The sequence below is a fragment of the Desulfosporosinus lacus DSM 15449 genome, assembly GCF_900129935.1.
In the GTDB taxonomy this organism is placed as follows: domain Bacteria; phylum Bacillota; class Desulfitobacteriia; order Desulfitobacteriales; family Desulfitobacteriaceae; genus Desulfosporosinus; species Desulfosporosinus lacus.
In genome coordinates this window covers 89,053-146,723 of the sequence record NZ_FQXJ01000006.1, presented here as the reverse complement: position 1 = coordinate 146,723, position 57,671 = coordinate 89,053, and the positions used below count along the sequence as shown (strand labels likewise).

Sequence of the window (57,671 nt, the reverse complement as noted above, 5' to 3'; positions counted from 1 at the left end):
TTGAACGAAGCCCGAGAAAAACTGGATGAGATGATTGATACCCTCCATAAGGCTTCTGTAAAAGTAGAAAGACGACCGAGAACGTATCGAGAGAAAGCACGGAAAGATTATCTAAACGTTACCAAGCAAAGGAAACCGAGAAAAAACCAACTCCGAAAAGCCGTGAAGAAACAACTGCAATACGTGAGACGAAACTTGGGAATCGTAGACCGGATGCTTCAAAGAGCAACTGCAGGAGCTGAGCCCTTGAGTCTACGGAAGCAAAAGCTTCTGGCGACCATTCGGAAGTTAGTTGATCAACAGACCGCGATGTACAAATCGAAAACCCACAGTATAGCGGATCGTATCGTAAACCTCTATCAGCCTCATGTCAGACCCATCGTACGAGGTAAAGCAGGTGCAGCCGTAGAGTTTGGCGCTAAAGTAGCCATAAGCCTAGAGAACGGTTACAGCCGAATTGAAAAGTTGTCATGGGATCCGTACAACGAAGCAGGGACGATGAAAGAGACAGTTGAGAATTACAAACGTCGCAATGGCTGTTATCCTGAAGCGGTTCTAGCAGATCGAATCTACCGAAATCGAGACAACTTGGCATATTGCAAAAAGCATGGCATTCGGCTCAGCGGGCCAAAACTGGGGAGACCGTTAAGCAAAGCCCTCATGAAGAAAGCCGAAAAAAGGATTGAGCGACAGGACGCTAGAGAACGCAATGCCGTAGAAGGTAAATTTGGAGAAGGTAAACGAAAATATGGGCTTGCCCGCATCTTTGCAAAGTTAGAAGAAACTGCAGAGTGTATGATTTCTATGCAATTCCTGGTAATGAACTTAGAGCATATGCTCAGAGTTCTTTTTGCCCAAATTTGGTTCTGGATATTTGGTCAAGAAACCGGTGAAATTTTGGTCAGTTAAGAAAAAATCGGGGTTTGGCTAGCAAGCCCTAATTAGAGATTTATGATGTTCTTAGATAAGAGCGGCCCTTGGGCCGTAAAATCAACTGCCATCGGCATGAGGCATTTTCCTCTCTGGCAGGCTTTAATATAGGGGCGGATCATACAAATCGGTTGTTGTTGAATCCTTTATATCTTTTTTGCCGATCAATTCACCGCCGGTGGAAAGTCGTCCGGATCAAGCTGTCCGCCAACAAAGCAGCTTTCTCTGTAACAATATAGTTAAAGAATTAGGAAGACTTGTTGAAGGAACTGACTAAGCTGGCTCCGGCGGACCCGAAGACTCACTGAAAAGTATAATCGCGTTTATATTTCTTGTGAGGAATTTTACTGCATACCTCCTACTCTGGCCATTCATGAAAGAGATCAAAAATAGTAAGAAATAAACGCAAGTCTACCTAAAAAAGCTCAAAAATAGTGGAAGATGTTAAAGGTGATGTAAAAGAGATAAAGAGGTTTGCTTTTGGAAAATCATGAGAATCATCATAAGCTGTAAAACAATAATACCCACGAGATTTACACGTGGGTATCTGATTTCCTTAACATCTTATAAGTGTTTTTAAGGAGGAATGGCAATAGTACGAGATACACAAATCTAAGTTCTACGGTTGAGAAGAAGAGGATGAAAACAATGGTAATTACCAAGTAAATGTTAAATAAGATTTTTATAGTTTCATTTTTAATTTTAAAAAATGTGTCATAGAGAATGAAAGAGAAAACACCGATAAACGGGACACTAATTATAATAAATTGGAAATTCGTTGTTTGCTCAGGATAGAATATAAAAGCAAAAACTACTAATATCAAAAATAGTATAGCAGAAGTTACATTTAATAATTTATCAATAACAAATCATCCCTTAATCAAAATATTTCAATTTCATTGTATCAGATTTAAGTCTGTTTATGAAGGCATAAATTGCCTCGGAATTGCCTTCATGGGATGTTGAATGTGCGAGTAAGGTTTGACGTTTAAATATGTTCTTGGTAGCTTTTTCTTATTAGTAGTTTGAGTAGCCAATCAAATTCAGACTTTCTAATTTCATATGCCAAGAATTCAGTGCAGTTCAATGCACAGAATCTAGTGCATAAGCACAAAAAACAAAAAAGGTAAATTGATTTCTCAATTTACCCTTAAACCCTTATGTGGTGCGGTCAAGAGGACTTGAACCTCCATGCCCTTGCGAGCACTAGAACCTGAATCTAGCGCGTCTGCCAGTTCCGCCATGACCGCGTAACAAAGATTATTATATGAGAAGACAGACGGTTTGTCAATAGATATATTCATACTGCTCCTCTTACTAAGGCACTTAATTCTCATTATGAGGAGCGTGTGTTCATACACAGAAGCCAAGGGGCAGTCCTTGGCTATAGTTATGACCCATACGAGGCCGCCAGTATGTAGTTATTTAAACTATCTTATCCCCAAGAGATGATTTATAATAATAAAAGACTTGAAAGGTGGCGAATTTATGGATCACAGAGATTTAGTCCTAGGTGAAGACGATGAGTTTAGATTTCATTGCCATGATGGGCTGGATTGCTTTAAAAAATGTTGCCGGGATATCAATATTTGTCTCACTCCTTACGATGTCTTGAGGATGAAAAATTTCCTGGGCCTTTCTTCAGGAGAGTTTTTGGATAAATATACTATTAAGGTGCCGGTGCATCACTCCGGCTTTTCTATTGTGCAAATCAAGATGTCCGAGGAGGATAACCTGAAATGTCCTTTCATCACACCCAAGGGATGCCGGGTTTACCCAGAGCGGTCCTGGTCCTGCCGAATTGCGCCGGTGGACATGCTGGGTGGGGGGAAATATTCTTTTGCTTTTGAAAGTTCCCGCTGCCACGGGCTAAATGAGACAAAGACACAAACCATAAAGGAATGGGTTCGTGACCAGGGTTTAGAGATCTATGAAGAAATGGAACAGGGGTTTAGCGAGATACCTAAACGCTTAAAACTTGCCGTCAACCGGGAAACTGATAAAGAGATTATTGAACTTTCCTTTATGGCCTGCTATGATCTGGACAAATTTAGGAGTTTTCTAATTGATAACCCTTCCTTATGTGAAAAGATGGATATAAATGAGGAGATACTAAACCTAATCACGCATGATGACGTTCAGTTAATGAAATTTGGTTTTAAGTTGCTATCTTCGGGACCAGACCGGTTGAAAGACCTGCTAACTGGTGGGGCTGAATTGAGAAAGATTTAGGATACAATATCTTAATATACAAGCGAATTGAAAAGCTCCTGCATTAACATGCTAGGGGTTTTTCCTATTAGTGAGGTAAACTATAGGTAGGTAGGTAGGTAGGTAGGTAGGTAGATGAACGATAGGTGTTCGAAAGATTAGGAGGAGATGGAAATGAGTTTGGGGATTTTTCTGGGGGCCTATTTCCTTTGGAATAGTTATGTTTTTGTGGCTATGGGAAGGGATAAACGCCGGGCAAAATTGAACCGATGGAGGATTTCCGAAGCCAGGTTGCTCTTCATGGGGGCGATGCTGGGAGGAGTTGGGCTTTATGCAGGAATGAAGTATTTCCATCATAAGACTACTCGCTTGAAGTTCACTATGGGAGCGCCTTTGTTAATTTTAGTTAATCTCATATTGATTGGGACTTTTTACTATTTATGGGGCTTTGGTTTAAAATTATATTAAAAAATTCTCAAAGTGATAAATTATTTAAAGGATATTATCATTTTGAAACGAATAATAAATAACAAATTAATCAATTTGTAAAGCAAAAACAAGATAGTTGTCATATTAACCGACTTTATGAGAAATAATAGTATTGATGGGGGTAGCTTAATGGTTGAACTTATGGCCGTTAAAGATTATGCGCAACAAATTGCTGAAGCAATTGCCACTGTTGTGAAAATCGATGTTGAGGTAGCGGATCATAATCTGATGCGTATTGCCGGAACAGGCAGGTATCACAAAGGGGTCGGTCAATCCATGGATCGGCAAGGGTATATATACCAGGAAGTTTTGCGGACCGGTCATCAATTCGTTATAGAAACGCCCGGCACTCATCCCCTATGCGCCCCGTGTAAAGCCCGGGGGAATTGTTCTGAGAAATACGAAGTCGTTTCTCCGATCAATGTGGACGATAAGGCAGTGGGAGCCATCGGTCTTATTTGCTTTAATGAAACTCAAGCTAAACTCATTCAAGAAAACCAACAATCCTATCTGATTTTCTTAACCAAGATGGCGGAAACTATTGCCCTAAAGATGAAAGAACAAGAGTTTTTGGCGGGTCTGGTTTCAGCCAATCACTATCTTAATTCAATTATCGATTGCTTAGAAGAAGGGCTCATAACCGTCGATCTCGAGGGAAATGTCCTTCACTATAATCAAGCGGCCAAGCGCTTGTTCAGCACTAATTTACTGACCCCGAGAAGTCATCTGAAGAGCTTGTTCATACCGCAAATTGTTGCGGATATTCTCAGAGCGGGGACTAATGTGAATGAAGTCGTTGAGCGGGAAGTGCATTTGGAAACTAAGAAAAATCGGGTTCAAATGATTTTGCGCGCCTTGCCCATAGATGGTGAAGAGGGAGTCAAGAGCATTGGCGTGACCTTGCGCCCATTTGATGAAATCGGACGAATTGTCCATAGGCTTTCCTTACAAGATGCAGGGTACACCATTGACGATATTTTAGGTGTCAGTGATACAGTTTGCCAGATTCGTGAACGAGCCAAGGTTGTTGCCGCAAGTAAGTCGACAGTCTTGATTCGTGGGGAAAGTGGAACAGGGAAAGAAATGTTGGCTCGCTCAATTCACAATCTCAGTTCCCGACAACAAGGTATGTTTATGGCAATTAACTGTACGGCGATTCCGGAAGCATTACTGGAAAGTGAACTCTTCGGCTACGAAGAAGGTGCGTTTACCGGAGCGCGCAAAGGGGGTAAAATTGGAAAGTTTGAATTAGCCAATAAAGGAACTCTCTTTCTCGACGAGATAGGAGACATGCCCTTGTTTCTGCAGGCTAAAATTCTTCGGGTGCTGCAGGAGCGTCAAATAGAACGGATTGGTGGAATAGCTCCGATTCCTGTCGATGTCCGAGTTATCGCGGCAACTCATCGAAACCTTGAGGAAATGATGGCTAAGGGAGAATTTCGTGAAGATCTTTATTATCGGATTAATGTGATTCCTATCGATATAAAACCCTTGCGGGATCGCAAAGAGGATTTGCAGATTTTGTCTGAACACTTTATTAAAGGGTTTAATCAACAGCTTAATAAAGAGGTTCGATTTATATCGGATGGATTCCGTCAAAGGCTATTTGATTATGGGTGGCCTGGCAATGTTCGTGAATTGCAAAACATTATGGAGTATGCCATGAATTTAGCCAAAGATGAAACCTTAACTGAGGAACATTTATCTCCGAGATTGAAAAAGATTGAGAGCCGGGCTGAATCAAATGAGTTCAACCTTGAAAAGGTTGAACGTGAGACTATCATGCGTTGTTATCAGGCCTTTGGAACAGGTGTGCAGGGTAAAGAAAGAGCCGCAAAGGCTTTGGGAATCGGAATAGCAACCCTCTATCGCAAACTTGCTCGTTACAATATTGAGTGATTTTGAAAAGAGAATTTGAAGCTTTGGTCTAATGAAAGATAGATCAAACTAATAGGTGTTATCATAATGATTGACACCTATTAGTTTGATAATTTTATTATCATTATGATAACGAGAGATTACTGGAGGTCAAGGCTGTTATCCAACTTTCGGCCTATCAATGTGATAAATATATTTACTTAACTTAAATGTAAACTCGGGGAGTTAACTGATTTTTCGACAGATGAGCCTGTTGGCATGAATTTTGCACGGTTACATATGCTAGAACCGTTAAAAGGTCAATAATTGTTAGGGACGGGAGGAAACAAAATGGCTTATACAGTTGTAGGGAAAAGCGTTACAAGAGTCGATGCTGTAGCCAAGGTGACAGGCAAGGCCAAATATACGGATGATTTTTCGGAACGGGATATGTTGGTTGGGAAAATCCTGCATAGTCCCTATGCCCATGCGATTGTAAAATCAATCGATGTAAGCAAAGCGAAGGCCTTGCCCGGTGTTGAGGCTGTTCTAACCTATAAAGATCTTCCTGAAATTCGATACGCTACTGCCATGCCCGGGGTGATTGAGGCTATTGCAACGGACGAAGTTGATGTTGCAGAACTAAAATATGGCACCGCGGGGCATCCTTTTTCTCTGGATGAAAGTCATCGTGACAAAGAAGATCGCTATATCTTAACTCAGAAGGCTCGATTCGTAGGAGACAATATAGCGGCTGTGGTTGCGACGGATGCGTTGATCGCCTCAAAGGCGTTAAAGTTGATTGAGGTTGAATACGAAGTGTTGGAAGCCTTAACCAGCACTGACGCTGCCCTTAAAGAAGGTGCTCCTTTGATCCATGATGACTGTGAAGGAAACATTCTGGCTTCAAACGGATACGCCATAGGGAATATTGAAGAAGCCTTGAAAGAATCGGATCATGTTATCGAAGGTGAGTACGAAACAAGTATTGTCCAACATTGCCATATGGAAAATCAAGTATCCCATGCCTATGTTGATTCGGATCGAAGAATCGTTATCATGACCTCGACTCAGATTCCCCATATTGTACGCAGGATAGTTGCCCAATCCTTGGGTATTTCCTGGGGCAGGGTGCGAGTAATTAAGCCTTATGTTGGGGGCGGGTTTGGAAATAAACAGGATGTCTGTATTGAGCCCTTGAATGTTGCCATGAGTTTGGCTGTGGGTGGCCGACCTGTGAAGCTGGAACTTTCTCGTGAAGAGGCGATGATTGATACCCGTACTCGCCATGCGTTTAAGTTTAAGATCAAGACCGGAATTAACAACGATGGCAAGATCAACGGAATTCATATAACGGCTGTTTCGAATACCGGGGCCTACGCATCTCATGGCCATTCTATTGCCAGCAGCGGCGGAGGAAAATTCCGCTACCTCTATCCCACAAAGGCGTTGAAATTTGAACCCATTACTGTTTACACCAATTTGCCCGTTGCCGGAGCGATGCGCGGGTATGGGACGCCCCAGATATTCTTTGCCTTTGAATCTCATATGGAAGATATAGCGAAAAAGCTTAAGATGGATCCTATCGAGATTCGGAAGAAAAATCTGGTTGAAGTCGGGCACGTAGACCTATTAAGTAAAAATAAGATTATGAGCTGCAGTATCCGGGAATGCATTGATAAGGGCAGGGAATTAATTAAGTGGGATGCCAAAAAGGCTTTGTATAAGGACCAGAGCGGAGACAAACGCCGGGGGGTGGGCATGGCTTGCTTCAGCTATGCTTCGGGGACTTACCCGGTGGCCTTAGAACTTGCGGGAGCCCGTATTGTTATGAATCAAGATGGCTCAGTTCAGCTGCAACTGGGAGCAACAGAAATCGGTCAAGGAAGTGACACGGTCTTTGCTCAAATGGTGGCTGAGGTTCTGGGGATTCCCATGTATATGGTGCACGTGATAAGTACCCAGGATACGGACATTACCCCTTTTGATACCGGGTCTTATGCTTCAAGACAAACCTATGTATCAGGGATGGCGGTAGAAAAGGCAGCTCTGGAAGTTAAAGAGAAAGTTCTTGCTTTCGCAAACAGAATGACGGATATTCCTGCTCATCTCTTAGATATCAAGGATCAATTTGTGGTCTTTAAAGACTCGGGGGAACAAGTCATAGCCTTAGAAGTTGTGGCGATGCAATCTTATTATGACAGAGTTAATGCCCAACCAATTACGAGTGATGTCTCGAATAATGCGCGAATTAATGCAATCCCTTATGGGGTAACCTTTGCAGAGGTAGAAGTAGATATCAAGACCGGAAAAATTAAGATTCTGGAAATCTTCAATGTTCATGATTCAGGCAAGATTGTCAATCCGCTTTTGGCCGAGGGGCAAGTTCACGGCGGAGTCAGTATGGGGATAGGTTATGCGCTCTCTGAGCAGTTGCTCTTTGATGAGAAGACGGGTAAACCTCTTAATAATAACTTATTGGACTATAAACTTCCTACGATCATGGATACCCCGGATATTGGTGCAGCCTTCGTTGAAAAAGAGGATCCAACCGGACCCTTTGGCGTAAAATCACTGGGAGAACCTCCAATAGTTTCTCCTGCACCTGCTATACGCAACGCAGTGTACGACGCAACGGATGTGGCTTTTAATCGGATACCGATGAATCCCCAACGCGTTTTTGAAAAGTTTAAAGAAACGGGATTAATCTAGTAAGGCGGTGATGAGATGTACGATATTAAAGGATACTATGATGCTGAAACTGTAAGCGAAGCAACAGCGTTGCTTGCGGATAACCCTAATCTGAAACTTATTGCAGGCGGGACGGATGTGCTTATCAAAATGCACGGGGGGCAACTTGAAGATGCCGAGCTCCTGAGCCTGCGCAAGATTAAATCCTTGGAGAGTATTAGCGTAGCGGAAAATGGGACGATTGTTATTGGTGCCATGGCTACCTTCTCTAAGATTTTTCACAATCCCATGCTGAAGGATTTGGTTCCGATTTTAACGGAAGCGGCCATCTCTATGGGCGGTCCGCAAATTAGAAATATTGCGACCATCGGCGGAAACGTTTGCAATGGAGCTACATCGGCAGACAGTGCCTCATCCTTGTTTGCCCTCAATGCCCACTTGAAGCTACAGAATAAGAATGGGGAGCGTGTGGTTCCGATTCGTGAATTCTATCTGGGACCGGGCAAGGTTGCCTTGAACCCGGGGGAAATTCTTACCGAGATTCTTATTGCACCGGAGGATTACAAAGGATTTGGCGGGCAATACATTAAGTTTGCCATGCGTGAAGCCATGGATATTGCCACCCTCGGAGTGGCGGTTGTTTGCAAAGTGCAAAGCGGAAACTTCGATGAGGTTAGAATTGGGCTTGGGGTTGCAGGTCCGACTCCATTAAGGTGTCTTGAGGCGGAGGAGTATGCCAAGGGCAAGAAAATTTCATCGGAAACCCTGGCGGAGATTGGAAAGCTGGCAGTTAAATCTGCCAAGGCGCGAACCTCTTGGCGGGCATCTAAAGAATACAGGGAACATCTGGTGGAAGAGCTCACGCAAAGAGCTCTGAAAATAGCCGTTGTCAACGCAGGAGGTGCGGAAGTTGTTTAAACGAATTGCCTTTACGGTGAATGGAAAAGCTTATAATTTCGAGGTGGATGTACGCGAATCCTTGCTGGATGTCTTAAGAAGTCATTTGGGTTTTACGGGTGCTAAACAAGGGTGCGGGGTAGGAGAATGCGGTGCTTGCAGTGTGCTCATTGACGGTGTTCCTTATGATACCTGCATTTACTTGGCGGTTTGGGCAGATGGCAAGGACATTAAAACCATTGAGGGTGTAGCTGAGAAAAACGGAGAGCTCTCTGATGTTCAGAAAGCCTTCGTCGAGGAGGGTGCTGTACAGTGTGGATTCTGTACCCCTGGCCTCGTCTTGACCACTACGGCCTTGAAGGAGAGCGGAAAAGATTACACCCGAGAAGAGTTGAAACGAGAACTTTCGGGTCATCTATGCCGTTGTACCGGGTATCAGAGCATTTTGAAAGCTGCTGAAAAGTCTTTAGAAGGACATGTTTGCACATGTGTTGACAGCCCTCATTACAAAGGAAAATAGCTGGAACATGCTTCAGGAGAAGCTACCCGACCCAAGCGACCCAAGTGAAGAATCTCCATCAAAACATAAGAATTGAGGAATGATAGGCAATGATGAGTGACAAAATGATCCCGATTCCCTTTAATAAACTGGTCAACTGGATGCTTGAAGAATATAGTCGAACTCAAACCATTTTTGGAGTTTCTGAGGTCAAATTTTTCCGAAAAAGCAATGATCAACAAATTGGGCTTTTTGGCGAAACTATGGATACTCCGGTTGGTCCGGCTGCCGGTCCCCATACCCAACTTGCTCAAAATATTATTGCTTCCTATTTAAGCGGAAGTCGTTTCTTTGAGTTAAAATCCGTTCAAATAATGGATGAGTTAGAGATTCCTAAACCTTGTATCTTGGCAGAAGATGAGTGCTACAACACAGAGTGGTCTACCGAGCTGCCGATAATGGGCGCCTTTGACGAGTATGTTAAAGCATGGTTCGCGCTCCATGTGTTGCAAAAAGAGCTGTTTAACCAAAGTGACCGACGTTTTATGTTCAATATGAGTGTGGGGTATGACCTCAAGGGAATTCAATCTCCTAAAGTCGATGAATTTATTGAGGGGCTTAAGGATGCCTCGGGAACTGAGATTTATAAGGAGTGTCTCGCTTCTTTACTTGAGAATGTTGGCCAGTTTAAGCAGGTCGATCGTGCCTTTATTGAACAGATTTCACCGAATATTTGTACTTCCATCACCTTGTCGACCATGCACGGCTGTCCGCCGGCAGAGATTGAAGCCATTATTAAATACCTGCTCAGTGAAAAGAAACTGCACACCTTTGTCAAGATGAATCCGACGCTTTTGGGGTATGGGTATGTGCGGAACACCTTCGATAAAATGGGCTACAAGTATATTCAGCTCAAGGAAGAATCCTTTACTCATGACCTGCAGTTTAAGGATGGAGTTGAGATGTTAAAACGCCTTAAGGTTTTTGCTAAAGAGCAGCAAAAAGACTTTGGGATCAAGATGTCCAACACCTTACCGGTAAAGATTGGCAGATCGGAACTGCCAGGGGAAGAAATGTACATGTCCGGTCGAGCCCTTTATCCCTTGACGATTAACCTGGCCTATAAGTTGGCCTCTGAGTTTGAGGGGGATCTCAAAATCTCCTATTCGGGTGGGGCGGATGCCTTCAATATTGATCGCATCTTCGAGACGGGAATCCAGCCCATCACTGTGGCTACCACCTTGTTAAAACCCGGAGCCTATATGCGCTTTAAACAAATGGCGGACATTTTAGATCCTCTCATGGATAATAAGGAGTCCGGCAAACTGGATATGGAGAAATTAAAAGCCCTTGCTGAAAGTTCCTTAAGCGATGCCAATCATCTCAAAGAAAAGAGAGATCTGGTCAATCGAAAAACAGAGCTAAAGCTCCCGGTTCTCGATTGCTTCATTGCCCCTTGTACAGTTGGATGTCCAATTGAGCAGGATGTTCCGGAATATCTGCGTTTGGTAGGGGAAGGCCGCTATGAGGAAGCCTTTGATGTCATTGTGTCTAAAAACCCATTCCCTTTCATCACAGGTACCATTTGTACTCATAACTGTATGACTAAATGTACTCGGTTAGACTATGATGAATCCGTGCATATCCGCGGGCAGAAATTAGTCGCCGCTGAAAAGGGCTATGATGCCTATATGCAGAAGTTCCCTGCCCTTAAACCGGAGTCATCGGCCAAAGTCGCCGTGATCGGAGCGGGTCCCTCCGGACTGGCTGCAGCCTATTTCCTTGCCAAAGGAGGCATGGAGGTTACGGTCTTTGATAAGCGAGAGAAAGCCGGCGGTACAGTCGAATATGTTATTCCGGATTTCAGAATTTCGAGAGAAGCGATCACTAAAGATATTAAGCTCATCGAAAGAATGGGTGTTAAGTTCGAATTTGGCATTGACTCAAATGTTTCGGTGGCTGAATACAAAGCAAAAGGATTCCAGTACGTTTATCTGGCCATTGGTGCAGGTAAGACCAACGATCTGGACATCAACGGGGATAAAGAGCGGGTCATGGGAGCAATTCCCTTCCTGGAAGCCTTTAATGCCAATAAAGATGCCCTGAAACTCGGTAAGAACGTGGCGGTAGTTGGCGGTGGGAATTCCGCCATGGATGCTGCTCGGGCTGCGTTAAGAGTCAAGGGTGTAGAAAATGTCTATATCGTCTATCGCAGAACCAAAGACTACATGCCTGCAGACCATGAAGAATTGATCTATGCAGAGGAAGATGGGGTAATCTTTAAGGAACTTCTAGCTCCGCTATCCTTGACTAAAGGGGTCTTGAAATGCCAGCAGATGGCACTGGGTCAACCGGATGCATCCGGGCGAAGGAGACCTGTGGCGGTTGAGGGTGCCTTTGAAGAATTGTTGATCGATACCCTTTTATCTGCCATTGGGGAATTAATCGATTATGATCTGTTGAAGAGCAATGGAATTGAAGTCGGGGAGAAAGGGAAGATTCTCGTCAATGAGGAAACCCTGGAAACCAGCGTGGAAAATGTCTTCATCGGCGGGGATGCCCTTGCTGGACCTTGGACGGTAGTTGGAGCTGCTAAGCATGGCACCATGGCGGCTAAAGCTATTCTGAAAAAAGAAGGGCTGGAATTCAAACAAGAGTTCACGTCAAAAATCTCCTTTAATCATGAAAAGCAATTGTTAGAAATTGCTGAAAAGAAAGCTGTTATGAAACCGGTTGCCGATGACAAACTAGAATCAGACAGATGTTTAGAGTGTAATAAAGTGTGTAATATCTGTGCCGAGGTTTGCCCGAACCGTGCCAACCTTATGATTCCGGTCAATGGCAAGGGCTTCACCAATCTGAATCAGATCCTGCACGTGGATGGAATGTGCAATGTCTGCGGAAACTGTGGAACCTTCTGCCCATATTCCAGTGAACCGTATAAAGTCAAATTAACTCTTTTCTGGACTGAAAAGGATTTCATGGACAGTCCTAATATTGGCTTCTATTTCTTAGGTGACGGCTCTGCCGGAGAATTTATGCTGCGCCTTGATGACAAAATATCCAAGGTGAAGTTTGATCAATCCGGCGATACGGATGTACCGATTGACGATAAGGTTGCGGCCTTTATCTGGACCGTCTACAAAGACTACGAATATCTGTATAAAGTTTTGAACTAATGCACATATTGAGAGAGGTCGAACTTTCGCGAGTCGACCTCTCTCGGGATTAAAACCATGATGGTTTATAGCAATTTTCTTTTCCGATAGTGGAATTTCTTTTGGTGATCTAAAAAAGCAATTCTTCTATCGAAAAATCTTATCATTAAGGTACGAATCTTATCATAATGATAAGACCTACATATTCGACTCTCTGCCCCATATACAGACATTTTTTGAAGGCGAAGACTTGAAAACCCTGAATTAAATTTATCTTTTTGATAAAGATAAATAGGGGCAAAAGTAGGAAAAGGTCGTTTCTTAGGCAACTTCAGTTTAATTAATCGAGTTGGCACGAATATTGCTACAGAAACAAGGTATAGGCGCAACAATGCTCCTTGCAAAGGACCCATGACCCAAAATTTAATACTTTGCTTGCGATCTTGTTAAACAAACGGGTATCTGAGATTCCTAAGAGGTCAAAGCGAAGTAGACCCCTTGAATTAGTTGCGGGACTTACTCAAGGATATCGATTATAAGGAGGTGACTGTTGGTTTAATTAATCTCACCGCACTTAAAATAAGGAGGAAAGTTAATAATGGCAAATACCAACAATGGAGTGGCACCAGTTGACGAAATGCTGCCTGCCGGAAAACTTTTTTTGTATGGATTACAGCACGTACTTGCTATGTACGCTGGAGCGGTTGCAGTTCCTTTGATTATTGCAGGGGCGGCAAAGTTAACTCCTGAACAAACTGCCTTTTTAATTAACGCAGACTTATTCACTTGTGGAATTGCTACCCTGCTCCAGACCCTGGGGATCTGGAAAATTGGAATCAAAATTCCGGTTATTCAAGGGGTTACTTTTGCTGCTGTAACGCCCATGGTCATCATGGCTCAGTCGGGCGGCATGACGATGATTTTTGGTTCAGTTATTGTGGCGGGGCTATTTACGTTTTTAGCGGCACCCTTCTTTAGTAAGCTGATCCGCTTCTTTCCACCGATTGTTACTGGGACTATTATTACCATCATCGGGATATCTCTCTTGCCGGTAGGTATAAACTGGGCTGCGGGCGGAATAGGAAATAAGAATTTCGGTTCGTTAACGTTTATCTTCGTGGCCACCGTTGTACTTATAAGCATTCTCTTGATCAATAAACTGTTTACAGGTTTTCTCTCCCACATTGCCGTATTGCTGGGGTTAATTATCGGTCTTATAGTAGCCATCCCCTTCGGACTTGTAAGCTTTGCGGGTGTGGCTGACGCTCCTTGGATAGGCATTACAACACCTTTCTACTTCGGTTTCCCAATATTTGATGTCGGGGCGATCATCTCTATGATTTTGGTTATGTTAGTTGTTATGGTAGAGTCGACGGGAGACTTTCTGGCTATTGGTGAGATGGTCGGCAAAAAGATCGGTCAAGATGAACTTACTGCAGGTTTACGTGCAGATGGCTTAGCTACTGCACTTGGCGGCGTCTTCAATGCCTTCCCTTACACTGCATTTGCCCAGAACGTTGGCTTAGTCGGTTTAACAGGTGTTAAGAGTCGTTTCGTCGTGGCAACCTCCGGAATAATTTTGGTCGTCTTAGGTTTATTCCCTAAGATGGCTACAATTATTGCCTCCTTGCCTAACGCAGTGCTTGGCGGAGCAGGGATTGCCATGTTCGGAATTGTAGCTGCAAGTGGGATTAAGACTCTCGCTAAAGTTGACTTCGAACGCAACCATACTAATATTTTCATCGTTGCTATCAGTATCGGAATTGGTGTTATCCCTGTAATGGTTCCAACATTTTTCCAACACTTCCCTTCGTGGAGTCAGACCATTATGCATAGTGGAATTACGCTAGGTTCAATCGTAGCTATTGTCCTCAATGCTTTCTTTAATGGAAGCAAAGGGGCAGGAGACTTAGACGAACTCAAAGCAAACGCTGGAATTCGTGAGTAAGAAATACTAGGGTGAGAGAGCTTTCTCTCTCACCTTTCCTGATTCCAAACAAATGCAACACGCATTGAAGGGGTTTTAGAAAATGACAGTTGATTTATCCGTTGTTTATTGCGGAATAAAACATGAAAGCCCCTTTATCTTAGCTCCGTCTCCGGCCACAGACCATTTGCATCTTTTAATTCAAGGGTTTGAAGCTGGTTGGGCAGGGGCGGTCTTAAAGACTGTTGCGGTTGATTCCAGAATAGTAAGTCGAGTTTTCCCCATGGTCACCCGAATAGAACAAGAAAATGCCTTTATCGGTCTTCAAAACATAGATCTCGTCTCAGAACATTCTGTTGAAATTGTTGAACAAAATGTGAGAACACTTAAAAAAATGTTTCCGAATAAAGTGGTCGTTCCCAGTATTATGGCCTTTACTAAGGAAGATTGGCAATCGCTAACTAAACGTTTTGTCGAAGCGGGTGCGGATATTATTGAATGCAGCATTTGGCATCCCCATGGTACTGAATGGACTTTATGTACTAAAGTACAAGAGCCTGTCGGAACGGAACAAATTGCTTCTTGGGTTAAAGAAGCAGCCGGGGATGTTCCTGTTGTCATCAAACTATCAGCACTGGATTCTGATATAATGGCCACTGCTGAAGCGGTTGAACGCAGTGGTGCCAACGGAGTCAGTGCCATAAATACAATAAAAAGCATTACCGGCGTGGATTTAGATACCTTAATTCCTTATCCTAATATTGCAGGGCTTTCAACCTATGGAGGACTTTCCGGACCTGCCTTGAAGCCGATCTCTTTGCGCTGTACAGCTGAAATTGCCCAAAAGGTTAAGTTGGATATTGCATCCAGCGGTGGAATTGCTAATTGGAAAGATTGTGCTGAATTTCTTCTTCTTGGCGCAAGCACCTTGCAATTGTGCACCTCTGTTTTACGGTTCGGTTTAGGGATCATTGATGAACTGAAGCCGGGTTTAGAAGGTTGGATGAAGGAAAAGGGTTTCCAGAGTCTGACGGAGGTAATCGGTAAGTCGCTGCCCTATTTGGTAGATCATTCCAGACTTCCGAGAGGCATTCAAGTCGTTTCCCATATTCAGAAAGAAGACTGTAATGGGTGCGGAGCTTGCTGCATTGCGTGCGAATCAGGTGGACATGGAGCAATAAGCATGGTTGATGGACTGCCTCAAGTTGAAGTTAATAAGTGCATAGGGTGCGGTATTTGTCGCTCTATGTGTTTGTCAAAGGCGATAACTTTAATCCGACCCAATGGTAAACAAAGCACATCGTTGTGAAATAATACAATGCCATGTTGTCGGATATTTTCATATTAGTCAGACCCTCATACCGTTACAACACCTTGCCTTCTGTGGCGGTACTAAATCTCGAGCATCTATGGGTTCCGGTCCCGGCTACGGGGACACTCAAGCACTATGGCACCTGTCATCCGTGACAGCGCTCTAATCTCGAACGTCCTGTTCGAGTCATGGCCGGCGCATAATGCAACTAACCCTTGTGCCTATGGCTGACAGAATGACTAATTCGTGCGAAGACAGTGTCTTCAGGCGCCAGCCAATTTTTCTAAATAGGTTTTAAGGTTATAACCACTTTAATATAGAGAGGATGATGGTTTAATGATTTTGATCGCTAATGGTACGGTTTTAACCATGGGCAAAAGTAATCAAGTGATTCAAGATGGCGGTGTTCTGATCCAAGACAGTAATATTCTAGAGGTTGGCTCAACTCAAGATTTACAAAAGCGGTTCCCTGATGCAGAATTTATCGATGCTCGCGGAAAACTTATTATGCCTGGAATGATCAATACGCATATGCATCTCTATAGCACATTTGCCCGCGGAATGGACTCTAAAAGCAAACCTCCTAAAACCTTCGGAGATATTTTAGAGGGACTTTGGTGGAAACTTGATAAACTATTAACCTTGGATGACGTTTATTACAGTGGACTGACTCCTTTGATTGAGTGCATCAAGACAGGGACGACCACAATTGTTGACCATCATGCCAGTCCTATGGCTATTACAGGCAGTTTATCCACATTAGCAAAAGCTGCTAAAGAAATGGGAGTGCGTGCTGCTTTTTGTTACGAAGTCTCGGACCGAGATGGAGATGCGATTGCCCAAGAGGGAATTAAAGAGAATGTCGACTTTATTGCCGAGTGTCAGGCTCACCCAGATCCCATGGTCGCTGGAATGTTCGGGCTCCATGCTTCTCTGACCTTATCCGATCAGACCTTGACAAAGTGCAGCGAGGAAGCTAAACGCTTAGGAGCAGGATTTCACGTTCATGTTGCAGAAGGAAAAGAAGATCTAGAAGACAGTCTCTCCAAATATGGGATGAGGGTGGTTGAACGGCTGGAGAAATTCGGAGTTCTGGGACCAAAAACCATTGCTGTTCACTGTGTGCATATCGATGATCATGAAATCGATCTCTTAAAAGCTTCAAAAACCCAAGTTGTGCATAATCCGGAATCAAATATGGGGAATGCCGTCGGAGTAACTCCGGTTCTAAAAATGCTCAGTGAAGGGGTTAAGGTAGGACTTGGGACGGATGGCTATACCTGTGACATGTTTGAGAGCGGAAAAGTGGCAAACATCCTTCATAAACATGCCATGGCTAATCCGAGTGTAGCTTGGGGTGAGGTGCCGCAAATGCTTTATGGCAATAACCCTGAGATTGCCTCAGACTTGTTTGGCGGGAAATTTGGCGAATTGACCGAAGGTGCATGGGCGGATGTCATCGTTGTTGATTATGTACCGCCGACTCCCATAGGGTCCAACAATTGGAGCGGACATCTCCTCTTCGGAGTTTCGGGACGGTCTGTTGAAACAACCGTCATTAATGGGCGCGTACGTATGCTCGACAGAAAGCTCATAGACATTGATGAAGTAGCTATCGGTGCTCGTTCCAGGGAGTTGTCTCAGAAACTTTGGAATAGAATTTGAGGTGATCTTGATGAAGAATGTATTAGGACTGCGCTGTATTGATTGTGGAAAGCAAGTTCCTGCTGAGGCGGGTACGTATACTTGTCCATCCTGCGGCAAAAAAGGCGGCATTATGGATGTAGAATACGACTACAAAGAAATCAATCGACTGACCTCTCGTGAGCAACTAACCCAGTCCAAAGACTATTCAATTTTCCGCTACCTGCCTTTTCTGCCCATTGGTCCGGACTCTGCACGCCCTCATCTGAGAGTGGGTTGGAGCCCTCTTTACAAACCTCAGGGTTTAGGGAAAAGTTTAGGTATGAGTAACCTGTATGTTAAAGACGACGGTCAGAATCCGACAGCTTCGCTGAAAGACCGAGCCTCGATTATTGCTGTCATTAAAGCAGTGGAAGAAAAGGCACCGACAGTCGCCGCTTCTTCTACCGGTAATGCGGCCTCATCTTTGGCAGGCAGCGCCGCTGCCATGGGTATTAAATCGGTTATTTTTGTTCCAAGCCGTGCACCCCAAGGGAAGATTGCCCAATTGCTGATTTTTGGAGCTACAGTGATTAGTGTTCAAGGGTCTTACGAAGACACCTTCAGACTTTCAGCAGAGGCGATTGAACGTTTTGGTTGGTATAATCGTAATGCAGCTATAAACCCCTACCTGGTAGAAGGGAAGAAGACGGTTGCTTTGGAGATCGCCGAGCAATTAAACTGGCAAGTACCGGATTGGGTGATTCTTTCTGTTGGGGATGGTTGCACTATCGCCGGGGTCTGGAAAGGCTTTAAGGACCTCTATAATGCCGGCTGGATCGATCGCTTGCCTAAAATTGCCGGGGTTCAGTCTACAGGATGTTGCCCCCTCGTCGATGCCTTCTTGGAAGATCGCCCTTGGACTCCCAAGGAAGAGAACACGATTGCCGACAGTATTGCAGTCGGAGTGCCGCGCAATCCGGATAAGGCCTTGAACGCTGTTCGTGAATCGGGTGGTACGATGGTCGCGGTATCCGATGAGGCTATCTTGGATGCCATGCGTGAACTGGGCAGAACAAGCGGTATTTTCGGAGAGCCTGCCGGTGTGACCGGAACTGCCGGGCTTAAGGTCCTGGTGGAAAAAGGAGTTATAGGAGCCGACGAAAAAGTCGTTTCTATTGTCACAGGTAATGGATTGAAGGACGTACAAAACGCGATTAAAGCAGTGGGCGAGCCCATCAAAGTTGAGCCTTCCCTGAAGGAACTCTTGGTGAAGTTGGAAGGGAAGGTCTAGTCGTGGTTCGATATTCGTTGTTCGAAGTTCGAACGGGAAGTGACGAACTGCGAACGCGATATACGAAAAGGACGACGTAAAAGTAATTCATGAATTGCCTGACAGAAGTAAACGATTACCTAATTTCGAATCACGCTACACGAATATTGAACCACGAATTGAAGGAGGTCAAATATGAGAAGCTTGATCAATTTAACCATTAATGAAGAGCAACTAAAAAAGACCGTTCAGAGTGTTAAAGAAAAAAATGTTGTTATTCCTACCTTGGCCCAAATGAAGGACCCAAATAAGATACCTGCATCAGTAAAAGAGAAGTTGAAGAAAACCGGCTTATGGGATGTTGACCCTATTAACTTGTTCAGAATTTCTTGGAAAAACCAACCTGTTAAAGATGGCGGCTTATTTAATCCCTTGCCGAACTATGTTGAAATCCCTTCTGAAATTTCAGGGGTTAAAGCTAGAATTATAGCTATGGCAGGTAAGTATTTCCCGACGGGTGCTCATAAGGTTGGTGCAAGTTTTGCTTGTTTAGTACCTCGCTTAGTGACTGGACAATTTGATCCTAAATATCATGAAGCAGTTTGGCCTTCAACCGGTAACTACTGCCGTGGCGGAGCCTACAATTCTGCCTTATTAGGGTGCAAATCGATTGCTATTTTACCGGAAAATATGAGTAGAGAGCGTTTTGAATGGCTGAAGACCGTCGCAGGGGAAATTATTGCAACTCCCGGCAGTGAAAGTAATGTCAAGGAAATTTATGATAAAACTTGGGAACTCCGAAGAACCCGTGATAACGTCGTGATCTTTAATCAATTTGGAGAACTCGGTAATCATTTATGGCATTATGAAGTTACCGGAAATGCTATGCATGATATTATCAAAGCTGAAATCGGCTCGAAGGGGAAATTTGCGGGAGTATGCTTAACTTCGGGTTCTGCCGGTACGCTGGGTAGCGGAGACTATTTAAAAGATCAATATCCACATGCTAAAATCGCTGTTGGCGAAGCCTTACAATGCCCAACCTTGCTGGATAATGGTTTTGGTGAACATAGAATTGAAGGAATCGGGGATAAACATATCCCCTGGGTTCATAATGTAAAAAATACGGATATGGTCATCGCCATTGATGACAATGACAGCTTAGGACTGTTCCGTCTCTTTAATGAACCTGCCGGCCAGGACTATTTGAGAGAGCAAGGGATATCTGAAGAGGTTATTGAGAAGCTTTCTTGGGTTGGAATTTCCGGTGCAGCAAACATCCTATCCTGCATAAAATTTGCCAAATACTATGAGTTGACCGAGAATGACATTGTTATGACGGTCCTTACAGACTCTGCAGAAATGTATCAGTCGAGATTGCAGGAAATGGAAGCGGAAAGAGGCAGTAAATATGCTTCGCTTAACGCTGCCATTGATCATAACAGAAACGTTTTGGGTGTTAGAACTGACAGCATGGAAGAGTTAACTTACATGACCAAGAAGCGTATCCACAACCTTAAGTACTACACATGGATTGAACAACAAGAGTATGATGTGGACGATCTTAATGCCCAATGGTATGATTATGACGAATACTGGGGCAAGTTGCACCAGATGGGACCGGAACTCGATAAACTCATCGAACAGTTCAATGAGAAAGTCGGTATTTCGAAATAAATATCTAAAATAAGTAAATCAATTCTCTAGAGGCAGCGGTTCTTGCACAGGAACCGCTGCCTCTTTTTCAAGGCTGCAGATATTATTCTGATTGATTTGCGGGATGTAGCCTCTGCAGGTTCTCATGATCCCTTGGTTCCGATTGTGTGCTGCGGGAACCAGAGTTTAGTGGATACCAGGATTGTCAATGGGAAGGTTGTTGTACGAAGGGGACAACTTCTTACTCAAGATACAGAGAGATTTGGAAAAAAGCCCATCAAGATAAAAGCACCGTTATCGGAACTAAGCGATGACGGTCTTTTTGCATTGTATGTAATAAAACCCTTTGTATTTGGAAAGAACTTCAAATATTGTTGGTGATATTTCCGGAGAAGCAGAATAGAAGATATTAGGGGGTGGTAATATGGCTTAGCAAAAGTTGATGGGCAGAATTTTTTTAGATTTAAGAAGAAAGGATGAAGAACATGATCGCAGAAGGTAATGAGCTTTTTAGGAAAAAGCCAGTACTCAAAAGCGAGGATTGGTGGGCTGTCTGGCTTGGGTTGTTTATTTTTTTATTGAGTATGGGGCCGGTTTTTGGGATGGAACTATTAGGCTGGGTGGTAAAAGTCAATGTCTGGGTAGATTCATCCAAAGCCCTCGCACCGGTGTCTAAAACCTTTCAAAATTTACCCGGCATTTATTCGGCTTTGTTAACCTATTTATTCTTGATGGGGATCACCACCATCGGCGCTGTTGCTATGGGCACAAAAGCAAAAAAATACATTGTTGGTTTCAGCATCATTTTCTGGATTACGTTTCTCTGTTTGTTTTTAGGTAACAATGGATACATCGCTGCAACTCCAGACAAACAAGCCAGTCTTAAAATTCCCTGGTCTTTGAGTCTGGGAGAAATGGGTTTTGTTATTGCTATGATTGTAGGATTAATTATAGGGAATTTTTTTCAAGGTTTTGCCAAGTACCTTGAGGGAGCAGCCAAGCCCGAATGGTTCATTAAAACAGGGATTGTGATCCTGGGTGCGGCTATCGGCATCAAGACGGTAGGTGCTCTTGGACTGGCCAACACGGTAATTATCCGGGGATTATGCGCTGTAATCGAGGCTTATTTAATTTATTGGCCGGTCACCTATTTTATTGCGCGCAAATACTTTAAATTTACCCCTGAATGGGCTGCGCCTTTAGCATCCGGTGTCTCTATCTGCGGGGTTTCGGCAGCTATAGCCACCTCCGCAGCCATACGAGCTCGAGCATTAATACCGGCTATTTTGTCTGCTGTCATTATTGTTTTTGTGGCCGTTGAAATGCTCATATTACCCTTATTGGCGCAGACTTGGTTATATAGCGAACCTATGGTAGCAGGTTCCTGGATGGGTTTAGCGGTTAAGAGTGACGGCGGTGCGGTGTCTAGTGGCGCGATTGCTGATTCTCTTATCCGTGCCAAAGCCCTTACAGACCTGGGGATTAAATGGGAAGAAGGCTGGATTCTAATGGTAGCTACCACCACCAAAGTATTTATTGACATATTTATTGGTGTGTGGGCATTTATTCTAGCAGTTGTTTGGTCAGTTTTTCGAATTGACAAATCCAAGACCAAGAACGTGGGCAGCAAGGTTTCTGCGGGAGAAATTTGGGAGCGCTTCCCTAAATTCATTATTGGTTTTGGCTTGACTTTCTTGATTCTGCTTTTGCTGGGTTTGAATAATCCCGGCATAGTGAAGCCGGCAACAGTAGGCGCAGACCAAGCAAACGCTTTGAGGACATTTTTCTTTGCATTATGTTTCTTCTCGATTGGTATGGTTACCAACGTACGTAAACTATGGGCAGCTGGCATGGGACGAATTGTAGGGGTATATGTCATCTGCCTATTTGGATTCATTATCTGGTTCGGACTGCTTGTCTCCTGGCTTTTCTACCACGGCATCACACCGCCGGTAATTGGAGGCTAGCTTTAAAAGTCGATAAAGGAGGTTTGGAATATGACAGAAAGCGAACTGCGTACTGAGGAGCATTCGTCGGTAAACGTTCAAGAAGTGCTCTCTGAGGATGAATGGTACCCTTTACTTCCTGTGGAGAAAAAACTTATCTCCATTACGCTTGGGCTGGGTTTAGTATTAATGGTGGTCTTTATCATAGTCTTTAAAGTATTTGAGTAGTAAGGGAACATTCCAAAGTTAATAAAGGAATGTAAAAGCTCATACAATTTATCCACTTTTCAGGCTGTTTAGGCAAAATGAAACCCACTAGATACAAAGTTCTAATCTAGTGGGTTTCATTTTGCCTATTACACAATAAATAGAGGAAGATCTAACGAATAATTGAACTTTATGATTTAATCCCACTTTGAAGAAATTTTTGGCAAGTTTAACCTTTTCTTAACATATACTTCGCTTATTATTAACATATCACTATATAATTAATATATAGTATAATAATATATGGGAGATTTTAAGGAGGACTTTTAAATGAAAAGCATAAAAATCAAAATGATATTGCCGATTTTTGGAATGTTCGTACTTTTCGTGACATTTATGATTATACAGGTTATCTCAATTAATAATAATCTAGAGCAGGTTAGAGAAATGGATAAGAAGTATTTTACTACACTTTCAAAAGCGGAAGAATTAAAGCTTAATGTAGTCCAAGTTCAGCAATGGCTTACAGATATAAGTGCAACGGGAGCAGCCGAGGGATTTGATGACGGCTTTGATGAAGCGGAAAAGCATGCACAAAATGTTGAAATGATCATTGCCCAGCTCATAGAAATAAATCCTGATAGAGAAGTTGAAATTAACGATATTGACAAGAAATTTACTCCTTATTATGAAACTGGTAAGAGGATGGCTCGAGCTTATATTGAAGGTGGCCCGGATGAAGGTAATTTGATGATGGAAGAATTCGACAGTACCGCTAAAGCAATAAATGATAATGTGGATAATTTTAAAACCGCTTCATCTGAACATATCCAATACTCAATAACTAAGATTGAGCAATCCATTCAAAATACTATAATTCTGGTGATAGTTTCAATATTTCTGGCAATTGTTATCACGATTTTATCATGGTTCTACATTAATAAGAGTGTCGTCAATCCAATTCTTGTGGTATTAAGTAAGCTGAAAGAAATGGCGAATAGTGAAGGTGACTTAACTAAACATATTAATGTACTTAGTCAGGATGAAGTTGGAAAGTTAGCAGAGAACTTTAATTTGATGCAAGATTCATTTAGAGAAATGATTAGGGTTATTACTAATGAGTCAGTGCATATGGGAGATAAGGTTTTTAATACAAATGAAACGATTAATCATCTTTCAAACTTAATTGTGGAAGTATCTGCTACAACAGAAGAAATATCGGCAGGAATGGAGGAATCCGCTGCTTCCGCGGAAGAGATGAGTGCCTCTGCAATAGAAATTGAATCAGCCATTGAATCAATTTCAACAAAGGCTCAAGATGGTGCAGAAAGAGCCTTGTTGATTAGCGATAGAGCAAATGAGCTTAGAACTAAAGCTGTTTTTTCGAAAGAAACGGCAAACAATATTTATGAAACAACTCAGAAAAAACTTTTTGATGCAATAGAAAGATCTAAAGAAGTGGAGAAGATTGGTGTACTATCAGAATCTATTTTGCAGATTACATCACAAACGAATCTCCTGGCTTTGAATGCAGCCATAGAAGCAGCCAGGGCGGGCGAAGCAGGAAGGGGATTTGCTGTGGTAGCGGAAGAAATACGGAAACTGGCGGAGAATTCGAAGAATGATGTATCGGAAATACAGAATGTAACGAGTGTTGTTCTGGATGCGGTTCGGAATTTGGTTACTTCATCAGAAGAAATGTTGGGGTTCATTAGTAATCAGGTGATTAAAGATTACGAAATGCTTGTTGTAACCGGAGAGCAGTATAACGATGATGCTATCATGGTTACTAATATGACCGCGGACTTTAGTGCCGCGTCAGAAGAAATAATGGCATCAGTGCAGACTATGGTATCGTCCATTACCGGGATAGCTCATGCAAGCAATGAGTCTGCCTTAGGCACAAGCAGTATTGCAGAAAAGGTCGCGATTATTTCCGGAAAGTCCCATGATGTCGTTGTACAGACACAGGATGTAAAGGCTAGCTCAAGCAAATTGGTCGAAATGTGTAAAAAATATAAGATATAGGCAATAGGCAAACAACTTGTCCGCTTAGTCAGGCTGTGTAGGCAAACTAAAACCCACTGGATGCTAAAGAAGCATTCAGTGGGTTCTGGTTTGATTATACGGAAGGTCTCCTAAAAGGTATCACCTTCGCTTTGTTTTTCCTGGGTGCGGTGGGGGTGTTACATGACTCGCAGCCTCCGCCACAGCCAGTTTTATTCCCAATAAATAGTTTACGCCAAAACACTTGCCATTTATGTTCAACTTGCTCCACACGTGTTTCCACCTCATACTGGGGTCCTTGCTGTTGATTGGCTAATCTTGCTTCGGTTGTGGCTACAATAGTTGCAATTCTCGAGGCTTGCTTTTCAGAGTCATAGAGAGTCTGTATTTTTACCCATTCAGTTAAATCCATCTTATAATCACTTCCTTAATTAACACTTCGTAATCAATGATAACCACTTAATCATAGATTGGAAGAATAATCGCAATAGAAACATGTCGCATCTTTTTAAAGGGGACAAAAAGAGGTGTAAGGGTCCCATTGATTTTATAATTGGAATTATATCACTCACATGTCAAAAAGGATATGCAGGAAAAATTCCTCTTGTACGAGCAGAACGGAGTAAGTGAATACTGGTTGGCATTTCCCTTAGATAAGGTTGCGGATGTATATGTTCTTAATAAGGATAACAAGTATCAACGAAGCGGGCTGTATCAATACCATGATAAAATCAAGGTTGAAATATTTGAAGACTTGGAGATTGATTTGGGTTTAGTATTTACGAAGGATAAGGAGATACTGCTATAGAGAAGTGCGCAGACATCAAAGGCATCAGTTTTCGCCTGAATGATTCGCATTTAATCCTATCCGGTTAATGAACACTTCTCTTTTTATGATAACCATTAAATTATAGAGATTGCCAGAATCTCAAAACCCCAAAAAAGATACCTGCTAGATCAAAAAATTATCTAGCAGGTATCTTTTTTGGGGTTTTGTATTCGACGTTGGCATGATAATTGCATTAAATATCTTAGCGGAAAGCCTAGTCAATGAATTCGTTTTAGGGGGAGATAGAAGGTTTATAGATAAAACAAGAAATTGTTTTTTTGATACCGTATTAAATGAGTCGTTTTATTGCACAATATTTAAAAAAAGAGGAGAGGTACTTTAAATGTCTGAAAAAATTAAATGGATAGAAAATAGTATGGTTAAACAAAACGGAACGGGTGCTTCAACAGAACTTTTTAATAAACAGGCTATAGAAAAGGCAATAAATTTCCACAGGACATTCCCGGATTATCAACCTACCCCCCTTCGTGAACTTAGCAAGCTTGCTAACAATTTAGGGGTTGGTGGAATCTTTGTAAAAGATGAGTCATATCGGTTTGGCCTAAATGCCTTTAAAGCCTTGGGCGGTTCCTATGCAATCGGCAGATACCTAGCGAAACGACTGAACAAGGATATTAGTGAACTGCCTTTCGAAGTTCTTACTTCCCCGGAGGTTAAAGAGCAATTGGGCGATATAACCTTTGCTACCACTACAGACGGAAACCATGGTCGTGGAATTGCTTGGACTGCTCGCCAATTACGTCAAAAGTCTGTAGTCTATATGCCCAAAGGCTCTTCACAATATCGTCTGGAAAGGATCAGGTCTGAAGGTGCTACAGCTGAGATTACTGATATGAATTACGATGATGCCGTACGAATGACTGCTGTAGAAGCAGAAAAGCACGGATGGGTAGTTGTTCAGGATACATCATGGGAAGGTTACGAGGAGATTCCAAGTTGGATTATGCAGGGCTACGGGACAATGGCGGCAGAGTCCATAGAACAGCTTAACAATCTGGGTATTGAGAAGCCGACTCATATTTTTGTTCAGGCAGGAGTTGGAGCTCTGGCAGGGTCTGTACAAGGATATTTTGCTTCCTTATTTAAAGAGGGTCGCCCAGAAACCGTGATTGTAGAGGCGGATCAAGCGGATTGCTTATATAAATCTGCTCTTGCAGCGGATGGCAGACCCCGGGTAGTTGGCGGTGACATGGCTACTGTTATGGCAGGACTTGCCTGTGGAGAACCTAACTTGATAGGGTGGAATATCTTGCGCGATTACAGTGATGTGTTCGTTTCATGCCCTGACTGGGTAGCAGCGAAAGGAATGCGTGTGTTGGCAAATCCATTGCTGGGGGATCCGAAAGTGATCTCAGGTGAATCTGGTGCGGTAACCGCCGGTTTGCTTAGCACGCTTATGATAGATGAGGGCTTAAAAGAGGCCCGTGAAGCTCTTCATCTGGACGAAAAATCCCAAATACTACTCTTTAATACAGAAGGAAATACTGACCCCTTTAAATATCGCAGTATTGTTTGGGATGGAGAATTACCGTCTGCAGGACGTTAATAATTAGTTCTGGAACTAGATCGAAAGGAAGCACACAATCGTTAAAGATAAGGTGCTTCCTTTCGGCTTTTCAATTCTTTTACTATTACATCCTTTGTTAAGTAGGAAGTAGGCGATATAAGGCGAATAGTTGTATATAATGTAGGTTAAAGCGAATAATATGAGGTGTAAAGCATGTTGTATTACCTGCGTAATATTAAGAGCACAGTCCAACAAACTGCAGACGCGATTGCTGCAGCGCTTAAAATTGAAGTTGAAATTGCGGATGCCGACTTAATTCGGATTGCCGGTACGGGGAAATATAAAAGCCAATGCGGTTGCCCAATGGATGATGGCTTTGTCTATCGGCATGTAATGAAAACAGGAGTTCCCGTCATTATTGACAACCCTGGCTTCAACGAACTCTGTCAGCCTTGTCCCTGCAGAGGGAACTGTATGGAGTATGCTGAGGTTGCCATACCCATACGGATTGAGGATCAGATCATAGGGGTTATTGGATTAGTGAGCTTTGATGAGGAGCAAACTCAGCGGCTAATGGACAATAAACAATCCCTGTTGCTTTTTTTGGAAAAGATGGCTGAACTTCTTGTTGGGAAGGCAACTGAAATCCAACAAAATCATGATCGCGACATTTTAACAAGCCAGTTAGTCACAGTACTGAATCTATTGCATGACGGCATTTTGTTAGTTAACGATCAGCAAAAAGTGACGCATTATAATACCCTGGCGGCTAAATTATTGGACATTGATGCGCAAGAAGAACAGGCTTTATATCACTTGTTGGATAACAAAAATCTTTGGCTTGCCGTTGAACGGGGAGAAACGTTTTCTGGTAACATTCAGGGGAAAAGGGTGGCTACACAACTATATTGTGACGTAGTGCCAATAAAGAAAGACGGAATTATTGAAGGCGCGGTAATTACTCTGAGGGATCTTCAGCAAATCAAGAAATTGGTCAAAGCGGCGACTGTGAACGATATTGAAACTCATTTTTCACAGATTGTCGGAAATTCTAAGAAGATGAAAGACTTAAAAGCCATGGCTTTACATGTTGCTCCCAGTAAGGCAACCCTCTTGATTCAAGGAGAAAGCGGAACAGGAAAAGAACTGTTAGCTCGAGCGATCCACCAGAGCAGTAAACGAAAAGGGCATGCCTTCATCGCCATAAATTGTGGTGCCATTCCTGAAAATCTACTGGAAAGCGAATTGTTCGGATATGAAGAAGGATCCTTTACGGGGGCTAAGCGAGGTGGGAAACTAGGAAAGTTTGAGCTTGCTCATAATGGTACTCTTTTTTTAGACGAGATTGGGGACATGCCCCTTCACTTACAGGTTAAGATATTGAGAGTGTTGCAAGAAAGAAGGGTTGAGCGAATAGGCAGTACTCGCTCAATTCCGGTGGATGTACGTGTCATTGCTGCCACTCACAGAGATTTGGATAACATGGTAATAACGGGGGAATTTAGAGAAGACCTTTATTATCGTTTAAATGTTATTCCACTGACGATTCCACCCTTGCGAGAACGTTTAGAAGATGTCCCTATATTGACCCAATTCTATTTAGATTATTATTCTGTAGTAACTGATAGGTCGGTTAGTGGAATCACCTCGGAAACTATAGAAATCTTGTCCCGCTATACTTGGCCGGGGAATGTCCGAGAATTGGGGAATGTGATTGAATACTGCGTAACCATGGTGGCTGGGGGAATGATTACCTCTGATACCTTGCCGAAAAGAATCAAGACGGAACATAAACCGGAAATGATAGATTCCTCGTTAAACCTCAAAGTCTTAGAACGGGAAACAATTATGAAAGCCTTAACCCTTGTTGATGTGAATGGGCATAAGGAAGATGCAGCAAAATTATTAGGAATTAGCAGAGCGTCTCTCTATCGCAAGATTAAGGAATACGAAATCGGTGAGAATAGAACTTTTTCCTAGTCAATTAAAGCGGGTTGCTATTTTCGCAGCTAAAATATGTTTCAAAGGTAGACTTTTGTCTCACAATGAGACTGATAAGGAAGAATGTCGAATTAACAGTCTTTCAGAGATTATTTTTATTTCAGGCGGATATTAAAGTGTCTCAGAATGAGATTGTAACAAAGTGATAATACAAAGATTTCTGGGGAAAGATACACCTGACCTAAGATATAAATGTTTTTTTTATTTAAAACTACTTGGCATGGTTCTTGCATTTATTAAACCATGTAAAAGGAAAGGTCGTTTTTGAAGTAAGGGGATCCAACAATTCACATTAAATTTAAAGCATAATTGAAAGGGGATAATATTTTGAAAATGGAATTCACGAAAGTTCTCGAACTGGCTAAAAAATATGAGCCGGAAATGAGTCGGTTTTTACGGGACCTAATCGCAATACCAGGTGAAAGTTGCGATGAAAAAGGGACAGTTCTTCGCATCAAAGAAGAGATGGAAAAAGTCGGCTTTGACAAAGTTGAGATTGATCCTCAAGGTAACGTTCTTGGTTATATTGGCCATGGTAAACACTTAATTGCCATGGATGCACATATTGACACAGTAGGCGTTGGCAGCTTGGAGAATTGGCAGTATGACCCTTATAAAGGGTTTGAAGATGATGAAATCATTATCGGCCGTGGTGCCTCTGACCAAATCGGTGGAATGGCATCGATGGTTTATGCTGGTAAGATCATTAAGGATCTTGGCTTAGAAGATGATTATACCATGGTTGTTGTCGGTTCCGTCCAGGAAGAAGATTGTGATGGATTATGCTGGCAGTACATTATCAAAGAAGACAAGGTTGTGCCTGAATTTGTTGTAATTACCGAACCAACCGATGGAAAGATTTATCGCGGACATCGTGGTCGGATGGAAATCAAGGTATTGACAAAAGGTGTTAGTTGTCATGGTTCTGCTCCAGAACGCGGGGACAATGCCATTTATAAGATGGCCCCAATTCTGCAAGAGCTGCGCAGCTTGCATGAAAACCTCATGGACCACCCATTCCTCGGAAAAGGCAGCTTGACAGTTTCGGAAATCTTCCACACTTCCCCTTCACGTTGTGCAGTTGCAGACAGTTGCTGGATTTCCGTCGATCGTCGCTTAACTGCAGGCGAATCATGGGAATACGCAGTTCAACAAATTAAAAACCTTCCTTCAGTAAAAGCTGCTAATGCAGAAGTTTCGATGTATATGTATGATAGACCGTCCTATACTAACTTGGTTTATCCAACTGAATGCTATTTCCCAACCTGGCTAATCGAAGAGGGACATCCTGTAACCAGTACTCTTGAAGATGCTTACAAAGGCTTATTCGGTAAAGATCCGGTGGTAGACAAGTGGACTTTCTCCACAAATGGTGTTTCCATCATGGGACGCTATGGAATTCCTTGCATCGGTTTTGGACCGGGACATGAAGACCAAGCACATGCTCCAAATGAGCGGACCTGGAAAAAGGAACTTGTGGATTGTGCGGCTATGTATGCAGCGATTCCTAGCATTTATGTCAAGGAGTATGCTGATAAGATGCCTAAGGATACTGAGAATTTAGTAGAGATTAAGAAGTAAGCCTATACTATTGATTTTGAAGTATCACATATTTTGTAGTCTTAAGTGGCTACTCTGCAATAAACATAATTATTAGGAGGAATTAATAAATGAATACAGTATTCAGAGGACGACATTTTATCAACTTAGAGGATTTTACTAAAGAAGAAATAGACACAATGCTTGATGTTTCGTTGGATCTTAAGAGAAAATTTGCTATGGGCGAAGATACTGATTATCTTCATAATAAAACCGGTTTCTTAATGTTCTTCGAGCAATCCACTCGAACCAGAAATTCAATGGAAGCTGGTATGGCTCAATTGGGCGGTCATGCTGGATTCTTGGATTCCAGCAGCATGCAAATTGCTCATGGTGAGACTGCGAAAGATACCGCTATTATTCTTTCTCGTTTTGGACATATGATTGCTTGCCGTTATTGCAACTGGGGTCGCGGTAACCAATACTTGACCGAGATGGCAAAATGGTCGTCAGTTCCGGTTATGAACTTGCAAGATGACCTTTATCACCCATTCCAAGGGTTGGCAGATTTGCTGACGATTAAAGAGAAGCACCAAGACTTGAGACGCAAAAAGATTTCGATCATTTGGGCTTATGCTGAAAGCCATAAGAAACCAATCTCTGTGCCTGTAACCCAAGTTCTTCTCTTCCCTCGTTATGGTATGGATGTTTGGCTGGCTTATCCAAAGGGTTGGGAGCTTCCTGAGTGGGTTATCACCCAAGCCAGAGAAAATGCTGAGAAGCATGGCGGTACTTTGACAATTACTCATGATGAGGCTGAAGCTTATAAAGATGCGGATATCGTTATTCCTAAGAGCTGGGGTAACTGGGTTACAGACCAAACCGGTGCTTCAGTTTCCGGTGCAACTGCAGTTATTGATGATGCCCTCGTTTCCAATAAGAGCTGGAAGTGCACTGAAGCCAAAATGGCTACTGCCAGCAAAGATGTTATGTATATGCATGCTTTACCTGCTGACCGCAACAATGAAGTTGAAGACTCTGTTATTGATGGACCACATTCTATCGCTTATGATGCTGCAGAAAACCGTTTGCATACAGCTAAAGCTGTTATGACATTGTTGGTAGGTGGAAAATAATTGTGAGTACACTAGCTGTTGTAGCAATTGGTGGGAATTCTCTGATTCGTGATAACGCGCATGAGTCCGTTGAGGATCAATATCAGGCTGTTGTAGAAACAGCCAAGCATATTGTCGGGATGATCGAGCAGGGCTATGAAGTGATTGTTACTCATGGCAACGGTCCACAAGTAGGGTTTATCTTAAGAAGGTCGGAAATTGCTAAGGATGTTGCAGCAATGCATCAGGTTCCTTTGGTCAGCTGTGGGGCAGACACCCAGGGGGCCATTGGTTACCAAATTCAACAAGCACTGGATAATGAATTCAAGAAAAGGGGTATGGATAAAACGGCTGTCACTGTTGTGACTCAAGTCGTGGTTTCTGAAAATGACCCGGCTTTTCAGAAACCTACTAAACCCATTGGTTCATTTTACACCAAAGAACAGACTGCAGAAATTCAAAAGGCTAACCCAACCTGGGTTATGATTGAAGATGCAGGCAGAGGGTATCGCCGGATGGTTGCCTCTCCTCAGCCTCAAGAAATTGTCGAAAAAAATGTTATCAATAAGCTAGTACGCGATGGCTATTGTGTTATTAGTGTTGGTGGCGGCGGAATCCCTGTAGTCAAGAGTGAGGACGGGTCACTGCGCGGTGTTGACGCGGTCATCGATAAGGATTTTGCGACTAGTCTTTTGGCCGCAGATATTAAGGCAGACGTCTTAATTATTTCAACGGGAGTGCCTACGGTTTATTTGAATTACGGCAAGCCTAATGAAAAAGCCTTAGATAAGGTGACGCTGGCTGAACTGAAGCAATATGTAACTGAAAACCATTTTGCTCCTGGCAGCATGTTGCCTAAAATCCAAGCTGTTATCAGCTTCCTGGAAAATGGCGGAAAAGAAGCGATCATTACCAATCCTGAATCGCTGGAAGAAGCTGTCGCAGGGAAGACTGGGACCCATATATATCCTTGATCCCATTAGTTCCTAAACTGGATTTAAATAAATAGAAAACTTGAGATGAAGAAGTTTAAATTCTTCATCTCAAGTCTCACAGACAATAGTAAAAAGAATATATTTATTCTATTTATTGGAATGAGAAGGGCAAATCTTTTTAAGTTGCTTTCTGAATTCAAAATATGCGCAGAAACGATTCCTCTTGGGAAACGATCTGCGTCAATTCTTTATCCAATAACTAACCGTCTCACTAATACCGGCTTTTCTTTTAGGAGAGTAGCTTCTCGTCATCGACGTGGCTACAGCGACAACTAGATCGCCCATGCCCGTGGGAAAAGTGGCACTAAGCTCCTAGATAGCATGTCATAGGTTTAATCTCGATTAATAGCCCATGAGTCAAGAATTTTGAGTATGCCACTATTACAGAGATCAGTAATCAGAGGCCGAAGGCCAGATGAATATTTAAAGAATCTGAATCGCCCTTGATAAGATAGATAGATTCTTCAGATTAAACACTGAGGAAGTTTCCATAATGTTTGTGACCCAAGATGAGGAGATTTCCCTTAAGGAGAAATGGACATGGGTATAGTATTAAATGGTGGAACTATTGTTACGGCTGCAGATCTATATCAAGCAGACCTCCGCATTGAAGGCGAGAGAATTGTGGCCATTGGCTGCGATATCAAGCAACCTGGTGACCAGGCAATAGATGTGGATGGCTGCTTTTTGTTTCCGGGAGGAATTGACCCACATACTCACTTCGATCTCCCCATGGGGGATTTTTCGACATCAGATGATTTTTCATCGGGTACAAAAGCAGCTGTATTAGGCGGGACAACAACTATCCTTGATTTTGCCACTCAGTTTAAAGGGGAAACTTTAAAAGAGGGCTTGATGAATTGGCATACAAAGGCTAAGGACAAGTGTTATGTCGACTACGGTTTTCATATGGCAATCACAGATTGGAATGACTCCATAGCCCAAGAAATGCCGGAGTTGATACGAGAAGAAGGGGTGCCGTCATTTAAGCTTTATATGGCTTATAAGAATGTCTTGCAAGTTGACGACGGGGCTTTGTTACAAGCTCTGCGCCAAGCCGGAGAATATGGGGCTCTGGTTTGTGTGCATTGTGAGAATGGTGATATCGTCTATGATTTGGTACATGAACATATAACCCAGGGTAAAACTGCTCCAAAATATCATCCACTGTCTCGGCCGCCGGTAGTAGAAGAGGAAGCAACCTCACGAGTTATTACCCTTGCTCAGTTGGCTGATGCTCCCCTCTATATTGTCCACCTGACTTGTAGCGGGGCACTTAAGGCAGTGAATGATGCGAAGTTAAAAGGGCAAGAGGTTTACGCTGAAACCTGCCCTCAATATCTCTTATTAGATGACAGCTATTACAGTGCCGAAGGTTTTAACGGTGCTAAATATGTGATTTCACCGCCTTTGCGTCCGGTTCATAATCAGGAAGTTTTATGGGCAGGCTTGAAAAATAGGGTCTTAGATGTGGTCGCCACGGATCATTGCGCACTAAATTATCAAGGACAAAAAGATAAGGGCCTCAATGATTTCAGCAAAATCCCCAATGGAGCGGCAGGAGTTGAAACCCGCATGGGATTGTTGTATACCTATGGGGTTTTGACTGGGAAGTTAACCTTAAACGATTTTGTAGCTCTAACGTCAACGAATGCAGCAAAACTCTTTGGATTGTTCCCACAAAAAGGAACCATAGCTCCTGGGAGTGATGCAGACCTTGTCGTTTGGGATCCCCGTATATCATCGGTTATAAGGGCTGCGGATTTGCATCAGCAGGTCGATTACACCCCTTACGAAGGTTTTAAACAGACCGGTCAAGCGATTCATGTATTCTTACGTGGAAAACAGGTTGTCCGGGATGGACAGCTAAAGGTGGATAAACCCACGGGGATATACTTATCCCGTAAGCCATTCCTTAAGAGAAAGGTTGGGTAATAATGTATACTATTGATATTAATGGCACAATTCATAGCGTGCAGGAGGATAAGAATCTGCTTGATTTCTTGCGAGATGAGGCACAGGTAACTTCACTTAAAAACGGATGTGGAGAAGGAGCTTGTGGTGCGTGCATGCTTTTAGTGGATGGTAAGGCTATGCGGGCTTGTATATTGACCGTCGCTAAGGCATCCGGAAAGAAACTTCAGACCGTTGAAGGGCTATCCGAGGGAGAAAAGGAAGCTTATACTTGGGCGTTTGCCGAAGCAGGTGCGGTTCAGTGCGGCTTTTGTATACCGGGTATGATTATCAGTGCAAAAGCCTTGATTGACAAGAATGCCAACCCCACTTCTCAAGAAATAAAGCAGAGTATTCGCGGAAATATCTGTCGTTGCACAGGATATATAAAAATTGAACAAGGCATTTTCTTGGCAGCTCAGGTATTACGCGGGGAAATAACCCCTAAGTCTTTACAGCCCGGGGCCAGAATCGGAACAAGTGTACAACGTGTGGACGCTCGTGAAAAGGCAATGGGAACGGGACAATACGTGGATGATATGCAGGTAGATAATATGCTTTATGCAGCGGTTTTAAGGACTAAGTACCCTAGAGCCATTGTCAAGGCCATCGATGTATCTGAAGCGCGTTCTTATCCGGGTGTAGAAGCGGCATTAACAGCAGAGGACATTCCGGCAGATCGCAATCACGGTCATATTTTTCCTGATTGGCCGACCATGGTTTCCATCGGACAAGAAACAAGGTATATCGGGGATGCAATTGCCATAGTTGCCGCTCAGACGAAAAAGCAAGCTCGAGAAGCCTTAAATTTGATTAAAGTGGAGTATGAAGAGCTCAAACCGATCCTGAGTCCGACAGAAGCCCTTGCTGAAGGAGCTCCTCGCATTCACGAAAAAGGGAATCTGTTAAGCACAACCAAGATTAAACGAGGAAATCCTGAGGAAGCGCTTGCTAATTCCGCACATGTGGTTACGAATCGTTATACAACCCCGCCTACTGAACATGCCTTTATGGAACCGGAAAGTGCTTTAGCCATCCCTCAGGAAGACGGAGGGGTCACAATTTACGTTGGAGATCAAAGTGTTTATGATGATCAACATGGGATAATGGCGATGCTTGGCTTGCCCGCAGAAAAGGTGCGTGTAATCAGCAAATTGGTCGGTGGCGGATTTGGCGGTAAAGAAGATTTAAGCGTCCAACATCATGCCGCTTTGCTAGCTATAAAAACCCAGAAACCTGTCAAACTAACCTTTACTCGCCAGGAAAGCATCTTAGTGCACCCCAAGCGCCATGCTATGGAATTGGAAGTTACCACTGGATGTGACGAGAAGGGGAAGCTGACGGTTATGTCCGCTAAGATTGTTGCTGATACGGGGGCTTATGCCTCTTTAGGCACTGCTGTTCTGCAACGGGCGTGTACCCATGCCAGTGGTCCTTATCAAATAGCTAATGTAGATATTACCGGGCTCTGCGTTTATACGAATAATCCTCCGGCTGGAGCATTTAGAGGCTTTGGTGTCCCCCAGTCCTCTTTTGCGGCGGAGACAAATATGGATCTCTTAGCAGAAAAAGTGGGGATTTCTCCTTGGGAAATTCGGTACCTCAACGCTCTCGAACCGGGGATGGTTAATTCCACCGGTCAGATTACAGATGAGGGAACTGCCATCAAGGAGACACTTCGTGCGGTTCGGGAAGTGTATGAGTCTCATCCACATGCTGCGGGAATTGCCTGTGCTATGAAAAATACCGGCATTGGAGTGGGTCTTCCGGATACCGGGCGGGTAAAAATTAAAATTCTTAATGGGAAAGCGGTAGTCCTGACCAGTGCTGCCTGCATTGGACAAGGTTTTGCCACTATTGCAACACAGATCGTTCATGAAGCAACGGGTTTGCCCCTGGAACAGATTGAAGTTGGTGCTCCAGATACCTGTTTGACGCCTAATTCCGGTACAACAACTGCTTCGCGTCAGACTATGTTTAGTGGTGAGGCCGTGCGTCAAGCTTCTCTGAAACTGCAACAAGCGATGCATAATGCTACTTTTGAGGACTTAGACGGGCAAGAATTTTACGGGGAATACTTTGGGGAAACCGACCCCATGAATTCAGATAAGCCAAACCCAATTAGCCACGTTGCCTATAGTTATGCAACTCATGTTGTTCTGCTAAATGAACAGGGAATGGTGGAAAAAGTGGTCGCTGCCCATGATGTGGGAAGGGCCATCAATCCGAAAGCCATCGAAGGGCAGATTGAAGGCGGAGTTTGCATGGGATTAGGCTATGCTTTGCGAGAGGATTTTCCTCTTCTTAATGGTGTTCCAACAGCTAAGTACGCCAAGTTAGGACTTTTGCGGTCGACAGAAATGCCTGAGGTTGAATCTGTGATTATTGAAAAGAATTCCTCTCCATTAGCTTACGGTGCCAAAGGAGTAGGGGAGATCGCCTCGATTCCGACGGCTCCGGCAGTTGCATCCGCATATTATAAGTTTGATGGCAAACTGCGTTGTTCCTTGCCACTGAAAGAAACTCCTTATAATAAAAAATAATTTTGAATTTTCTTATTTTTAGCGCTTGAACAATGTCTCAAACTCACGTAAACTATCCCTAAACAGTCTTTAGGAGTTAAACATGACTAGTTCGGCAACAAGATCAACGTTTAGTTCGACAATCGGAAGCGGCAGTCTTTGGAATATGACTCAGCATTTACCTGTTACCACATTCATCGGGGCTGGAGGGAAGACGACGTGTCTTCGATCACTGTCTCATGAAATAGCATCCGCTGGTTTGCAAGTAGTGGCAACTACTACGACAAAAGTCTATCCTGAGGAACACATGAACCCTTGGAGGAATCTCAATCCTCCCCCCAAAGAAAAGGGTGCTTGGTTCTGGTATGATAAACTAGAGGATGTAAGTGGAAAATGGCTTGGCCCATCAGTTACTGCGGTTGACAATGCTATCGCAAAGGATATTCACTCATTTGACTTGCACAACTTGAAGGGTCGGCGTTTTTGGGTGATTGAAGGAGATGGTGCACGAGAGCGCAAGTTAAAGTGCTGGGAGTCCTATGAACCGCAAATTCCTAAGTATACGGATTGTGCTGTGTTAGTGCTGGACCGGGGGTTATGGGGAGATGTTCTGCAAGAGGATCACGTTCATAGATCTCATAGGTGTAAGGATCTTCTCGGTCAGGTTTGGAAAGCAGAGAGTGCTTGGAGATATTTTTTAAGGTCTCCTGTCTTTGCTCCTCAATATGAGCAGATGTCTTGGGTTATTCTCTTGAATGGTCCGGGAAAAACTATTGAGAACAAAAAGATAATAGATCCAATGGATTCATTGGATCTATTACACGATCTTAAGCATAAATGGTTAGAAACCCAACAGAATGAGGTACCCTTCGAAGGGAGACCAAGTCATTTACGCCTGGCCGTGGGGGATGCCAAAGAGGGGGACTTGCGTTGGTTCGATTTGTGGTAATGGCCGCAGGTTTGGCTACTCGAATGGGGCGAGATAAACTTGCTCTGCCTTGGAAGAAGACCACTGTCCTAGGGCATGTTATTGAAACGATTCTTGAAACGATCAAACTACATAAAAGTGAATCAATGTTAGCAAAGATTGAGATTCACGTTGTCTCACGACAAACCATTGATACCTATGTTTCAGAAGAGGGTATTAGAGAGTTTAGAGAGCATGGCGGGATTTGGCATTATGTTCCAAGCCCTCAACCTCTTGCGCAGACGATTAACATAGGATTACAAACTATAAATAATCAAGTACATAGTTACGCTTTTTTACCCGGGGATCAGGTAGGAATTAATGTTCAAGAGCTCTCAGCCTGCCTGGGAGAGGTGCTTAGGTTATGTCCGGATTTCCTTGTGCCCATTGCCGGGGATACAACAGGTTCCCCTGTATTTTTTCATAAGCGATACCTCCCGGAACTATTGGCGCTCCGGGGTGAGCAAGGCGGAAGAGTTGTTTTAAATAAATATCCGGATCGGTGGCTGAAATTTTCTGTTAAGGAAAATTTATTTTGTGATGTTGATACACCTGAACAATATAACGCTTTATTTAACAAACTATAGTTTTGCTAAGAGAGTTAAACTTCTCAATAGATGTAATTCTAATGTCTGCTATTAAACAGTTAATATTTGAACCCTAAAGATAGGAGAAATGTGCGAATGAACAATAAACTGGTTATGAATGGGCCGGTGGTTTTAATTCGTGGGGCTGGGGAACAAGCTTCCGGCGTCGGTTGGGCTTTGGCTAAAGCAGGATTTAGAGTAGTAATGACGGAAGTGGCTGAGCCTTTAATGGTCCGCTGGCCGGTATGTTTTGGTACTGCTATTGAAGAGGGCCGTTGGCAAGTTGAAGAAATTATGGCTTGCCGTATAGCTTCTCCGACCTCAGATTGTGAAACTGCTTGGAAAGCGGGAGAAATCCCAGTCCTTGTTGATCCTGATTTGAAGACATTACCTGAGCTTAATCCTTCAATACTGGTTGATGCAATTATGGCCAAACTAAACATGGGGACAAAGCAAAGCATGGCCCCGTTAACCATCGGTTTGGGACCTGGTTTTACTGCTGGAGAAGATGTAGATATTGTTATAGAAACTAACCGAGGGCATCATCTGGGCCGGATTATTTATTCTGGGCCAGCTCAGCCCAATACCGGGATTCCGGGAGAAGTTAAGGGTATTTCTAAAGAACGTGTTGTCTATTCAGCCAAGACAGGGGTCTTTAAAGCTAAGCGGGCTATTGGAGAACAGGTTTTAGCGGGAGATTGCTTGGGTGAAATTGAAGACGGGATAGAGAATACCAAAGTAGTGTCCTTTATCAATGGGGTTTTAAGAGGGTTATTGAGAACAAATACCCGGATTTCTGAGAATGTAAAAATTGGGGATATAGATCCTCGTGGGAACGAAGAATACTGTTGGACGATTTCGGAGAAAGCACGTGCTATAGGGGCCGCAGTTTTATTAAGCATCCTGGAATGCGGTATCATTAGTCCCCTGCGTTTAAAAGGCTAGAAATTGTTTCATTCGTTTGAAAAAATAGGTATATTCTTATTGGCGAATGAAGTTTAATTCATTTTGTGGATCATTTTACCTAAAATGTAAGACAATTTTTTATATTTAAGCAGGATAACCTATATACAAATCGAATGTTTATATTGTAATATGTGTATTAGATCTTATGTCTTAAAACCGTTTTAGAGAATGAATCAGATTAATTGATTGCTCAATAATTAAATACTGAATTCTACTCATATAACCTCGATAATTGGTTCGAGGGTTTCTACGAGGCAACCGAAATTGCTTCTCTATGAGCCAGGGATGGCCATAGAGTCTTGCAATAGAGGTTGTTTTTTTGTGCTGTCAAATTATAGATGAGGTGAAAAAAATGAAGTATTTTCAACCGTACAGCGTGGAAGAGGCTATAGAAATAGCCCATGCATCCGAGTCTACTTTCTTGGCTGGGGGAACCGACCTTGTACTTCATATGCGTACCGGCAAAGCTCAGCCCTCTGGTCTCATAGACCTGGGCAAAATCTCCGTACTTCGCGAGATCAAAGAAGTTGACGGGTTTATCGAAATCGGGAGCATGGCCACCTTTGCAGAATTAGGAAATAGTGAACTCGTTGCCCAAAATGCCTATGCCCTATGGCAGGCCTGTCAATCCATGGGTTCTCCGCAAATTCGTAATCAAGCGACTTTGGGCGGAAATTTAGGTAACTGCTCACCGGCTGCAGATGGCTTGCCACCACTATTGGCGTTAGGGGCAGAGGTCCATTTGATTTCGCAAGAGGGGGAGGAATTTGTACCTTTATCCACTCTCTTAAGCCGTACACCACTCCTCGGGCAGAACACCCTCATTCGTGGATTCCGTATTCCTATCACTGGTTGGCAGAGTGGTTTTTCAAAATTAGGCAGACGCAGAGCGTTAGCCATTGCCCGTTTAAGTGTCGCCGTGGCTGTAGAAATAAATGGAACCCGAGTGGAAAATGTTCGCGTAGCTTTAGGAGCTGTGGGCAGACGAGCTTTCTTAAGTGAATCTCTTGGCCGGGAATTAAGCGGTCTGGAATTAAATGGGGCTTGGTTGGAAAAAGGGGTTTTGGAAGTCCAACAGATAGTCAGAGAAGCTTTGGGGGCGCGGGCATCTGCGCCCTATAAACGGACAGCGGTTTCTGGAGTCTTTCGTGAGGCGTTAGCGTCGATCATCACAGAGGGAGGGACACAGGCATGATAGAGATTAAACTTGTTGTAAATGATAAGCCTTATACTTTGGAAGTTGAACCAAGTGAACGTCTCATTGATGCTTTACGCAACCGTTTGGGACTGCTTGGAACGAAAGAAGGGTGTGGGGAAGGAGAATGTGGGGCCTGCACCGTGATTATGGACGGTAAAACAGTGAACTCCTGTCTTGTTCTGGCTGCTCAAGCTAACGGAAGTGTTATTACGTCAATTGAGGGAGTGGGAAATCGGCGCTCACCTCATCGTGTACAGAAGGCTTTTGTCGAAGTTGGAGCCGTTCAATGTGGTTTTTGTACCCCTGGAATGGTTTTATCAGCTAAGAATTTGCTGGATAAAAACTCGAAGCCTAGTAATGAAGAAATTGGAATTGCCATGTCAGGGAATCTTTGTCGCTGTACAGGGTATGATAAAATTTTGCGGGCTGTAAAAATCGCTGCTGAGGAGGGAAAAGAATGAAAACTTCAGTGGTGGGTTCCCGAGTTGTCAGAGAAGATGCCTGGGGGAAAGTCTTCGGGCAAACGAAATTCCCTGCAGACGTGAATTTGCAGGGGCAGATCTACGCAGTAGTCATTCGCAGTCCACATCCTCATGCCAGAGTTCTTGGGATTAACAGTGAACAAGCAATGAGCTTAGCTGGTGTGGTGGCTGTCTTAACGGCCAAGGATGTTCCTAATAATTCCCACGGTGTACTCTTTCGCGACCAGCCCGTCCTGGCAGAGTATATTCGAATGGTTGGGGACCCAGTGGCGGTTGTCGGAGCGGAAACAGAGGAAATTGCTCGAGCTGCTGCCAAGCTCGTAGAAGTAGAATACCAGGTTTTGCCGGCGGTGTTTGACCCAGAAGAGGCTATGAGGCCTGATGCGCTCCCTCTTCATCCAACCCTACGGCCGACAAACGTCTTATACCACATGCCAATTCGTCGGGGCAATTTGCAAGAAGGCTGGGCTCAAGCAGACGTCGTAATTGAAAAAGAGTACAGTACTCAACATGTGGACCATGCCTTTTTGCAACCCGAAGCAGTGCTGGCTCATGTGGATGAACGCGGACACATGGTGGTGGAAACAGCTACCCAATACGCTCACTATGATCGAGGCGAGATTGCCCATGCGTTAGGGCTTCGTTTTAGCCAGGTTCAAGTCAAAACCTTAGCGGTGGGAGGAGCTTTCGGAGGACGGGAAGATATTTCACTTCAGATTATGGCGGCCTTAATGGCCTGGAATACGCTCCGACCTGTAAAAATGGAAAACACCCGGGAAGAATCCTTTTATTCTCATTCCAAACGTCACCCTATGCGGATGCACTATAAAACAGGAGCGACGAAGGATGGGAAATTAGTTGCCCTGGAAGCTAAAATTATTGGGGATGCAGGTGCTTACTCTTCCTGGAGTATCAACGTTTTGCGTAAGTCTGCGGTACATGCCAGTGGACCCTATGTCATCCCGAATGTTTCAATTGATAGTTATGCTGTCTTTACCAACAATCCTTATTCTGGAGCCATGCGTGGCTTTGGTGCGGCCCAAACAGTCTTGGCCTATGAGAGTCAAATGGATCTCCTCGCGAAGGAAATTGGAATTTCTCCATTAGAGATTCGCTTGCGTAATCTTTTTAAGGTTGGAAGTACGACGGCTACAGGTCAAGTATTGACCGGAAGTGTCCCACTTGATCAGTGCTTGGCGAAAATCGCGCCTTATCTCCAAAGAGGGGGGGACTCTCAATGAAAAAGAGGGGAATTGGGTTAGGATGTTCGTGGTATGGCACGGGTTATGGGAACGGTTTCCCGGACGTGTCCAGTGCCTTTGTAGAAATTCATGATGACGGGTCAGCGACGGTGTTGACGGGAGCTGTCGACGTCGGACAAGGAAGCAACTCAATTTTTGCCCAAATCGCAGCGGAAGAGCTTGGACTAGAGTCCCAAGATATCTGTGTCTATTCCGGTGATACGGATGCAACCCCTGATTCAGGAACGACGGCAGCGACTCGGCAAACCTATAATACTGGAAATGCTGTTCTTAAAGCTGTTCGCCAAGCAAAATCCTCTTTGTTGGATTATGCTGCACATGAGTTCTCTTGCCCAACTTCAGAAGGAATAGAGCTTAAAGAGGGTTTTATAGGAGTCAAAGGAGACCCTTCACGCCGTATGCCCTTAGCTGACATGGTTTTTCAAGCCCGTTTAAAGGGTGAACGGTTTATAAGTGCCGAAAGTTCGACGGCGCGTTCGACTCCTGTCGATCCGGAAACCGGACAAGGTGCTCCTTACTGGCCATATGCCTTTGGATGTCAGATGGCTGAGGTAGAAGTAAATACTGAAACTGGTATGGTCCGTGTTCTCAAAGTGGTTGCAGTTCATGACGTAGGAAAAGCCCTGAATCCAACTCAAGTTGAAGGGCAAATTGCGGGAGGAGTAACCCAGGGAATAGGGTTTGCTTTGCTTGAGGAACTGGAATTAAAAGAGGGTAAAATTAATAATCCGGCCCTTTCCAGTTATTTGATTCCCACGGCCTTAGATGTGCCTAGTATAGAAGCTTTATTCGTGGAAGATGCAGAGTGCACAGGTCCTTTTGGCGCTAAGGGACTTGGTGAACCGGCAATGCTTCCAACAGTTGCGGCCATCATTAATGCTATTGATGATGCTGTGGGAGTAAGGATTACGTCTTTACCAGCGACACCGGAAAAAATTCTGCAAGGGTTAGCAGAGAAGAGGGAGGGTTTGGAAAAGTAAATTAAAGAATATAGGGTGTAAAGCAGAAGGATAAGAGCTAGGTTTAGAGTTACAGCTAATCGGTTTTAAAGTCAAGGCATTGATAGCCGTTGAGAGTTATGTTTCATTACAACAAAGTTTAATAAATTTAGTAAATTTAGCTTAAACTACCTGAAAATAGCATAAGGAAATTATTTTAATGGGAGGGCTGTCCATGTCAACCGTTACAAATAAGAAGAATCCATCAGATCAACCCGAAGGCTTTTTAGAAAAATTTTTTCATCTCAACGAATTAGGGACAAATGTTCGAACGGAAGTATTAGCAGGAATAACCACGTTTGTTACGATGGCCTATATTTTATTCGTCAATCCTAATATTTTGAAAGATGCCGGCATGCCAGTGGCTGCCACATTTGCAGCTACGGCTATTGCGGCTGCAGTCGGCACACTAATTATGGGCTTGTATGCTAACTACCCCATCGCCTTAGCACCTGGAATGGGGTTAAATGCATTCTTTACGTATGCTGTTGTACTTGGTATGGGACTTAGTTGGCAAACTGCACTCGGAGCAGTCTTTATTTCAGGATTTGTTTTTTTCCTTATGACGGTGACAAAAGTTCGGGAATGGATCATCGAGGGTGTACCTCCGGTCTTGCGACTCTCTATTGGGGTAGGGATAGGCTTATTTATTGCTTTTATTGGACTTAAAAACGGTGGTCTAATTGTTGCTGACCCAGCAACGTTTGTCGCTTTGGGCGATATGAAGTCATCTGGTGTCCTTGTCACCGTATTCGGGTTGATCGTTACGGGCTGGATGATGGCTAAGAACATTAAAGGTGGTTTGTTAATCGGGATCGCTGTTACGACCTTATTTAGCATGATAATGGGTGTCTCTCCGTTCCCAACTGGAATATCCAGTTTCATTTCAACTTCCAATCCTTTGGCAGCAATTGCACCGGTCGCTTTCCAACTTGATATTATGGGAGCAATAAGTTATGGTTTCATTTCGATTCTCTTTGCTTTTACGTTCGTTGACTTGTTTGACAATATCGGTACTCTGCTTGGAGTATCTCGAAAAGCGGGCCTTTTAGATAAAAACGGGAACTTGCCCCGTGCTGGTAAAGCTTTAATGGCGGATTCAGTGGGAACTATGTTCGGCGCGGTCGTGGGAACGCCTACAGTAACTTCCTATATTGAAAGTGCTTCCGGTGTAGCAGAAGGTGGTAAAAGTGGATTGACAGCAGTTACTGTCGCAGGTCTTTTTGCCATCTCCCTGATTTTTGCTCCTCTTGTCGGTTTGATTCCGGGACAAGCCACAGCACCTGTCCTTATTCTCGTGGGTGTCTTGATGATGAGCGAAGTAACACAAATTAATTTCGAAGACTTTACAGAGGCATTACCAGCCTTTATGACAATTGTTATGATGCCTCTAACCTTCTCTATTGCTCAAGGTCTTGCGTTTGGATTTATGTCCTACACGATTATTAAACTGATTACAGGAAGACACAGTGAAAATAACGCAGTCACTTATATCTTAACAATTCTCTTTATCATTCACTTTATTATCGGATGACATTAATCTGCCCAGTATGGTTTGGAGAGATGTGGCTGAAACACATCTCTCCATGATTGGGAAACACTGGTGGAATTTATGCCATATATAAAGTATAGTTAATCTTATCTGGGGCTGTAGCGAAATTTAAATTTGTATGCCAGATATATGTCGGGATTAGTTATTTTAATAAGAATCTCTAAATCTAGAATTCAGATATCGCATACAATAGAGTTGCCTAGATAACCTAATGCATGGCGTCGGTCGGCGAAGAGCGCCTTCGCAAGAAGGGAAAGGATGGGAATAGGATGCGTATTCTCTTTAAAAATGGGAATATTGTAACAATGAATGCTGGGCGTGAGATCATTCAGGGGGATCTGCTTGTAGATGGGTCTGAGATCGCAGCAGTTGGTGGTGTCATCGAACAACCTGCAGATCAAGTAATTGAGCTTAATGGCGATTTAATAATTCCAGGCTTAATTCAGACTCACATCCATTTGTGCCAGACATTATTTCGAGGTCAGGCTGACGATTTAGAACTTTTAGATTGGCTGAAGCTAAGAATTTGGCCGCTGGAAGGCGGACATGATCCGGAATCCTTATATGATTCTGCTTTATTAGGTATTGGCGAGTTATTCCTTGGTGGTACAACGACGATTGTGGACATGGAGACTGTGCATCATACTGAACATGCTTTTGAGGCTATCCTTGCCAGTGGCTTAAGAGCCCTGAGCGGGAAGGTTATGATGGATGACTGCAATGGAGATATTCCACCTTCCTTGCAAGAGAAGACGGAAGAGTCTTTGCAAGAAAGTGTCGATTTACTTGAGAAATATCACGGTAAAGGAAATGGACGACTCGAAGTTGCGTTTACGCCCCGCTTCGTTATTTCCTGCACCGATTCATTATTAAAAGAAGTTTCTAAGATTGCCCGTGAAAAAAATGCTTTTGTGCATACACATGCTTCGGAAAATCGCTCGGAAATCCAACTTGTAGAGAGTACGCGAGGAATGCGCAATATCATTTATTTGGATAAAGTGGGCCTAACTGGGCCAAAACTAATATTGGCTCATTGCATCTGGCTAGATGAGGCAGAAAAGGAAATTCTGGTCCGGACCAAGACGAGGATTTCACATTGCCCCTCTTCGAATTTGAAGCTGGCCTCGGGGATTGCTCCGATTCCAGAACTTATGAAACGCGGTGCAGAGGTTTCCCTAAGCGCAGACGGGGCACCCTGCGGCAATAACTTAGACGGATTCCGAGAAATGCGTCACGCTGCCCTGATTCAGAAACCTTTACACGGACCGACGGTCATGCCGGCGCGCGAGGTCTTTGAACTGGCCACTCTTGGCGGTGCTCGGGCCATCGGACATGAACATGATCTGGGAAGTCTGGAAGTTGGGAAAAAAGCGGATATAGCAGTGGTTAGCCTGCAAGGATTACACACATGGCCGATTGAGCATGTTGATGTTTATTCACAATTGGTATACCAGGCTGTTTCCTCCGACGTGCGACTCACAATGGTGGATGGGCAAATAGTGATGAAAGATCGGCACTTGTTAACGATTGATGTGCCGAAGCTTAAGGTTAGCTCTACGAAGAGTTTGAATCGTGTAATGCAAAGAGTAGGACTTGTTTAACACAGCCCTCGAACCGTCCCCCTTGCCCCTGAAAGGCTTGGCGTCAGCCAAGCTTTTCTCAGTATCTGTATGAATGGAGTGTGAAGTAGATGTTGAGCTTTAAGCAAAGAATGGATGAAGCCAGGGGGCTAGTTAAGATTGACTTGGTTCTAAAACGCGCTAAGTTAGTTAATGTCTTCTCAGGAGAAATCCATGAAACAGATATAGGGGTTCATCAAGGTAACTTTGTTGGTATTGGAAGGTTCGAGGAAGCAGAGAGGGTACTGGATTTATCCGGTAAGTATGTTGTCCCTGGACTGATTGACGGGCATGTCCATATTGAAAGCTCCCATCTTTGTCCGGAGGAGTTTTGTTCGCTTCTTCTTTCTCATGGAGTAACAACTGCTGTTGTAGACCCCCATGAAATTGCTAATGTTTTAGGGGGGCAAGGAATCCAATATATCCTCGATAGTGTTGAAGGGTTACCTTTTAACACCTTTGTCGCACTTCCTTCTTGTGTTCCGGCAACAGATTTGGAGACTTCAGGGGCTCGTCTCGGAGCAAAGGATTTATTAGAATTCGTTGATCATCCTAAAGTCATTGGTTTAGGCGAGGTTATGGATTATTTGGGAGTGATCCAAGCCGAATCGGATATGGTAGAGAAGCTGAAACTTCCTGTGTCCTTTTTTGATGGGCATGCTCCAGGAATATCTCCTCAGGATTTGAACGCCTATTATTTGGCGGGAATACATACAGAACATGAATGCTCAACAGTTGAAGAGGTTAGAGAGCGTTTGCGGCGGGGTTTCCACGTGATGCTTCGTGAGGGAAGTGCTGCAAAAAACCTCTTGGATCTTTTGCCTGCAGTGACTTCCCAAAATGCAGGACAATGTCTTCTGGTGACAGATGACCGTCATCCGAGGGATCTTGTCCAGGAAGGAAGCATCGATCATCTGGTTCGTCTGGCAATTAAGGCAGGAATGGACCCTGTCCAAGTAATTCAAATGGCGACGATCAATGCGGCTCGTGCAATCGGACTCTCTCATTTAGGTGCCGTAGCACCTGGATATCAGGCGGATTTTGTCATTCTGGATGATTTAAATGAGTTTAAGATTAATGAAGTCTATTGGCGCGGCATAAAACAAAGTGGAAACGGAGTGCGACCTAAATTCCCACCCTTGAGTGTTGCAGGACTCACTGAAAGTATACATATTGGGGACTGGTCCCCATCTAAGCTCAAAGTTTATACAGACAAAGAATCAAGATCGTCGAATGCTCGGGTTAAAGTTATCGGAGTTCAAGAACATTCTCTAGTAACATCTGCCTTAATTCGAGAACTGCCAGTTAGTTATGGCCTTATTCATCCAGACCCAGCCCAGGGTATAGCTAAACTTGCTGTGCTTGAACGTCATCATAAAACAGGAAATATTGGGGTTGGATTTGTCGAAGGTCTGGGATTAACAAAAGGGGCTATCGCTTCAACCGTTGCTCATGATTCACATAACCTAGTTGTCGTGGGAATGAGCGATGAGGAGATGAACCTGGCAATTATGACCTGTGTTGAGATGGGGGGCGGGCTTTGTCTTGTAGATGGAAGTCAGGTGATAGGAAAGCTTCCTTTACCGATAGCTGGGCTTATGACAGCTCAGGGCGCCGAAGAGGTTGCACAAATCCTCAGTCAGTTGCATGTGAAGGCGGTTAGTTTGGGGATTAGTGAAAGGGTAGATCCTTTTATGACCCTAGCCTTTCTTTCCTTACCGGTGATTCCTGAACTAAAGCTAACGGATTTGGGTTTGGTTGACGTAGAAAAGTTCCAATTAACTAAGGTTGTTGTGTAAAAATAGAGTTAATTGTCGAGATATCGAAATCTCATGGGACTAAAGGGAAAAATTATTGATATATCACTATTTATAAAAGGTTTTTAGTAATTTTTGACGAAGTAAACTTTTAGGACCGGAAAGGCACAAATTTGGATAGGGTGAAAGTTCATGCGTTTGGTAAATACTCGTTATGTTAAGGAAGGATCAGTCTTAGCACGTCCTGTGATCAACTCTTCAGGTAGGATTCTATTACAGGTTGGGGTTCGCGTGACGGCTTCCTATATTGAACGACTAATAGCTATGGGGTATGATGTCCTTTTTATTGAGGATGATCGATTAGAAGATGTAGAATTTCATATGTCAATTACCGGGCAAACTCGTGAAGCTGCTTATAAAACAATTAAAAATGTCAGCAGATATATTGAAAGTGGTCAGGAAAGCACCTTAGTGGTGGCTGATGTGCGATCGTCTGTTCAGCAAATGATTAATGATCTATTGTTTAGTACAGACATCTTGGGAAATTTGACAGAGATTCTAGGGTATGATGATTATACCTTTCACCATTCGATTAATACAACGATAATTGGACTTGTCTTAGGTATCGCATCAGGATATTCTGAACAGAAATTGATTGAGTTTGGCATGGGAATTCTCATGCATGATATCGGTAAGATCTTAATTCCAGAGAATATTCTCAATAAGAAAACCCCACTGACAGATGAAGAATTTGAGGAGATTAAACGGCACACCACAGACGGGTTTAACATTTTGCGTAAAAACAATGATTTTGGTTTGCTGTCGGCACACGTAGCCTTTCAACATCAAGAAAAATGGGATGGCACGGGTTATCCGAGAGGTCTTAAAGGATACGAAATACATGAATATGCCAGACTGGCGGCGGTTGCCGATGTATATGAAGCTCTGACCAGTAAACGGGTTTATCGCAAGGCCCTGGAGCCGAATGCGGCCTATGAATATATAGTTTCCCAATCAGATACCCACTTTTGTCCACAAACCTTAGAAATTTTCAAGAAACATATTGCGGTTTATCCCTCCGGTTCAGGTGTTCTCTTAAGTAATGGACAAAGAGGAAACGTTGTAAAACAGAACCACGCTTTCCCAAATCGCCCCTTTGTCAGGGTATTCTACGAGAATGAAGAGGAGCTTGACTCTCCGATTGATTATAATCTGGCAGAATATCCTTCTCTTATGATTACTACAGTAGATAATCGCTAAATATTGGTATTCCTTTTTAAAAGAGGAAGGGGATGTAACGAAACTTGTTTTTCAGTTTATTACATTCCTGCTTTATTTGTAATCCCCTTATATATTAGAGGACTGTTCACCTTAAAAGGTGTACAGTCCTCTATTTTGGGATAGGGCACCACCAGCTTGAAAAAATCTCAAGTTTCGTTACGGCCCCATCCCTTTTAGATATTAGGAGTTTTCCAAAAGTGTTCTGAATTCTTCGACCTGATGAACAGGTGTTTGACATGTGAAGTTTTCACATAAATAAGCTGTTACTTGACTTGGATCCAGGGGGTAATCCTTAATCCAGGGTACAGTGTCACTGAGACTTCCCTCTTGGTAGAGAACCGAAGCGAAGGGGCGAAATGTAGAAAAGAAAAGCTGGCGCATTTCTGGGAGTTCTTTTGAGTTGAGAGAACCCGCCAGAATTAATTCCTGAGAAGGGTGAAGGGCAAATTGAAGAGCTTGCAAAAAAGCTGTATACCCTGAGGGGTGTTCCTCTAGAACCGATCTAAAATCGAGAAGCTGTTGTTCCGCTTTTCGTTCCCAGCGCTCATCGCCAGTGAATCGAGCGAGTCGAAGCAGGTTGAGAGCGGTTATCGAGTTACCGGAAGGCAGAGCTCCGTCATAGCTTTCTTTTGGACGGAAGAGGAGTTCTTCAGCGTCTGAACCAGTGAGATAATATCCGCCGCCTTCGTCATCGAAAAAGAGACGATCCTGTTCCTCTTGAAGTTGAAGTGCGGTTTGGAGTATATGGGGTTTACCATTAGCCGAGTAAAGTTCCAGCAGGCCCCAAATCAAGAACGCATAATCATCCAGGTAACCCAGGTAGGCTGTATCGCCCTCTCGGTAGCGTGCCATCAGACGACCATCCCTGCGTCGTAACTGGGTAAGGATGAAAGTTGTGGCTTTTTCAGCAGCTTCCAGATAAGTATTACTGCCAAGAACTTGAGCCCCTTTTGCCAAGGCAGCAATCATTAACCCGTTCCAAGCAGTTAAAATCTTATCATCCTTGTGAGGATGGATTCGTTTTTCCCGTTCTGCAAAGAGAGCTTGGCGTGGATTTTCTAGGGACTGCAGAACCTCTTCCTCTGATAAAGAGTTATCCTGAGCCACTTTCTTGATATTTCCTAATAAAAGGTTGGGAATATTCTTCCCCTCAAAGTTTCCTTTAGGTGTTATGTCGAAAACGGCACAATATTTAGCGGCTGTCTCCTTGTCAAGAACAGCTTCAACCTCTTGGGGAGTCCAGACGTGGAATTTTCCTTCTTCCCCCTCGGCGTCAGCATCTTCCGCAGAATAGAACCCGCCTTCAGGGGAGGTCATGTCTCGAAGTACATAAGTGAAAATTTCCTGCGCAATCTGAGCATCTTTTGGAAAATGGGAAACTTGATAACTTTCTAAGTAAGCTAAAGCCAGTAAGGAATTATCGTAGAGCATTTTCTCGAAATGAGGAACTAACCATTTATCATCCGTACTATATCTTGCAAATCCGAATCCGACATGATCATATATTCCACCAAGAGCCATTCCATCGAGAGTTTTCCGGACGATTTCCAGGGCTTTGTCCTGAGGATGATCCTCTGCATAGCGAAGCAGGAAGGTTAGGGTATGGGGGGTGGGGAATTTTGGAACTTGTCCAAATCCTCCGTGACGTGAGTCAAAGCTTTGGGCTAAGGTGGAGTATGCTTTAGAGACTACTTCATTTCCCCACGATTTAAAAGACTCTGAACTGTCCTTGAGGTCTGAAATAGGGGTGGTGGTTTTATCGGGCAGTGAACGCCCTGAATGGACTGCAGCTACAATTTGATCCGCTGATTTTCGTAGTTTCTCCTCGTCCGTTGCCCAGAGAGTCCCTACTTGTTCTAAAAGTTCCATCATACCTTTATATCCGTAGCGCTCTGTTTTGGGGAAATATGTACCCGCAAAAAACGGCTTTTTCTCGGGTGTCATCATAATCGTAAGCGGCCAACCCCCTGAACCGGTTAAAGCCTGACAGAAGGCCATGTACAAATGATCAACATCCGGGCGCTCTTCACGATCCACTTTGATGGAGACAAAGTAGCGATTGAGTAAGGCGGCAATTTCGTTGTCCTCGAAGGATTCCCGTTCCATAACGTGACACCAGTGACAAGTGGAAAATATTACCAATTAGGAATACCCAATAGAAAGGAAAATCGGTTTGTTCTCAGCTTTGGCTTTATCAAACGCTTCTTTTCCCCAAGGAAACCAATCAACAGGATTATTTGCATGTTGAAGTAAATAAGGTGATTTTTCCTTGGATAGTCTATTGGGTTTATTCATAATAGTCATATGGGCAACACCTCCTTTTTTGCTATTTCCGCAGTTAATATACCCAAACAATACTTAACTAACGCATTAGTGGATATTGGGCATAATTACATTTTGTGTAATATTCATTATAATATAAAAGATGCACAAATTATACGAGTATGGTGGGAACAGAAAAGGAGAGCCACAATGCAAAGAATAAGGATTGCTTTAGGACACGATGATATATTCAGGGAAAAGTTATTAATAGCCATTAAAGAATACAAAATTACATTAAACACTTTAAATAAAGTAACTGAAATTGATATTAATTGGCTTTCAGATTATATAAACGGAAACAAAGAATTACTCGATTTGCCGCGTGAAAAGCAATTTCTTTTATTGAATTTAATTACTTTCTTATCCGAGGGAATACAAACAATTAGCGAGGATGAGAGAATTAAGGGTGTCATTGATTTACTTATACAAATTTTCGGACTTGAGTTAGAAACTATATCGCTTTATGCTGGACTAGAAAAACAGGATATTGAAGACTTTATGAATGATACTACTTCGATTGACTTTGAAAAGAAATACAAGTTAGCAACCGCTAGTATGATGTTGCATTATCTTTTTAAGAAATAAATATTCTTATTTTGAGGGTATTTTTATAGAACATGCTTTGCTAATTCTTAAACTCATTAGTACAAATCGGATGGCTCTCGTTGGGATAACCCGAAATAAAGAGAGCTGATACAGGAGGTGTAGCTAGGTGTATGATAATAATAAAATTATTAATGCAATGGAAAAATGCCTAAACAACAGCGAAAGAACTATTTTCAAGGCAAGGCATGGTATAGAATCTGTGCCTATGACATTAGAACAATTGTGTTCGCACTTCAACATCTCTCGCGATGTATTAAAATCGATTGAAAGTAAAGTCTTACGTTACTTAGAACAAGAAGAAAATTAATGATAACAGGTTTATTCTCTGTCTTCGCTTTCTGAAAAGCCTTTTTCCCAATTCATTATTTCAAGGGGGCAAGGAGGTGGTCAAGTTGCTTGCGAGTGAATATATGGAAACAATTGGAGCGGAACTTTATAAATTGTTGGGTACTAAATATCCGTTGACTCACTCGAAAGTGCCAAAAACATATTACAGAAGGCAAGAGTCAACGCTTTCAAGAAATATATTGATATAAAATCAGTTAAAATGCTATACTGAAGATGCAAGCTGGGTATTATCTAAAAGAGGTGAAAGAAAATGGCTACGGCTTCTTTCGATAGAAAAATAATAGTAAAAGATAAAACGGCTGTGGATGTTATCGTAAAAGGGCTAGAGTCTCCTGTTATGGCTAGCTCTTATTCTACTGTTGACATTTCACAAGAATTTAAAAGAGGTAAAAACGCATTAAAAAGGTTCTCATCTCGCTCGAAGAACTCTTATCAGAAGTAGGAGTAGATGAGACTCACGCTATTTTATCCACTTTTGTATGCACCAAAGACCCAGATGTGCAGTCTTTTCTAGCCACCAAAGCTACTTTATTTGAACAGATTTCAAAAAGCAGGACTTTTTTAATAGTTGATGAAGATTCCTTGGATGATGGAAATTTTAGAATATTGGCATATTTTAGTTTGGCACTAAAGTCTCTTAAGTTAGATAATTCACTTTCTAAAACTCGAATTAAGAAAATTGATGGGCTGTCAAACAAAATAGAGGATACCTCAGTCTATTTGCTTGGACAGCTCGGCAAAAATGAGCTTTATCATAAAGACATAGAAGGTAAGGAAATACTTGAGAAATATGTTTTCCCCCTTGTGATACAGGCTGTTAAATACGTAGGCGGGAGAATTATATTGATTGAATGTGCTAATAGGGAAAAGCTTATCAGCTTTTATGGAAATAATGGCTTTGTTTACTTACAAGAAGATGAATATGTTCAAATGATACGATTTTTGGTTTGAGTTTATTAAACCATTACGATTCAGATATAAATTAGAACAGATAATATTTGCTTTGCAAGATAAGACCCAGGGGTATAAATGCCCTTGGGTTTTGCAGTTAATAGGTTACGTGACACCAGTGGCAGGTGCTTAATCGACACCAAAGTCAGCTGTACCCAATGGATAAGAAAACAGGCTTATTTTCCGATTTGGCTTTTCGAAACGCTTCATCTCCCCAAGGAAACCAGTCAACAGGATTGTTTGCAACTCGACATCATCGCCGTTCTTGTCAAAGATCCAGTGAGCAACAATTCTCGTAGTTAACTAGACAGTAAGAAAAGCATAAAGTGAAGTATACCCTCCCTCGTTGTTAGACGCAGGGAGGGTATTTTAATTTCATCCTGGTTTTTTTCATCCATTAAAGGAATAATCAATATATGCCTGTTTAATATTCTTAAAGAGTTCTCTGGAGATTGGAATAGGCTTATCTGAAAAGGTGATTATTGCTTTATCGGTAAGGCGATGAATGCAGTCCATATTCACAATGTAAGAGCGGTGGGGTTTTATAAACCGTTTGTCCCTTAGCAAGTCGTTTTCGAGCTGGCTCATCGTACCATAGCTTTCCAAAACTTCACCACTTGTTAAGTGAAAGAATAATGTTCGCCCTAAAACCTCGGTATATTCAAGGTTATGTAATAAAATTTTAGTTAAACACGTTTTACATTTTACAAGGATTCCTTTTTCTTTTTCAACTGCAATATCAGCACAAGCCTTTTCTAAAATGGGTATAAGCCCTTCTTCTATGATTGGCTTTAGAAGATAATAAAAAGCATCTACGTTGTAAGAATCTACGGCAAACTCGCGTGATGAGGTTAAAAATATTATTTTAGAAAGGTTGTTTTTCTTTCTAATCTCTGTTGCAACCTCAATACCCGTCATCAAAGGCATTACAACATCTAAAATTAAAAGATCGTAGCTTAAACCATTTTCCATTGACATAAGCAAATCCAAGCTGCTCGAAAAGGTTTCGCATTTAATGTTGTATTTAGAGCTATGAGAAGCTTTAAACTTCTCTACGATTTGTTTTATTTGTAATAATTCGGAGTTATTGTCATCGCATATTGCAATTTGTAGCATAAAAAAGTGCCATTCCTTTCGCTGTGCTCAAAGGGACAAAAGCAAGATTGTCCTTCTTATGAGGGCTTTTTTGTTGTACCCTTTTATTCTTGAATAGAATACGAAGTCTTTCAACTTAAACCACAGGCTAGATTACATAATAAAGATCACTTAATTATAGCATTAAAATATAGTATGTGAGATTTTGTAAAGCTCAAATTTGATTTTTCGATAAGATCTTCTACATTTCATAACGAAAAACATACAGTTCATGAAGAGGGTAACTTGGTTCAAATATTCTATGATATGGTAAAAAGGTAGGCTAAAGAAGAGATGTCAGATAAAAAGCACCTGCACTCATAAAGTACAACATAGAGAGGAAGTTACGAGTGATTATTAAAGGAAGAAAATACTTTGTGTGGCCACTAGTTATGATTTTTTTATTAACACAGGTCTTTATAACCCCGGTCATTGCCCTATCCGCAGAAGTAGGCTCGGGAGCAGGGACAGCAAAAGACAGGATCGCCGGAGTAGACCGGTATAAAACAGCCGTAGCGGTAGCCCAGAAAGGTTGGGAGACCTCAGACTATGCGGTATTGGCCAGAGGAGATGACTTCGCGGATGCCCTTTGTGCCGCGCCGTTAGCCCAGAAATATGGAGGACCTATCCTTCTGACCCAACCGAAGCAACTGAATGCTGATACTCTCACGGAGTTAAAAAGACTAGGGGTCAAACACCTTTTCATAGCTGGCGGGTCAGGTGCCATAGCCCAAAGCGTCGAAGACACTTTACAAGCAAACGGGATAGCTACCATAGAACGGCTCTATGGTTATGACAGATATGAGACATCTGTTAAAATCGCTCAAAAGATCGGAACTACAAGCAAGGTAGTCCTCGCACCGGGGAATGACTTCCCGGATGCTCTTTCCATCTCAGGGATAGCAGCAAAGCTGGGGATGCCGATTTTACTTACAGCTAAAGACAGTTTACCGGCAAGCGTTGGCAACTATTTCCGGACCAACAGTATCACTCAGACCTATGTGGTCGGAGGGACAGCTGTGATCAGTGATGAGGTAGCCAACGGTGTACCAGCTCCCTCCAGACTTGCAGGCATTGACAGATATGCAACCAATGTAGCCATTCTGCAGAGCTTTGCTAGCGAACTTAACTTTGACAACATTTATGTCGCCACAGGCATCAACTTCGCGGATGCGCTATCCGGTGCAGTCCTGGCAGCCAAATCATCTTCGCCCTTGGTACTGATCGACAAGACTATGCCGACAGGAACAGCAAACTACCTTCAAACCAAACTCAAACTTTCCAGCAAAGTCTTCGGACTGGGTGGCAGTAGTGTTGTACCTTCTGCTGTTCTCACAGGCATAGTGAATGCAAAAGAACAGATCCCTGTAGAAGAGAAATACAGCACAGCAGGAACCTATGGACCGGAAACGGGAAGCAAGACCATCCAGGGCAGTGTCATCATCAGTGCCCGTGATGTCACCCTGAAGAATACCATTATAGAAGGAGACCTGCTCTTAGGCGGAAGTATCGGAGACGGTAACGTCACCCTAAGAGATGTCACAGTGAAGGGGAAAACCATCATTAATGGTGGCGGACCCAATAGCATCATCATGTATAACTTTAACGGTCAGACTGTCGTCGTGGACGTACCCGATGGTGGGAATGTGCGCCTCCTCGCTCAAGGAAGCACCAGTCTCGCCGGAGTCAGCATGGAATCCGACGGAATACTTGAAGAGTCAGGAACTAGCGGGAACGGCTTTGTGAATGTAGCCATTCCTGAAGGCGTTCAAGTCACCTTCATTGGAGCATTCGCGCAAGTAAACGTTGAAGCGAGCGGGGCAAGTATCAACCTGCCCACTGGCAGCAGCATTACCACGCTGAATGCAAATGCAGCATCCAATATTACTGGCCAAGGTCAGATTACCGCAGCAAATGTTAAGACCGATGGCGTGACTATAGAACGGACACCTACTAACACGACCACGGTAGCCAGCGGACTGACAGCGATGGTCGGTGGTACACTGGTGACTGGAACGAATAATTCAACGCCATCTGGGGGTGGTGGCGGAGGCGGAGGCGGTGGAAGTTCGCAAATATCTGTAACTGCTATTGGTAGTATCACCGGGACCGCTCAGGTCGGAGTTGAATTAACAGCGGGAGCACTGACACCATCAGCTGCAACAGTAGGTTATCAGTGGACAATATGTGACACAATTGATGGAACGTATACTGACATAAGTGGAGCAACAGTAAGTAAATACACACCTGTTGGAGGTGATGTAGATAAATTCATTAAAGTCGTAGCAACAGGTATTGGAAGCTACTCTGGCACTGTAACCAGTGTAGCAACGAGTGCAGTAGAACTAAATGACACCGCAAAAGTAGCAGCAGATAAAACAGCCTTAGTGGATGCAAACCTAAAGGGAGCAAATGCTGACTTATCGAACATCACAGGAGCACTAACAAACCCATTGCCAGCAACAGGCTCAGTGAA

At 43.2% G+C, this 57,671-nt stretch carries 43 protein-coding genes, 1 tRNA gene, 2 pseudogenes and 1 riboswitch (1 of these 47 running past the window's edge); of the genes and pseudogenes, 41 read left to right on the top strand and 5 right to left on the bottom strand.

From position 1 onward, the window contains the following. A protein-coding gene (locus BUB11_RS09550; RefSeq protein ID WP_073029535.1) for an IS5 family transposase crosses the window boundary here: on the top strand, nt 1-909 show its 3' portion. It extends 615 nt beyond the left edge of the window; 909 of the gene's 1,524 nt are visible here — the last part of the coding sequence; its start codon lies beyond the left edge, outside the window; it ends in the stop codon at nt 907-909. A 1,184-nt stretch (nt 910-2,093) separates the two neighbouring features. Here BUB11_RS09550 and BUB11_RS09545 read toward each other — a convergent pair. Next, nucleotides 2,094-2,180 (bottom strand) — tRNA-Leu (locus tag BUB11_RS09545). 238 nt (nt 2,181-2,418) lie between these two features. Between BUB11_RS09545 and BUB11_RS09540 the strand changes: the two genes are divergently transcribed. The 16 genes from BUB11_RS09540 to BUB11_RS09470 all read left to right on the top strand — a co-directional run bounded on the left by BUB11_RS09540 (nt 2,419) and on the right by BUB11_RS09470 (nt 24,704). Then, a complete protein-coding gene (locus BUB11_RS09540; RefSeq protein WP_073029534.1) occupies nt 2,419-3,162 on the top strand; it encodes a YkgJ family cysteine cluster protein in 744 nt (247 codons plus the stop codon). A 153-nt stretch (nt 3,163-3,315) separates the two neighbouring features. Continuing rightward, complete coding sequence (locus BUB11_RS09535; RefSeq protein WP_073029533.1) at nt 3,316-3,609, top strand: DUF1294 domain-containing protein; 294 nt, start codon at nt 3,316-3,318, stop codon at nt 3,607-3,609. A 150-nt stretch (nt 3,610-3,759) separates the two neighbouring features. After that, nucleotides 3,760-5,529 (top strand): sigma-54 interaction domain-containing protein, encoded by a 1,770-nt coding sequence (locus BUB11_RS09530; RefSeq protein WP_073029532.1) that lies wholly within the window; start codon nt 3,760-3,762, stop codon nt 5,527-5,529. 309 nt (nt 5,530-5,838) lie between these two features. Next, complete coding sequence (xdhA, locus tag BUB11_RS09525) at nt 5,839-8,199, top strand: xanthine dehydrogenase molybdenum-binding subunit XdhA (protein WP_073029531.1); 2,361 nt, start codon at nt 5,839-5,841, stop codon at nt 8,197-8,199. Between the two features lie 15 nt (nt 8,200-8,214). Beyond that, nucleotides 8,215-9,096 (top strand): xanthine dehydrogenase FAD-binding subunit XdhB, encoded by an 882-nt coding sequence (gene xdhB, locus BUB11_RS09520; protein ID WP_073029530.1) that lies wholly within the window; start codon nt 8,215-8,217, stop codon nt 9,094-9,096. Continuing rightward, nucleotides 9,089-9,595, top strand: a complete 507-nt coding sequence (gene xdhC, locus BUB11_RS09515; RefSeq protein WP_073029529.1) for a xanthine dehydrogenase subunit XdhC — start codon at nt 9,089-9,091, stop codon at nt 9,593-9,595. The genes xdhB and xdhC overlap by 8 nt, the downstream gene beginning before the upstream one ends. Before the next feature lie 89 nt (nt 9,596-9,684). Beyond that, entirely contained in the window at nt 9,685-12,753 is a 3,069-nt protein-coding gene (gene ygfK / locus BUB11_RS09510; RefSeq protein ID WP_073029528.1) for a putative selenate reductase subunit YgfK, read from the top strand. 577 nt (nt 12,754-13,330) lie between these two features. Continuing rightward, entirely contained in the window at nt 13,331-14,680 is a 1,350-nt protein-coding gene (locus BUB11_RS09505) for a nucleobase:cation symporter-2 family protein (RefSeq protein WP_073029527.1), read from the top strand. Nucleotides 14,681-14,762: 82 nt separating this feature from the next. Next, nucleotides 14,763-15,968, top strand: a complete 1,206-nt coding sequence (preA, locus tag BUB11_RS09500; protein ID WP_073029526.1) for an NAD-dependent dihydropyrimidine dehydrogenase subunit PreA — start codon at nt 14,763-14,765, stop codon at nt 15,966-15,968. A 339-nt stretch (nt 15,969-16,307) separates the two neighbouring features. Beyond that, nucleotides 16,308-17,636, top strand: a complete 1,329-nt coding sequence (gene ssnA, locus BUB11_RS09495) for a putative aminohydrolase SsnA (RefSeq protein ID WP_073029525.1) — start codon at nt 16,308-16,310, stop codon at nt 17,634-17,636. 10 nt (nt 17,637-17,646) lie between these two features. Beyond that, nucleotides 17,647-18,888, top strand: a complete 1,242-nt coding sequence (thrC, locus tag BUB11_RS09490; RefSeq protein WP_073029524.1) for a threonine synthase — start codon at nt 17,647-17,649, stop codon at nt 18,886-18,888. A gap of 174 nt (nt 18,889-19,062) precedes the next feature. Beyond that, nucleotides 19,063-20,544, top strand: a complete 1,482-nt coding sequence (locus BUB11_RS09485; protein WP_073029523.1) for a pyridoxal-phosphate dependent enzyme — start codon at nt 19,063-19,065, stop codon at nt 20,542-20,544. Between the two features lie 42 nt (nt 20,545-20,586). Beyond that, nucleotides 20,587-20,904, top strand: coding sequence for a hypothetical protein (locus BUB11_RS28250; protein WP_073029522.1), 318 nt, complete (start codon nt 20,587-20,589; stop codon nt 20,902-20,904). A gap of 104 nt (nt 20,905-21,008) precedes the next feature. Continuing rightward, nucleotides 21,009-22,490, top strand: a complete 1,482-nt coding sequence (locus BUB11_RS09475; RefSeq protein WP_073029521.1) for a putative sulfate exporter family transporter — start codon at nt 21,009-21,011, stop codon at nt 22,488-22,490. A 30-nt stretch (nt 22,491-22,520) separates the two neighbouring features. Further along, nucleotides 22,521-22,697, top strand: a complete 177-nt coding sequence (locus tag BUB11_RS27520; protein ID WP_159436922.1) for a hypothetical protein — start codon at nt 22,521-22,523, stop codon at nt 22,695-22,697. 309 nt (nt 22,698-23,006) lie between these two features. Further along, nucleotides 23,007-24,704: a methyl-accepting chemotaxis protein gene (locus BUB11_RS09470; RefSeq protein ID WP_073029520.1), complete on the top strand. Its 1,698-nt coding sequence runs from the start codon at nt 23,007-23,009 to the stop codon at nt 24,702-24,704. A gap of 94 nt (nt 24,705-24,798) precedes the next feature. On the opposite strand, the gene BUB11_RS09465 is transcribed toward BUB11_RS09470, so the two are convergent. Then, nucleotides 24,799-25,095 (bottom strand): hypothetical protein, encoded by a 297-nt coding sequence (locus tag BUB11_RS09465; protein ID WP_073029519.1) that lies wholly within the window; start codon nt 25,093-25,095, stop codon nt 24,799-24,801. Nucleotides 25,096-25,236: 141 nt separating this feature from the next. Here BUB11_RS09465 and BUB11_RS09460 point away from each other — a divergent pair, with 141 nt between their 5' ends. The 19 genes from BUB11_RS09460 (at nt 25,237) to BUB11_RS09370 (ending at nt 49,813) form a co-directional block, all read left to right on the top strand. After that, nucleotides 25,237-25,491, top strand: a complete 255-nt coding sequence (locus BUB11_RS09460) for a Uma2 family endonuclease (protein WP_073029518.1) — start codon at nt 25,237-25,239, stop codon at nt 25,489-25,491. A 364-nt stretch (nt 25,492-25,855) separates the two neighbouring features. After that, the gene (dpaL, locus tag BUB11_RS09455) at nt 25,856-27,079 is read left to right on the top strand and encodes a diaminopropionate ammonia-lyase (protein ID WP_073029517.1); all 1,224 of its coding nucleotides are present in this window, start codon (nt 25,856-25,858) and stop codon (nt 27,077-27,079) included. A 174-nt stretch (nt 27,080-27,253) separates the two neighbouring features. Next, entirely contained in the window at nt 27,254-29,020 is a 1,767-nt protein-coding gene (locus tag BUB11_RS09450; protein WP_073029516.1) for a sigma-54-dependent Fis family transcriptional regulator, read from the top strand. A 354-nt stretch (nt 29,021-29,374) separates the two neighbouring features. Beyond that, nucleotides 29,375-30,622, top strand: a complete 1,248-nt coding sequence (locus BUB11_RS09445; protein WP_073029741.1) for a YgeY family selenium metabolism-linked hydrolase — start codon at nt 29,375-29,377, stop codon at nt 30,620-30,622. An 89-nt stretch (nt 30,623-30,711) separates the two neighbouring features. Next, nucleotides 30,712-31,716 (top strand): ornithine carbamoyltransferase, encoded by a 1,005-nt coding sequence (locus tag BUB11_RS09440; RefSeq protein ID WP_073029515.1) that lies wholly within the window; start codon nt 30,712-30,714, stop codon nt 31,714-31,716. A 2-nt stretch (nt 31,717-31,718) separates the two neighbouring features. Further along, nucleotides 31,719-32,669 (top strand): carbamate kinase, encoded by a 951-nt coding sequence (gene arcC, locus BUB11_RS09435; RefSeq protein WP_073029514.1) that lies wholly within the window; start codon nt 31,719-31,721, stop codon nt 32,667-32,669. Between the two features lie 561 nt (nt 32,670-33,230). Continuing rightward, on the top strand, nt 33,231-34,625 hold the full coding sequence (gene hydA, locus BUB11_RS09430; protein ID WP_073029513.1) for a dihydropyrimidinase: 1,395 nt from the start codon (nt 33,231-33,233) through the stop codon (nt 34,623-34,625). A 2-nt stretch (nt 34,626-34,627) separates the two neighbouring features. Then, nucleotides 34,628-37,186 (top strand): selenium-dependent xanthine dehydrogenase, encoded by a 2,559-nt coding sequence (gene xdh / locus BUB11_RS09425; protein WP_073029512.1) that lies wholly within the window; start codon nt 34,628-34,630, stop codon nt 37,184-37,186. Nucleotides 37,187-37,268: 82 nt separating this feature from the next. Beyond that, nucleotides 37,269-38,114 (top strand): selenium cofactor biosynthesis protein YqeC, encoded by an 846-nt coding sequence (yqeC, locus tag BUB11_RS09420; RefSeq protein ID WP_073029511.1) that lies wholly within the window; start codon nt 37,269-37,271, stop codon nt 38,112-38,114. Then, nucleotides 38,096-38,719: a nucleotidyltransferase family protein gene (locus BUB11_RS09415; protein WP_073029510.1), complete on the top strand. Its 624-nt coding sequence runs from the start codon at nt 38,096-38,098 to the stop codon at nt 38,717-38,719. The genes yqeC and BUB11_RS09415 overlap by 19 nt, the downstream gene beginning before the upstream one ends. A gap of 96 nt (nt 38,720-38,815) precedes the next feature. Beyond that, entirely contained in the window at nt 38,816-39,664 is an 849-nt protein-coding gene (gene yqeB, locus BUB11_RS09410; protein ID WP_073029509.1) for a selenium-dependent molybdenum cofactor biosynthesis protein YqeB, read from the top strand. Nucleotides 39,665-39,880: 216 nt separating this feature from the next. Continuing rightward, a riboswitch (purine riboswitch) is annotated at nt 39,881-39,980 on the top strand. 57 nt (nt 39,981-40,037) lie between these two features. Then, on the top strand, nt 40,038-40,880 hold the full coding sequence (locus BUB11_RS09405) for an FAD binding domain-containing protein (RefSeq protein ID WP_073029508.1): 843 nt from the start codon (nt 40,038-40,040) through the stop codon (nt 40,878-40,880). Further along, on the top strand, nt 40,877-41,344 hold the full coding sequence (locus tag BUB11_RS09400) for a (2Fe-2S)-binding protein (protein ID WP_073029507.1): 468 nt from the start codon (nt 40,877-40,879) through the stop codon (nt 41,342-41,344). The genes BUB11_RS09405 and BUB11_RS09400 overlap by 4 nt, the downstream gene beginning before the upstream one ends. Next, nucleotides 41,341-42,606 carry a xanthine dehydrogenase family protein molybdopterin-binding subunit gene (locus tag BUB11_RS28765; protein ID WP_073029506.1) on the top strand — a complete coding sequence of 422 codons (1,266 nt, stop codon included), beginning with the start codon at nt 41,341-41,343 and terminating at the stop codon, nt 42,604-42,606. Before BUB11_RS09400 ends, BUB11_RS28765 begins: the two co-directional genes overlap by 4 nt. After that, on the top strand, nt 42,603-43,607 hold the full coding sequence (locus tag BUB11_RS28760) for a xanthine dehydrogenase family protein molybdopterin-binding subunit (RefSeq protein ID WP_073029505.1): 1,005 nt from the start codon (nt 42,603-42,605) through the stop codon (nt 43,605-43,607). Before BUB11_RS28765 ends, BUB11_RS28760 begins: the two co-directional genes overlap by 4 nt. 193 nt (nt 43,608-43,800) lie before the next feature. Next, entirely contained in the window at nt 43,801-45,159 is a 1,359-nt protein-coding gene (locus BUB11_RS09385) for an NCS2 family permease (RefSeq protein WP_073029504.1), read from the top strand. A gap of 287 nt (nt 45,160-45,446) precedes the next feature. After that, the gene (locus tag BUB11_RS09380; protein WP_073029503.1) at nt 45,447-46,778 is read left to right on the top strand and encodes a 5'-deoxyadenosine deaminase; all 1,332 of its coding nucleotides are present in this window, start codon (nt 45,447-45,449) and stop codon (nt 46,776-46,778) included. 89 nt (nt 46,779-46,867) lie between these two features. Continuing rightward, nucleotides 46,868-48,595, top strand: a complete 1,728-nt coding sequence (gene ade, locus BUB11_RS09375; RefSeq protein ID WP_073029502.1) for an adenine deaminase — start codon at nt 46,868-46,870, stop codon at nt 48,593-48,595. A 150-nt stretch (nt 48,596-48,745) separates the two neighbouring features. Further along, nucleotides 48,746-49,813: an HD-GYP domain-containing protein gene (locus tag BUB11_RS09370; protein WP_073029501.1), complete on the top strand. Its 1,068-nt coding sequence runs from the start codon at nt 48,746-48,748 to the stop codon at nt 49,811-49,813. A 201-nt stretch (nt 49,814-50,014) separates the two neighbouring features. Here the strand turns inward: BUB11_RS09370 and BUB11_RS09365 are convergent. Beyond that, nucleotides 50,015-52,138 (bottom strand): annotated as a pseudogene (locus BUB11_RS09365) (thioredoxin domain-containing protein). Between the two features lie 168 nt (nt 52,139-52,306). Between BUB11_RS09365 and BUB11_RS09355 the strand changes: the two are divergent. The 4 genes from BUB11_RS09355 (at nt 52,307) to BUB11_RS09340 (ending at nt 54,061) form a co-directional block, all read left to right on the top strand. Further along, complete coding sequence (locus tag BUB11_RS09355) at nt 52,307-52,741, top strand: HTH domain-containing protein (protein WP_143187592.1); 435 nt, start codon at nt 52,307-52,309, stop codon at nt 52,739-52,741. 127 nt (nt 52,742-52,868) lie between these two features. Next, entirely contained in the window at nt 52,869-53,069 is a 201-nt protein-coding gene (locus BUB11_RS09350) for a hypothetical protein (RefSeq protein ID WP_073029498.1), read from the top strand. A gap of 291 nt (nt 53,070-53,360) precedes the next feature. Next, nucleotides 53,361-53,552 carry a hypothetical protein gene (locus tag BUB11_RS09345; protein ID WP_073029497.1) on the top strand — a complete coding sequence of 64 codons (192 nt, stop codon included), beginning with the start codon at nt 53,361-53,363 and terminating at the stop codon, nt 53,550-53,552. A gap of 56 nt (nt 53,553-53,608) precedes the next feature. Further along, entirely contained in the window at nt 53,609-54,061 is a 453-nt protein-coding gene (locus tag BUB11_RS09340) for a hypothetical protein (RefSeq protein ID WP_084110228.1), read from the top strand. A 151-nt stretch (nt 54,062-54,212) separates the two neighbouring features. Here BUB11_RS09340 and BUB11_RS28755 read toward each other — a convergent pair. Together BUB11_RS28755 and BUB11_RS09330 are read right to left on the bottom strand one after the other, a co-directional pair. Beyond that, nucleotides 54,213-54,305: pseudogene (locus BUB11_RS28755) on the bottom strand (DUF255 domain-containing protein); the annotation flags it as partial. 146 nt (nt 54,306-54,451) lie between these two features. Continuing rightward, nucleotides 54,452-55,177 carry a LytR/AlgR family response regulator transcription factor gene (locus BUB11_RS09330; protein WP_073029495.1) on the bottom strand — a complete coding sequence of 242 codons (726 nt, stop codon included), beginning with the start codon at nt 55,175-55,177 and terminating at the stop codon, nt 54,452-54,454. 410 nt (nt 55,178-55,587) lie between these two features. Between BUB11_RS09330 and BUB11_RS09325 the strand changes: the two genes are divergently transcribed. After that, nucleotides 55,588-57,671: cell wall-binding repeat-containing protein (locus BUB11_RS09325; protein ID WP_159436921.1), on the top strand; the 2,084-nt coding region annotated here is incomplete at its 3' end.

Coding starts and splice junctions, on each gene's coding strand:
- BUB11_RS09540 (WP_073029534.1), top strand. CDS start 2,419: ATGGATCACAGAGATTTAGTCCTAGGTGAAGACGATGAGTTTAGATTT.
- BUB11_RS09535 (WP_073029533.1), top strand. CDS start 3,316: ATGAGTTTGGGGATTTTTCTGGGGGCCTATTTCCTTTGGAATAGTTAT.
- BUB11_RS09530 (WP_073029532.1), top strand. CDS start 3,760: ATGGTTGAACTTATGGCCGTTAAAGATTATGCGCAACAAATTGCTGAA.
- xdhA (WP_073029531.1), top strand. CDS start 5,839: ATGGCTTATACAGTTGTAGGGAAAAGCGTTACAAGAGTCGATGCTGTA.
- xdhB (WP_073029530.1), top strand. CDS start 8,215: ATGTACGATATTAAAGGATACTATGATGCTGAAACTGTAAGCGAAGCA.
- ygfK (WP_073029528.1), top strand. CDS start 9,685: ATGATGAGTGACAAAATGATCCCGATTCCCTTTAATAAACTGGTCAAC.
- BUB11_RS09505 (WP_073029527.1), top strand. CDS start 13,331: ATGGCAAATACCAACAATGGAGTGGCACCAGTTGACGAAATGCTGCCT.
- preA (WP_073029526.1), top strand. CDS start 14,763: ATGACAGTTGATTTATCCGTTGTTTATTGCGGAATAAAACATGAAAGC.
- ssnA (WP_073029525.1), top strand. CDS start 16,308: ATGATTTTGATCGCTAATGGTACGGTTTTAACCATGGGCAAAAGTAAT.
- thrC (WP_073029524.1), top strand. CDS start 17,647: ATGAAGAATGTATTAGGACTGCGCTGTATTGATTGTGGAAAGCAAGTT.
- BUB11_RS09485 (WP_073029523.1), top strand. CDS start 19,063: ATGAGAAGCTTGATCAATTTAACCATTAATGAAGAGCAACTAAAAAAG.
- BUB11_RS09475 (WP_073029521.1), top strand. CDS start 21,009: ATGATCGCAGAAGGTAATGAGCTTTTTAGGAAAAAGCCAGTACTCAAA.
- BUB11_RS27520 (WP_159436922.1), top strand. CDS start 22,521: ATGACAGAAAGCGAACTGCGTACTGAGGAGCATTCGTCGGTAAACGTT.
- BUB11_RS09470 (WP_073029520.1), top strand. CDS start 23,007: ATGAAAAGCATAAAAATCAAAATGATATTGCCGATTTTTGGAATGTTC.
- BUB11_RS09465 (WP_073029519.1), bottom strand. CDS start 25,095: ATGGATTTAACTGAATGGGTAAAAATACAGACTCTCTATGACTCTGAA.
- dpaL (WP_073029517.1), top strand. CDS start 25,856: ATGTCTGAAAAAATTAAATGGATAGAAAATAGTATGGTTAAACAAAAC.
- BUB11_RS09450 (WP_073029516.1), top strand. CDS start 27,254: ATGTTGTATTACCTGCGTAATATTAAGAGCACAGTCCAACAAACTGCA.
- BUB11_RS09445 (WP_073029741.1), top strand. CDS start 29,375: ATGGAATTCACGAAAGTTCTCGAACTGGCTAAAAAATATGAGCCGGAA.
- BUB11_RS09440 (WP_073029515.1), top strand. CDS start 30,712: ATGAATACAGTATTCAGAGGACGACATTTTATCAACTTAGAGGATTTT.
- hydA (WP_073029513.1), top strand. CDS start 33,231: ATGGGTATAGTATTAAATGGTGGAACTATTGTTACGGCTGCAGATCTA.
- xdh (WP_073029512.1), top strand. CDS start 34,628: ATGTATACTATTGATATTAATGGCACAATTCATAGCGTGCAGGAGGAT.
- yqeC (WP_073029511.1), top strand. CDS start 37,269: ATGACTAGTTCGGCAACAAGATCAACGTTTAGTTCGACAATCGGAAGC.
- yqeB (WP_073029509.1), top strand. CDS start 38,816: ATGAACAATAAACTGGTTATGAATGGGCCGGTGGTTTTAATTCGTGGG.
- BUB11_RS09405 (WP_073029508.1), top strand. CDS start 40,038: ATGAAGTATTTTCAACCGTACAGCGTGGAAGAGGCTATAGAAATAGCC.
- BUB11_RS09400 (WP_073029507.1), top strand. CDS start 40,877: ATGATAGAGATTAAACTTGTTGTAAATGATAAGCCTTATACTTTGGAA.
- BUB11_RS28765 (WP_073029506.1), top strand. CDS start 41,341: ATGAAAACTTCAGTGGTGGGTTCCCGAGTTGTCAGAGAAGATGCCTGG.
- BUB11_RS28760 (WP_073029505.1), top strand. CDS start 42,603: ATGAAAAAGAGGGGAATTGGGTTAGGATGTTCGTGGTATGGCACGGGT.
- BUB11_RS09385 (WP_073029504.1), top strand. CDS start 43,801: ATGTCAACCGTTACAAATAAGAAGAATCCATCAGATCAACCCGAAGGC.
- BUB11_RS09380 (WP_073029503.1), top strand. CDS start 45,447: ATGCGTATTCTCTTTAAAAATGGGAATATTGTAACAATGAATGCTGGG.
- ade (WP_073029502.1), top strand. CDS start 46,868: ATGTTGAGCTTTAAGCAAAGAATGGATGAAGCCAGGGGGCTAGTTAAG.
- BUB11_RS09370 (WP_073029501.1), top strand. CDS start 48,746: ATGCGTTTGGTAAATACTCGTTATGTTAAGGAAGGATCAGTCTTAGCA.
- BUB11_RS09355 (WP_143187592.1), top strand. CDS start 52,307: ATGCAAAGAATAAGGATTGCTTTAGGACACGATGATATATTCAGGGAA.
- BUB11_RS09345 (WP_073029497.1), top strand. CDS start 53,361: ATGGCTACGGCTTCTTTCGATAGAAAAATAATAGTAAAAGATAAAACG.
- BUB11_RS09330 (WP_073029495.1), bottom strand. CDS start 55,177: ATGCTACAAATTGCAATATGCGATGACAATAACTCCGAATTATTACAA.